Raw genomic sequence first — 57,671 nt, 5'->3', positions numbered from 1 at the left:
ATGATTTCTTGATCATCCATTTTTGCTATTTTTTTCTCGCTCAGATTTGTTGTCTTTTTAAAATCACTATTTAAGCATAATTCAACTAGGAGATCTTTAAATGGTCCTCTGTAAATGGCATTTCTTAGCTCTTGTGACTCGAGTTTTAATGCGCCTGTGTTAAGTCTTTCAAAGATGTCATATTTCACTTGTGAATCGACAGTTGAATCTATTCTGAGACATTTAATGGTTCTTTCTTCTAATCTTCTTATTAAGAATGGCGGTAAATCTTTATAGTAAGAGCCATTTAATGGAGATAATACTTCTAATCCAGATAAAGGATATTTATTTTTCATAAATTCATATATTGCAGTAATTCTTTGCTGGCCGTCAATAACTGAATATCTATATTGTTCATCTTCATCATCGATTTCATCATCTACATCAACATCTAAAGATATATATACATAAGGTATAGGTATGTTAAGTATTAGGCTTTCTATTAGCCGAGATGAAGCCTCCGTTGTCCAGCGATGTCTGCGCTGATAATCAGGATTAAGCTTTATTGTTTTACGGTCTATTTTTTTTACTAATGTTTCTAAGTCATACTCTATGTTCTGAGTTTTTACAGTTATTTCTTTTGCTTTTTTCTGTAAGTCAGCCAATTGATTTTTCAATGTCATGTTATAAACCTCAAAAAAGTAAAGTATGTAACATTATACATCACTACTTACATCTAGGTGAACTAAAATAAGCTTATATCTGTAGTGACCTGTAATCGAAAACTGCCATTAATTGCAGGTCACTACACGCATAGTTCAAACTGATACTAATGCTTAGCGTACTATTTTCTCCTAATTCTGTTGGAGCTTTTATTTAAAGGGAAAAGTGTGACTTTGTGAAACTATGTGATGCAGTTAATATGTAAGATAAAGTTACACATTGATTGGAAGTTATTATGTCAATAACATGTTTACGTCAACAGGGTGGAGCAGTAGGTATAAAATTGAATGTAAAAGCGTTAGGTGACAGAATAAACATCAAACCCGCAGGTAGAATTGCCAGAGGCAGGGAGTCTCTCACTGAATTGTTGCAGGGCATTGATGAAACAGAAGTGCGGGCTTTCAACGAAGCAACAGTCGACGCTCTAAATTCTCATTCTGTTGGTAATGAGGTGATTTAATAATGCGTAGAAGGAATATCCCAAGCAAGGATGAAATCTGGCATGCTAACTTGGATTAATAACTTGCTTTTTCCAGATTTTAAAATCACACGTGCTGACAAAATACTGGTTTTTTATTTGTCATTTAATTTTTTCTCCTATTTCATTGCTAAGAATAAAACTGTATTTTATGAAGAGTAAATTTAAATTAGTTGAGTGGGAGGCATTTTACAACAACTACAGACCACATGGTGGTTTGAAAAGTAAAATGCCTTATGAGGCTCTTATTGAAAAAATAAGAGTTTAAAAATATTCCGTTGGGCGAAGTTAGGAATTTCACATTTGAGGTATTCTTTTATCTTTGATTTCAGATTTACCACCTTTAATTAAAGTAGGCAATATATGTATATTTTGCTGACTTATTTGTTGTTCAATATGTTGTACCACATAGGCGGCATCCTGATCGATCCCCAGAAAACGTCCAGAACCCCATGTATATAACCACGGCAAACCAATAAACGTGACATCTGGATCAATGGTAATACCACGGTCATGTTTTGGATAACCATTGGCTTGAAAAATATCTAAATCAATCCATGAATAATCTGGTCTAAAACCAATACACCAAATTATTGAGGTGATATTTTCTTTTGCTAAATCAATATGTGTGATTTCCTGCTCAGGCTGCCAAACAGGTTGATACACCGAGGCGGGTTCATCGGTTGCAATATTGTTTTTCTCTAAATATTCATCAATTAAGGCATTAATGCGATTATAAGTGGCATCGGCATAGTTCAGGTTTTCTGATAAATTGGGTTTAAACCAGAATTGACCATCTTTAAAGTCATCAAAATGTCCGAACAGTTGCATACCTTCTAAGGCAAATTTACGCAAGTCAATATCACGCCCGCCGTCACGCCCTGTAACATAATGGTTGGTACTGTTACGTACTTCTTCACTATAACGATGATTTTTGACCGTCGTTTCGTAATAACCCATATCAAACAGCCATTTCACCACATCTTTACCACGATAGAAGCGAGCACAACGTGGCGCATTGCCTGTCGATAAATAGACTTTTTTGCCTGCCAGATGTAAATCTTCGGCAATCTGTGCGCCGGATTGCCCTGACCCGACCACCAACACCGCACCTTTAGGCAGTTGATCGACATTTAAATATTCTTCCGAATGCATCACTTTCACATGTTTAGGCAAGGTATCGCTTAATTTTGGATAAATCGGGGTGTGATACCCGCCTGCGGCAATGACAAGCTGTTTGGCTGTGGTTGTACCGTGATTGGTTTCAATGACAAACTCATGTGCTGCCACTTTTTTCACATTTTCTACCTGAATGTTTAAAATGGCGGGAGGATTAATTTTCTCAATAAATTCGTCAAGATATGTCACAATTTCATGCTTTTTCATAAAGCCGTCAGGGTCGTTCCCCTGATAAGGATGTTCAGGCAATAGACACTGCCAGTTCGGTGTCACCAAGGTAAAATTATCCCAACGTTTATGGCGCCAACTATGGGTCAACTCGGATTCTTTTTCCAATATCACATGGTCAATGCCCGCTTTTTGCAAATAGTGACTGATACATAAACCTGCCTGACCACCACCAATAATCACTACATCGTAGTTTGGCTGTAACATTTGATTTTGGATACTTAACATGGAATATCCCTCTCATTCATTCTTCATTTCAATAATTTCAATTTGATCTTCTGGATTTAACCCGAAGAATTTGGCTTGGCGTTTGATAATCGCCAGATTGTCCACGGCCGAACTACAGAAAAAGCCATAACGCGCCCGTACCCTTTCTGAGGCGGCATGAAGACCATTTTCAACCTGATGCAAGAACTGCATACTTGGGTAACGCTGACCGATGGACAAATATTCATAAATCACCGTTGAGGGGGAGTAATATTGAATCAGCTCCCCATTAGGCCATTTCACAGTAAAATTCACACTGGGCATAACATCGACTCCTGCTGATTTTTAGGTTTAATCTGTACGGATTGAGCCTGTAACTTTTTTAACGCATCGGCATAACAAAAACCGGTAAATACTTGGCGGTTAAAATCCCAAAATATTCCATATTGCTGTTGCTGTTGCTGTTGCTGTTGCACGGCAACCACACCACTGGCATTGGTTTCACCAATCACTGCGCAGGCAATGCCCTGACGGTGAAACAGTTCGATAATTTCTTCACATTCATTTGCCTCTGCCGTCAGTAAAAAACCAAAACTGGGGAAGATTTGTAGCCATTTAAACCAGTCCACATTCTCAGGTTTAGGAATAGCATCTAAGTTGATATGTGCCCCCGATGCCGTACCTTCGAGCAGCATCAATAGACTGCCTAAGATACCGGCATTGCTGATATCACGAGCGGCATGAGCCAGATTTGCTTCCGCCAATTGCGGCAACAAGGCAATTTGTGACTGTAAAATGCGGTCAGACACTCGTTCAAAACATTTCCAATAAGTGGTATTGGGGTGGAATTGCCCTTTCAGATTTAAAGCGATCAGAATTTTTTGTTGTGGTTTGACATGCAACACTGAGAGCAGTTTTCGCGCTATGCCTTGAATCGCAACTGATAAAGTGGGCTGATAAATCACGCCAAGATTGGTATGTCCGCCGACCAATAGCACGCCATAAGCACGACAGGCATCTTGCATACCTTGCATTAACAACTGGGCGTGTTCGCTATGGGTATGCCAAAAACTGTTCACCACTGACAATGCCCGACCACCCATTGCGGCAATATCACTAATATTCGCCATGACCGCTGACCATCCGGCAAAATAAGGATGATTGGCAACAAAGCTTGGTAACATGCCTTCACAGGCATGCAATATATATTGACCATTTAGCGGTACAGCCGCTGTGTCATCTCCTGGATAGGCATATAAGCTATCCAATGAATCAGCATGGCAAGTTGTGTCGATTGAAACTGTGTTGATTGAAATATTGCGAGCAATCGCCTGCTTAGACTGCATAGCAGGTGTATGTTTTAACATTTCGAGTAATTGATTGAGTTTCATCATTGTGTCTCCTTTTGCATATAGGCTTGCATCGGGACATGAGGTAAAGGATAGTTTTCAATCTGTGCCTGCATCAGCACATGTGGGATGTTGGCAACGGTCAACTGATGCAAACTATCCCAACACAACCTTCGAAAATAGTGTTCATTTTGACTTTGCACGGTGGCTAAAAAAGTACGGCATCCCAATTTCTTGGCGGTCGATACTGCTGTGTTGATTAATGCTTTACCAATGGTATGACGACGTCGATATAAAGGTTCTACGCATAAACGCCCGCCATACCACGTCTGTTCGCCATCAGGGAAAATCCGCACTGCGCCAATCACGCGGTCATGCTCACCACACATTTTCCCAATGGCGACAATGCCTAATGCTTTAACATCGTATTCGTCACGATCTTGTTGCAAGATTTTCTGTTCGTCGCGAAAGGTCATTTCACGCAGACGATAATATTGGCGACGTTCCCAATCTTCCGACACGATTTTGATGGCAATGTCATCGCTAACAAATGGTTTCAGCCCTTTATGTGGCTCAAGTAGCCAAGGATAGTGAGAAAGTTTCATAGCACATTCTCCTTATTCATACGCTTTCAGTGAAGAGCAAGCGCCACATTTGGCACAGCCGGCTTGCGTGTTTTCCGAGTTCAAACCATGTTGTTTGAGTTGCTGTCCAATTTTCGGATAGAGCGACTGCATAAAAGCTTGATCAGGTTTAGGGTGATGCTCTAATGGCGTGCCTCGAATCGGCACAAACGGTACTACAAATGGATATACCCCAATTTCAGTCAATTTGGCGGTCATCTCCACGATTTCCAGTTCGGTATCTCCCAAACCTGCCAAAATGTAGGTACTGACCTGTCCTCGACCGAACACCGCAACGGCTGCCTCAAATGCCGCAAAGTATTTTTCCAACGATACTTCGGCTTTGCCCGGCATAATTTTCTGCCGTACACGCTCGCTTACCGCTTCAAGATGCATGCCAATCGATACCGCTCCTGCATCTTTTAAACGTTGAAACCATGCAAAATCGTCAGGCGGTTCGCACTGTACCTGTATCGGTAAATCTACTTGCGCTTTAATCGCTTTAACGGAGTCATATAAAATTTTAGCGCCACGATCTCCCGTATTTGGCGTACCTGTAGTGATCACCATTTGTTTGACACCATCTAGCTCAACGGCCGCTTTCGCTACCTCAGCCAATTGTTCCGGGCGTTTGCGGATCAGGGTTCGACCCTCTGTTAAAGATTGCTCAATTGAGCAAAATTGGCAGGCAGTTGCCTTGTCCTTCATACGAATGCAGTGCTGTAACACGGTTGTCGCCAACACATCACGGCTATGTAAGGTCGCAATTTGTTCGTAGGCAATGCCTTCTGCGGTTTTTAAATCGTAAAAACGTGGTCGTGCAGGTGCAGTTAAGGTTGCCACCGGAATCCGGTTTTTAAAAACAATTACCTTGTCAGAGTGTGGTTCAGGCTTTGCGGTATAGGGCGAGTCTTGTGCTGCAAGGTTCAGCACAGGAATCATCATGGTCTGCCCGTCAAGGCTTAGCGCCTTATGATCGCTTGGCCCTGCGCCACCTTTACGGGACAAGCCAAAATCGCCTTCCCAGTTCAGACCATTACATTGCAAATCGGTTAATAGTTGCAAACCGGTTAATAGTTGTATTGCAGACATCTTTAACCCCCTATCGATTGGGTTTACATCAATACGGTTTCGGCATGTTCTTCATTAAATTTTGAGAGCTTTTCGAGATGACTTTGAGCTGATGTTTCAACTTTCAGTTCGTGTAATACCTGTGTTGGACGACGATCAATCAGTAAGCTGAGTAATTCAGGTCGGCTGTAGTGTCCAATCGAATCCATCATGCGTTTGCGTTTATCAATCAGATTAAAGTCCAGATCAGCAATGCAATAACCTTCACCTTGTGTGATGGGTTCAGCCAGCAGCTTGCCTTCGGGAGAAACGATAGCGGCAAAACATCCCCCTGAAATTGGACCGATATCACAGCCAGTATCCTGCATAATTTGCTGTTGCTGTTCGGGATGCAGCCATGCGGTGGCGTTGATCACAAAGCAGCCGGATTCTAAAGCATGGTGTTGAATGGTTGCGCGGATTTGATCGGCAAAGACTTGTCCTACTAACGAACCGGGAAACATGGCGGCATGAATTTGCTCACCATCTGCCATTAAGGCAAAACGCGCCAACGGGTTGTAATGTTCCCAACATGCCAACGAACCAATACGCCCCACAGCAGAATTAATGGCACGTAAACCACTGCCATCACCTTGTCCCCACACCATTCGTTCATGGTAAGTGGGGGTAATTTTGCGGCGATGCTGAATGATTGAACCATCGGCATTAAATAACAGTTGCGCATTATAAATCGTACTGCCCGCACGTTCATTAATGCCAATCGATACCACCATGCCGGCTTCAAGACAGGCTTGACCAATCGCTAAGGTTGCTTCGGAAGGTACAACCACCGATTCATTCAACAGCTTTAAATGTTCTTTACCCATAGCAAATGGCGGTTGTACAAAGGAAAAATAGGGGTAATAAGGCACGACGGTTTCAGGAAAGACTGCAAATTGCACTCCCTGTTTTCCAAGCTCTAAAATAATGTCACAGACTTTTTTTACCGTAGCGGCTTGACTATAAAGCACAGGGCTACATTGCACTGCGGCAGCTTTAATTATTCGGTTCATAACCTTATCCCCCTCATAGTTTATGTTTTCTTAGACGGTCCAGGTATCAATGATCAAGGCATTGTCGCGACGCATCAGCAGCTTTAAATCCATCACATCCAATGGATTAATGGGACGAATTCCCGGAATAAGCGCTTTTTCGGTTTGACCATACAACGCTTGCAACGCAAAACGGCAGGCATAGACTTCGCCGCCTTCTTCCATAAAGGCTTTCAACTGATTGTTGACGGCTAAATGACCCGGAAAAGCTTCCGCTCCTAAAGTTGGAAAACCTCGTTGTACACCCAACTGCACGCCTGGGCCGTAAAGCAGAATTTTGGTTTCAAAGCCTTTGCGTAATAAACGCTTTGCCTGTAATACATTGATCAGGCCAATTGAGCCTTCAAATGCAACAGTATGGAAAGTCACCAATGCTTTTTCCCCAGGCTGAGCTTTGACGTCCTCAAACACTTTTTCTTCGTAATCAACAAGAAAATCACCGTCTTTATATTGTTCGATATCAATCTTTGGCATAACCAACTCCTAGTTCAATGTTATTTGGGAATGAACCAACATGTAGTTTGTTTGTACTCTTGCGAGAAATTATTGCGAGAGTTGTGCCAAGTTATATTTTGGAATGGAGGTTAATTTCTATCATATTGAAAAGTATAATTTAATTTTTATAAAAACATTTTCCATGGAGAGAAATTGAACTGCTAGGGAATTAGGATTTTTCGTAGTATTATGAAATTTCATAGCTTAAATTATGAAACTTCATAGTATGAATACGACTGACTTTATTTCTGACTGGGTAGTTTCTGAAGATTCGATTCGCCCATTGGTGTTTGAACACACGTCACAGGCATTAATTGTGTTGGACCCACACCAAAACCAGTTTATTGATGTGAATATCAGTGCTGCTCAACTATTACGATATGAACGTCATGAAATTATTCAAAAAACGGTGACTTCTATTTTTGGTCATTGCAAACAACTGCCATACCTTATGGCATTTACCGAAGAAGCTTTGGTAAAAGGTTGGGCCTGGAACAATAAGCTGTATGTTTTTGATAAAAATGGTGAAAGAATCCAGTTGGATATTACTTCCATTTCATTGCCCTATAAAAACAAAACCTTGCTGATATGGTCGCTAGTGGATATCAAAGATTTAGAACTACGCCAATTCAATAAAAATGCCGATAAAGTTATCCTCAGAGAATTAAAAGAATCGCAAGCCTTACAAGAGCTATTTATTGATTCCGACACAGGCAAGCATTTATTACTGAGTTCAGTTGGCGACGGCATTTACAGTATTAACAAACAAGGTTTGTGTACCTTTATTAACCCTGTTGGGGCTAAAATGTTGGGGCTGCAACCAGAAGATGTATTGAGTGACAATATCCATAAGATTCATCACCATACCCATGAAAATGGCGACCCCTATCCTGAAGAAGAGTGCCCGATTTATGCAGCGGTCCATGACGGTATTGTGCATGAAGGTATCCAGGAAATTTTTTGGCGCCGTGACGGCAGTTGCTTTCCAGTAGAATTTACTAGTACCCCAGTGATTCGTGATGGTGAAATTATTGGCGCGGTAGTGGTGTTCCGTGATATTACCGAGCGGCTAAATACCGAAAAACAACTAACCCATGCCCTTGAAGAACTGCAAGATTTAAAAAGCCGACTGGAACAGCAAAATGAATATCTGCAAGAAGAAATTTTACAAGAAAATCAATACCACGAAATTATTGGCAGTAGTGAATCCATTTTACAGATTATTGAAAAAATCAAGGTGGTCGCTCCAACCGATGCCAATGTGATGATTTATGGTGAATCAGGTACAGGCAAAGAACTGATTGCCCGTGCTATTCACCAATCTAGTCACCGTAAACAGCAACCACTTATTCGGGTCAACTGTGCCGCTATTCCTTCGGAATTGTTTGAAAGTGAATTTTTCGGACATGTCAAAGGTGCATTTACTGGGGCTGTACGTGACCGTGCCGGACGTTTTGAATTGGCAGACCAAGGTACATTGTTTTTAGATGAAATTGGCGAAATTCCTATCGAGCTACAAAGTAAATTGCTGCGTGTATTGCAGGAAGGAACCTTTGAGCGGGTTGGAGAAGAAAAAACGCGACATGTGAATGTGCGGATTATTGCTGCTACCAATCGTAATTTAAAAGAAGAAGTTAAACACAAGCGCTTTCGTGAAGACTTGTATTTTCGTTTAAATGTATTCCCGATTTACTCACCGGCTTTACGTGACCGTAAAGAAGATATCCCACTTTTGGTTAGGAATTTTACTAAGTTGATTTGTGACAAGCGTAAAATTAATTATCTACCATTTTCACGAAAGCATATTTTAGAATTACAGCAATATGACTGGCCTGGCAATATTCGTGAATTGCAAAACGTCATTGAACGCGCACTAATTATAGCGAAACAAGGCACGGTTTCTTTTAAATATTTGCTAGAGCAAGATCAACAGCAAAATGAAACTACGTATCAGAATATTCACAATAAACTTCAACAGATTGAAGACGTGCTGACCATGCAACAACTGAAAGAGTTGGAAATTAAAAATTTCTCTCTTGCCGTTAAACAATGCAAAAGGAAAATTTTTGGTGATGACGGTGCAGCAAACTTATTGGGAATGAACCCAACGACATTGATCTCACGCTTAAAGAAATTGGGGATTGATTATTAAAAATCTTATCTTGAGTTTAGAAAAGACACCTCAGCAGCAAAAACCCGCAAAAAATTGCGGGTTCCGCTTATATAGGGTTTTGTCTGATAGGAAAAAATGTTCCTACAAAATAGTGACTGGAGAAGTTTCTTTCTGAGAACCCCCAATGCTTATTTTGTTTTAAAGGTACTGAACAGTTTGGGAGAATCCACCAGCACACCATCGGCGCCAAGCTCTTTAGCTTGTTTGAAATCTTCTTCAGTTTTAATGCCAAAGAGAATGATATTCGCGCCACCCTTAGCACGGAAACATTCCATTGCTTCTTTATCCCATGATAATACTGACTTAGAACGTGCTTCACCAAGAGTATATTTTTCAACAACTTCTACGTTACGGCGCATTTCCAAACCATACCAGCGAGCGGTATCGGTATTTGCAGGGATATCACATTGATGAGCCATTGTAATATTTGCCAGCATGGTGCGGGTTTTGTCACGGCTTTCAAAACGCTGAATTGTTGCTGGTAATGCGTTAAGGTAAGTCTCGTTAGTGGAATAGAAACGGGTACGGGCAAGCGCTTTTTGTTTGGTCAGTACTTTTTCTAGTGCTTTGGCTTGCTGTGCTGGATCTGCATTCGGTGATTTCAGATCAATATAGAAGAAAGTATCTGGGTATTTTTTTAAGACTTGTTCTAATGTTGGAATACCTAATCCTTTATTACGGAATGGATGATGACCATCAGAGCCAAATTTGTAACCGGCATCAAATTTAGCCAACTGACTTGCTTTATAAGCAGAGACGAGTCCACTTTTATTGGTCAAGCTATTTAGGTCTGATGGACGATAGAGTACTGGAATACCATCCTTTGAAAATTGAACAGTGATCCAAATAGCATCTGCTTTATTCTCCAGGGAGTTAGAAATTGCGTACTCGGTATTTTCAGGCGCATCACCTGTACCAGCACGATGAGCGATAATTTGTGGTGTGGTTGCGAAAGCGCTGGCAGAGCAGCAAAGTAGGATTGCAGCAGTAATTCCGTGTCGCATCGTTTTCTCCATAAAATCTAATTATAGTTAAGTTAAAGTAATTAACTTTATTAATGATTTCTTAATGAAATCAATTTTGAATGTAACACGGTTTTTTGAATTTTAAGTGAGAATTTGAATTTTTTTACATTTGTTATGTGCTCGTTGCAAATACTGTTTTACTGAACTGGAAGAAACCTGAAGTTGAGCAGCTATTTCGCTATAACGCAGGCCTTGTAGCTGTGCCAGCAAAAAAGCGCTTTTTACCTGGATTGGCAATTTATCCAGAGTGATATCAAGTTCTTTAAGCTGCTCAAATGTGGCGATTCTGTTTTCAGCAGAAGGCATGGTCATTTCTGGTGTGGAGTTTATATATTCCAAATAGCTCTCTTCGGTCTTTCTTCGACGGTAATAGTTGGCAACCAAACATCGGGCCACGGTCGCCAGAAAAGGCCGTGGTTGGCGGATGTCTGACAAATTTGAACTTGATAGAACGTTCAGGAAAGTGTCCTGAGTGAGATCTTCAGCTTGGCAGGGACAGGAGACTTTATGGCGTAACCAGTTGTATAACCAGTCATGATGTTCAACGTAAAATTGTTGCGCAAAACTATCAATTTCAGATATGGCTTTCTGGATTGCCATGATGATTTCCAATAACTCGTGAAAATGATAATGATTATTATTTGAATGTAAGCATTGGCTGTCAAGTGATTGTCATCACGTGAGGTTCTTAGATTACTGACTTTTAGCGTTTCGATTATCACTGCTGAGTTTTCATCAATGATAAAACAAGTGTTAAGGAAAGCCATTTTTTAGCTGTCAACGTGGTTTTAAAATCGGGAAAAAAGCGTAAGTTTGCGATGAAAAAACAGATAAAACTTTAATTATTAAAGGTGAAAATCAATGATTAAAGCTTTTTTAAAGCGGGTAAAAAACTTGATGTTATACTGGCATTGAAAGAGAAAACACTAGGAAAAATGGGTTTTAAATTGATTAATAAGGTGACAGAATAACTGGGTTAACCAAATAACAGGAATATTATATAAAAACATTTAACAGGATTAGCCGCATTAAAAAGTTTTCTCAAAAAAGATTTTACATTTTTGCATGATCACAAGAGGCTTTCGAAAAATCAAAGATAATTGTTAAAAAAAGCTGATAAGTCTTTTGATTAAACCTGATTAGCAGCAAAAAAGGATAAAAATATTTAACAGTATTAAAAACTATTAAAGAAATGGGCTTTGATTTAATACCATTAGCATATCCTTTACTCTTTCTGGTTTTAAATCTAAATGCCATTGTGGAAGCAGATAGCCGTCCGGGTATGAGTTATGTACTGGAGAAGACGTTAGATCAACAGAACGGGTTCGCCAGCAATTGATGAAAAACCAAAGGGTTCCGGTTTTAGTTGCTATTCAAATTTGATTGTCTACACATTCCAACCCAAAAAAATGAGTTTGAATCTGTGTGCCTCTGAACTGACTATCCTTAAACAGAGATAATTTTTTTCAATATCATAAAAAATGCAGAGTTAAACTTCTCTGGTGATTAATGCAAGGTCTATAAACCGGGCAAGGTAAATTTATTGAATAAAATTGTAGTGATTTAGCTCATTAAGACGAATTTTCAGCACGATTATTGGCATTGTTTTGTGATTCGTATCGCATTTAATTAAATTAATTGGGTATTAATTCACCTAACAATCAAGACATAGCCGATTTTTTGTTATATCTTTTTGTCTGAATATTAAACGGACAGTATTATTGATTGTATAAATTTATTGATGACAGAGCAGGGAGTACCCCCTGAATCTGTTTAATCAGGATTATCAATGTTGTTGCTATGTTCGGCATTCCTATATAAGACAAAAGAAAGATGGACAATCAAGCACGTTGTCGGTTCACTGAAGGCAGCATTCTGTTACCCGCAGGCTATCAGGAACAGACGGTAAACATCCTCATCGCGCCCGATGCGCCCGCGCTAAATATCGCGCGTGATAAGCTGGTTGAAGGCGAAGATCTCCCCAGTTACCTCACCCGTCAAAAAGATCTGCTGAAAAATGGTCTGCGCAACTGGCAATTATTGGAAGAAAAACCCGCAACGCTGGGCGATAACCGGCTGCAAGGCATGGCGCTGCTTTCCCGTTATCGGCCCAAAAAGGGGCAGCAAGTTTATCAATATCAGGCGGTATTTCTGCTGAATGAGAAAAAAGCGCTGATTTTCACCCTGTCATCCCAGCAGGCGTTCACCGATGCTCAACGGCAGTGGCTGGATGACTGCCTGAAAAGTTTCCAATTCTAGGGCGGAGACGTTATGCCAGAAGCCGCGCGAGTTGGGGACACGATAGGCCATTCCAGCGTCATGGCGGGATTGGTTGCGGGCACCGTCATCGGTTCATTAATTTCCGCTGCCGGGGGAATTCTGTCGGGGGCTCTCTTTATCGCCGGATTAGCTACATCCTGTCTCGGGGTAGGCGTTTTGCTGATTGGCGCCGCCGTTGTGGTGGGCATGGCGGCGGGATATTTAGGCGACATGGCGCGTGACGCCTGCGTCTCTAAGGGGGCCTCGTCGCGAAGTCCCTGCGGGGAAATCACGCGAGGCTCCCCCAATGTCTTTATCAACAACCAACCCGCTGCTATCGCGACACGCAGCCAAGTAGAGTGCAGTAAAGAGAATGGCCTGCGCCAGATGGCAGAAGGCTCTGCTTCCGTTTTCATCAATGGCTATCCTGCGGTGCGGGTCGGAGACAAAACGGTCTGTGATGCAGCGGTCATGACCGGTTCGTCGAATGTCTTCATCGGCGGCGGGACGGCGCAGACAGCAAAGATTGTGCCGGAAATCCCCCAATGGGCGTATACCGTTTCCGATTTAACCATGTTTGCAGCCGGGTTAATCAGTTTCGGCGGCGCGGCAGCCAAAGGCCCCGGCGCATTGCAGACGCTGTTTAACAAGATACCGGGCGCGGCTAAAATCCGCAAAATCGCCTGCCGGCTGGGGGCGCTGGCCGTGGCTGCGCCTGTCGCGGGTATTCTGACGAACCCGGTGGAAGTCATGGCCGGTCAGAAATTCCTGAACGATGAGGATGAGCTGGACTTCGTTTTTGATGCTGAATTACCGCTCTACTGGCAGCGTAGTTACCTGAGCCGTTATCAGTATGACAGCGTACTGGGTCGGGGCTGGAGCCTGTTCTGGGAAAGCCATCTCATGTGCGTGGAAGGCGGCTTGCTCTGGCGTTCCCCTGCCGGGGATACCGTGCCCTTTCCTGACGTGCCGGCAGGTCATCGCTGTTTTTGCCCTGAGGCTCAAAGCGACCTGATACACACGGAAGAGGGCAAATGGGAAATTCGTGATGCAGGCGAATTAGTTTATCACTATACGGCTTTTGATAATGACGGCCTCAGCCGCCTGAGCCACATCCGCAATAATGTCGGTAACGAACAGCGTTTTCATTATAATGAGCAGAACCGGATGGTCAGCATCACGGGTCATGGCGGTTTGAACCTGCACTGCGATTACGTAATGATGGAAAACGATAACCAACCTGTCTCCCGCCTTACCGCCGTCTGGCGCGAACTGCACGACGGCCATCGTATTCAGCTTTGCCGTTACCATTATAATGAGCACGCCCAACTGACGGGGGTCAGCCATCGCAATGACCTTCTCCAGCGTCAGTTCGGCTGGACGAAACAGGGCGTGATGGCATGGCATCAGGACAGGCGGGGGTTGCGCTGTGATTACCAGTGGGCACAGACAGCCGAAGGGCTGTGGCGGGTCATTGCCCAGCAAACCAGCGAGGGTGCGGGCTACCGGCTGGAATACGACGATGAGAACCTCACCCGCACGGCGCACTGGCACGACGGCACCCGCACGGTTTGGCATCTCAACGACGCGCGCCACATCATCCACTGCCTCGACCGCAACGGCACGGAGCACCATATCCTGTGGGATGAATTTGACCTGCCGAACGGCTACAAAGATGCGGATGGGCACACCCGTCTGAGTGAATGGGACAAGCACGGCCGTCAGCTGAGTTTCACCGATGCCAACGGCAACCAGACCGGCTGGCAGTACCAGAATGATACCGACCGGCTCACTGTTATCTTCTGGCCGGATGGTACCGAGACGGCGCTGGCTTACGATGAATTTGGGCGGCTGATCAGTGAAACCTCGCCGCTGAAGCAAACTACCCGTTATCACTACGTCTTTGATAATACGGCGCGTCCCTACAAAGTGACTGATGCCAAAGGCGGGGAAAGCCATTTTACGTGGAATGGTCAGGGGCAGTTGACGCGCCACACCGACTGTTCCGGGCAAAGCAGCACATGGCGTTACGACGATGAGAACCGACTGAGCCGCTTTACCAACGCGCTGATGGAAACGACCCGTTATGACTATAACGATAGCGGCCAGTTAATCCTCATCACCTATCCTGACGATTCCACAGAACACCTGGCATGGGACAGCGCGGGTCAGCTAACCCATCACCAGCGCAATGAGAATGCGCCCCGCGCCTGGGAATACAATGCATTAGGTCAGGTGGTCTGTGCGACGGACCGTTTACAACGTCAAATTCGCTATCAGTACAGTCCCGAGGGCCATCTGATACAGCTCGACAACGCCAACGATGACCGCTATCGGCTGAACCGTGATGCCGAAGGGCGCTTAATCGAAGAAATCCGTCCTGACGACACCCTCATCCGGTACGAATACAACGCGGCGGGCTTATTAAGCACCGAACGGCGCATGGGCGACCGTGTGTTCCAGTACCCGGAACGGCAGGTACACCAGCATTATGATGCGGCCGGTCGGCTGATCCAGCGGGAAACTTACACAGACACTTACCAGTACCGGTGGGACAGCATGGGCAGGCTGCTGGAGGCTAGCCGTGAACCGAACGACAACGGCAAACCACTGGGAATAGAGCCCAACACCGTGCGTTTTGACTATGACGTATTGGGGCGGGTTATTCGCGAGCAGAACGGCGACGACGTCCTCCAGTTCAGCTATGACGAACTGGATAACCTGACCGCCCTCACGCTGCCGCAGGGCGGCACCTTAAGCTGGCTCTACTACGGCTCCGGTCACCTGAGTGCGATCCGGCATGAACAGACACTCCTTACTGAATTTGAGCGTGACCGGCTGCATCGTGAAACCCGCCGCACGCAGGGCAAACTGTTCCAGCTGCGCGATTATGATCCGCTGGGGCGCTGTATCCACCAGTACAGCCTGCCGCTGAAACAGGCCGATGCCGAGCCCCAGCCCTATCTCAGTGAGGGCAAGCCGTGGCGGGCGTGGGTCTACGGCCCTCAGGACGAATTGCAGATGATGGAAGATCATTACCGGGGCATAGTTGACTATCTTTATGACTCTGAAAGTCGCCTGAAAAAAGTGACGCGTCAGGGCTGCGCTTATGAGGATATGTTGTGGTATGACCGGGCGGATAACCTGCTGGATCAACCGCAGTCGATATTGGAACAGGAGGCGGAAGAGCAGGGGGTCCCTAAAGCGGTGACGCCGCAGGGCGACCGTCTGAGCTACTGGCGGGAATGGCGCTATGAGCACGACCCGCACGGCAATATTACCCGCCGGGGAACCCAGGATTACTGCTATGATGGCGACAACCGCCTGACGGTGGCGAAAATCGGCAACACAACGGCACGTTATCACTATGATGCCCTTGGGCGGCGTATCCGCAAGGGGGTAAAAATCGGGATTGATGGACTGGCGCGTTATGAACAAACTGATTTTGTCTGGCATGGTCTGCGGCTGTTGCAGGAGCGTGACACGAAAAGTGGCGAAACTCAGACCTACTGCTATGAATCCCATGACAGCTACACCCCGCTGGCCAGCATCGTCACACGGGGAGCCAGGCACAATTACTTCTGGTACCACACCGATATCAACGGTGCGCCGCTGGAAGTCACGGACGAGGACGGGAAAATTGCGTGGGCGGGAAAATATCACATTTTTGGTGAACTGGATGGCCCGCCGCTGGCTTACTTCACCGATCCGGCCCTGTCATCGACAAGCTATAATTTCAGGCAAAACCTGCGTTATGCCGGTCAATATTTTGACAAAGAGACGGGGCTGCATTTTAATACGTTCAGGTATTATGCGCCGGAAATTGGCCGGTTTATAACGCCTGATCCGATTGGGTTGGCAGGGGGCCTGAACTTATATCAGTATGCGCCCAATCCGATGACGTGGATCGACCCTTGGGGATTAACTGGAAAACCGCTAAATTCTCCTGATATGGTTAAGTGGAGTAATAAGGGGGGAACAGTCTGGCAAGAAATAGATACCCAAACTTGGGTTTATAAAGATGCGTCGGGTAATGTTGTTCGTTATCCTAGTGGTTACCCTGACTTCTCTCCATATGAAAGACAACGTGTAGATGTTCCTGATCTGAAAGGAAATCACCATAAATATGGGGATGGTGATTTTGCAAAAGCTGACAGGTTAGCGCCAAAAGGAAAAGCCGATTATGGTTCAAATACTTGGCATCATCATGAAAATGGAAAAACAATGCAAGAAGTGTCTAGAAAAGTACATGGTACCTTTACTCACCGTGGTGGCGCATCAACACTAAGAAAAAAATGTTGAAGAATAGTATTGGAGTAAATTTATGCCAATAAATCATGGTATTAATATAGATAACAGCGAAATTTTATCTATTGAGCAGCATTATTCAATAATTCTTCCTGAAAGTTACCGTGCTTTCTTGAAGAAATATAACGGATTTTATGTTGAAGATCCGGATGCGTGTAATCTTACATACCACGGCGTTGATGATGGTGAGATTGCTTTTGATTCTTTGTTTGGTATCAATATAGAAAATAAAAATTTCAACTTAATTGAAATGAATAATGATTATTTGGATGAATTATTATTCATAAAAAATTCTTTTATCATTGGTACAGATCCTGGAGGTAATTTTTATATATTAGTAACCGAAGGAAAGCATGAGGGTGTATATTATTGGGATAGAACTCACTTACATGTTGAAGATGATGTGCAAGATATTGCTTTTAGTGAAGTAGATGAATGTGGGAACCTTTATAAAGTATCTCACTCTTTCGAAGAATTTTTTAAACAGATACTCTCTCAAACTGAAGATAAAGGCATGAAGCTAATTCAAGGCTTATAGAATATTTGGAAGATCCTTGCGATATTCCGGTTCTTTTAAACACAACGGCAAAGGAGGCGGCCGTTGCTGACGGCTGTGTTGATCAAATGGTGAAACGAATTGTCTGGAAATCGGGTGATCTGGTTAATATTAAATTACGGGATAACTTGTATACCATAGGGCAAATGCTGACCAGTCCAGCAATGAGATTTTATAATATCTGTAACATGGATGGTATATGGAAAGATGTTGATTTAAATGATATCACTCCTTTATTTCGTGTGTTTGTTGGTAATGTCATTAATAAGTATCTAGTACAAGAAAAAATAAAAGATAAATCCGTTATCTTAAGTAGTAAACCTTATGAACCATATTGGATAAAGCCTTATAGTTCTATGGATGTAGGGAGTTATCTTGGAAAAAAAGGGGACTTTTTATTTATGGGCGGTAAATTAATTGATCTTGGTCCAGATGGTAATATAAGTGTTACCTAGGCTCCTATTATTAAAGAAGATCTTTCGTTACCAGAAGATCGGGAACTCATTGAAAAATATGAACTAACCAATATGTGGGGACATGAATCGCTAAGAGAACGTTTGTGCCGCTATTTTGATACCGGAATTAACCGTGACGACCTGAAATTCGAAGTATTTCCGGGACTGTGGGATGACAGGGAGCAATTAAGGCCATTAACCAGTCGTTTACCAGTACCGCTACGATAATATAAAAGACGGAAGATCTCCGCGATCTTCCGGTTTGCTTATGATCTACCGTGGCGCATAGCCACGATAAGCCAGCGCTGACTGGAGCTTCCCGATGGCATCTTTGATTTGGTATGTGCCCCGCCGTCGCGGGTTCCCGATAACACCCGGTTCCGGCAGGAAAACGGGGCTGAAACCCGGCACTGACATCGGGGAAAAAGTGAGCTAAAATCGGCAAAATGCCCGTCGGGGCGAGTTGGCATGCTCTTTAACAGGGTGGGAAAAAACGGCGGAGAAAAAGGCTGCTAAATCAGGGGGAAAAGTCCGCTAACCTGTATGATGGTGTCGGGATAGTGCCGAAGACCCGCTAGGGCTGAATGGGGGCCTGAACTTATATCAATATGCCCCCAATCCGATGATGTGGATCGACCCTTGGGGGTTGGCCCCTAAAGCACCATTATCTTTGCCTGACGGCTACAAAGGACGAATAGATAGATTTAATGTTGGTAGTGGAACTTCATTTGAAATTCATGTATATGCTCCAAGCGGAAAAGAGGTTGGTATATATGGGCCTGATGGTTTCTTTAATAAGCATGGAACTATCGCGAATGAGGTTAAAGTTCCTAAAAATGTTTCTGATACATTAAACGGTATTTCTGTTGATGAATTGAGAAAAATAGGAAAACTTCCTCAGAAAGGTACTCCTGGTAGCAGGAAATCTATTAAAGAATATTCTGAAAAAATCAGAAATAACCGACGTGCGGGATGTTAATGATACTATGGAAATAATAAAACTCATTGAGAATAAAGATGGATATACAATGGATAGTTCAGGTTATCCTGATTATGTGAATAATGTGAGTGAGTTTATTCCTGACGAAGCATTGCAATTTATGAGAGCAAGTTGGCATTATGATCATAGTGATAAGAGATGCCCTCACGATTCTAGAATAAAAAATTTATCCATTTTAGAAGAGAGTTTGGGGGACTTTAGAGTAAACAATATTCATATCTCGTTATTAGGTGCCTATGAAAATACTATAGAATTATTTTATTCTAATGTATTTACTTATTCTATTGAAAAGAAAAAATGTGAGTGGCCTGATGATGATTATTCTCATGGAGATTGGCTAATTGATGAAATATTATTATCAAGTGATAATTTCTTAATGCATGAAATTATATTTACAGACGCAATAATAAATATAAAATGCAAGAATATAAGCTATTCAATAGTGTAAATTAGACTTCATAAATAACCGGAAAGATCTTCCCAGATCCTTCCGATTTTATTCATGATCTACCGTGGCGCATAGCCACGGTACGCCAGCGCGGACTGGAACTTAGAGATCGCAGCTTTGATTTGGTATGCTTCCTCATCATTCACGATACAGGCGAGTATTTCCGTCCAGTTGGGCAAAAACTAAATAAGGTTTCATAATTCCGCTACACATGGTTTTATTCAACTCATTGTTATACATATGGTTGTTGGTAGATAAGGTATAGCACCATTTTGGAAAGTTATTTAGCGCTTCAATGTGAGTCAACTGAATGAGATTATATTAAAACATTTAACAGAGTTAACCGCATAGCGAAAAAATAACAATAGCATTTAGCAGTATTAAAAATGATTAAAGAAATGGGCTTTGATTTTCATATCAGTAATATGTCTATTACCCTCTTTGGTTTTAAGCCTAAAAATCAAATAAAGGAAAAAGGAAAAAGGAAAAAGGAAAAAGGAAAAACGAGAAAATCCGAGTATCAATTTAATGAAAATAGGAAAATTTAAATATAAGGCAGGAAATGGAAAAACGATTATATTTACAAAAATAGTTCAATGAAAACCATTCATTAAATGAATTTTTAATTAAAAAATAAGAAAACTATCGGAATAAAAATCGTTTTACTCGATATCACCCTTTTAAAAGTATTCATTTTATCTTTTTACCTGCATTTCCCTTTAACGACCTATTCACATCCATATTTAATTCATTTATCGGCAATGCTATCCTCCGCTTATTTTTACCTAACTGGCTATAACCATTTAAAAGAAAAAAACAGAAATATTAAAGATTTTATATAAAAGACGGATTTAACTATAAGTGCAGTTTTTTAAAAATACGTTAATCAAATTTAATCGAAATCCATTAACCATTAACAGAAAATTGAAAAGAAATCAGCGAGAAAAAGAATATTATCCGAAAAAACATAAAAGAGTATCTTTATATCATCAGGTAAAAACTACTCAGGATTGCTGGTAAAGCAGAATCAGTAAAGATAAAATGCGGGTATGATTAACGTTTGTGAAATGTAAAACACGGTATACCATGATGATTAAAATTAATAAAAATCAGCCATTAAAGGTGGTAAAAACAACGGTTAAAATAATGACTTTTAATAACAGTTTAAAACCTACCTATCATAAAGCTATAAGTGAAAAATAAGAAAAAATTGGTTTTGTTAATGATTATATATCCCGAAGAAAATCAAATAAGAATATTAATAGGTTAATCAGGAAATTTATTATCCCAAAGGAACCGACTTTAATAACGTTTTTAATAGGGGGATAAATTTTTTTACAAACCGATTAAATCATGCAAAATCAACACCTTAAATAAACGGATTTAAATTTGTTTTACACTGATTTAATCATTCCAATAACGTTGTTTTTCTACGGTTTTATTTAAATGTTTAAATACCCGTTTAACCGTTATAACCTTTCTGGCTGATTAATCTGCCAGATTTTTACTATCGTTGGTGCAATAAAGCATTTTCATATATTCCTGTCTAACAACAGCTATCAGCAATTTTTCTTTAGAAGGAAATCGATTGATCATCTAGTCGGCAATATTGCTTTATAATTTAATCTGGTGGCCGCCTAAGCAACCACCTTTAAAGTGGAATGGCAATTACATAAAATCGTAAATATACCCGTTATCTTTCAAGTTGCCTCTTTGTTGGTTGCACTTGCTCACCCCGGTTACATAGTTCGTTATGCTCCCGGAGATTCACTCCCTTGCTGTCGCGTTGCATCTTGAAATCCATAGGGTATATATCTTTTTATGCTGATTACAGTAATCATTTCGCCTATTACTAACAAGTTGTATATCAGTATTGGGACGTTCGTTGCCAATCCCTATTTTGGAGAAATTCAAACAGACATAAATAATAACCGAATAGCAAATCCGATCAGCACCAGTCCCATCACCCGCTCGAACCAATACCCTTTTCGTATAAATTTATTACGAATCAATATATTAGAAAAAATAACACTGACTAATACAAACCATACCGCATTGACCATACACATCCACACCCCATAAAATATTTGTATCGGGATAGGTGTATTGCTACTCACCACCGTCGTGAAAACTGCCAAAAAGAACAACGTCGCCTTAGGATTAAGGGCGTTTGTCATAAACCCCATCAGAAATGCTTTCCAGCTACTCTGTGAAGTTTGAACAATTCCTTCACTCTCTAAGACAGCCAAATCGGTAGGTTTACTCCTGATAAATTTGATACCGAGCCATATGATGTAAGTTCCCCCAATAAGTTTTGCTAATTCCATTAACCACGGAGTGGTATGCATCAACGCGCTAACCCCCACGAGTGTATAGATGACATGTACTGATATTCCCGCTCCGATACCCACTGCCGTACACATCCCAGCCCAGCGACCAAACCTCACACTTTGTCGTATGGTAACCGCGAAATCTGGTCCCGGTGCTACCACTGCCAGAAAATGAATCACCGCCAGTCCTAGAAATTCCCCCCAATAGTTATACAACATATTAACTCCAGAATGACAGCGGGTTTGCCGCTCCGCGGTAACCAATAAAACATGACAAGCTCAAACGTAGATCGTCTACGCCAGCAGTCACGGCGTGCATACATTGGGAGTTAAAGATCAAAAGATCACCCACACCCGGTTGGATCTCCAGTGCTGGTTTACCAAGCAAGGAAGGCTCAATGCCATAACTGTTACCACGCATAGAATCAAACTCTTCGGGAGAAAGTTTATCTTTCCAGATCTGTAAGGCGCCGCCTTCACTGGGCATAGCAAGATAAATATTAGCCGCAAACTGTGCTTGTAGACTCTTAGCTCTGAAACTATCTGGGGCATCCTTAGCAAAAATGTCGTGATCAGCAAGAAAGGTAACCCCAGGTCTAATCACCCTCGACAACCCCACATACATTTTCTTTCCATAAAGTGTTTCTAGTTGAGCGCCAGCAGACCAAATCTCATCCAGAGTACACCTCAGCAGATCCATCGGAGATAGATAAGGCGAACAGCGTTGCCGCAAGTCATTGATGTTTTTAAACACACTTTCAAAATAATCAGCTACACGAGGTGGTTCATTTTCTGCTTCATAAAATGCCATTCCAATCCGTCCTATGCTCGGTGCATTCAAATATTTATCAAATCCATGCCCCAGTATTTTTTTACCCAGTTGCGTCGCTAAAACACTAGGAACAAATTGCTTTACTCGAATGGCCAAAACTTCCTGATCAGCAAGTTTTTCTATATAAGTAGCATCAAGACGATCAGTTTCTATAATCATATTATCCTTGCTCCTTATCGTTACCTATAATGCGCTGAAACAATGTGGTTAGCCATCAAACCACATCATAATGAACTATTAGATTACCCTTCTTTATCTGTACCTCCTGTACTCTGATGCCTCCCAGTTGCCCTAGCGATGTCACATGGGTACCACCGCAGAGGTAAGGCGTAAAATGACCGAAGCTGACTTCTCGGAGTCCATCGTCTCTCAAAGTCACTCTGCACGGTAAATCCTTTGTAATATAGTTCTCACAGATCATCTGTATATACTCTGCCGATACACTTTGAGCATCCACTCCCGGCTTGAATACTATTCTCCCTTCACCCGGCCAGTGGTGAGCTTTAATTGGGCGCCACATCGCAAGCTCAACCACATGCCCAATAAGATGTCCGGCAGAATGCAGCCGCGAATGTAATTGGCGACGTTCACCGTCAACACGGGCAAAAGCGCTTCCCGGTGCTACTGGCTCTATGGTTAGATGAACGATTTCGCCGTCTTCCATAGAAACGTGAACGACCTCCACTTCATTGATCCAGCCTATATCGCTAGGCTGACCACCACCTTGAGGGTGAAACATAGTAGATTTCAGCCATACGGCATAACGACCATCATCGCGAGGCATACAATCAATTACCTCAATATCACCAGTTAGTACCTGACTGGACAGATAAATACGTTCCGTCATATTCTATTTTCGCGGCATAGTAAAATATATCTAATGATATTTGATAAAGATAGTAAGTTCAAGCACCAGAAAAATAGGCATTGATTTCTGTGGAATTTATGAAGTGTGTTTTTTTGTCGGCGGAAAAAAATAATAATTCTGACGGTGTACACATGGAGATATCAATTAACATTTCTTGCTATAAGATATAAATTAAGAAAAAATTCATATAAATAAGTATGTTAAAAGAATGGTTAAATCATGTGACTTAAAAAACCTAAATAAGATGAACCATACGATAAAATAACAAGAGTCTTAATTTAACAGGTGTCCATTCTGACGACAACATACATTTTTCAATAAAGAAATGACTATTTTATCAATCAAGGTAATTATGATTATTAAATAAAGTTAATAATTAATTCAACTAAATAAGTGTGATTTTTTAGAAGAACAGTCAGTTGCGATATTTCAGCGTCAGGGTGAGAAAGAAACCTAGAGAGCTGAATGGTTAGCAGTCTGAGTTCCCTCAAGCCGAGGGAACTATCAGGTGGGAGATCAGAACTTCTGGGAGATACTGAATTTAATATTACGTCCAATCCCGGAAACCGATTCACCGAGGTATGGGTGATAATCCCGATTAAACAGGTTATTTACCGTGACACGCGCTTCAAGACCTTGCCAGAAATTGGGTTGCCAACTGGCGAATAAGCCGTGTAGTGCATAACCTTTGCTTTTTGGTAATGCCCAGTAACCTGCTCTTGGATCGCTATCTGTGGGTGAGCGGTCTTGTTTACGGATAAAATCACCAGTCCATCCCATCGCCATTTGCCATTGAGGGATTTTTACACCTAACATGGCGTGAGCGGAAGTTGGTGGAACTTCAGCAATCCAAGTTTTACTTCCCCACCACGGATTAACTGGAGATGCGTCTCTTTGCCCACGCATTGTTGAGAAAGAGAGTTTGCCAAATAAGTAGCTACTATTATAGAAGGTTTCGATTTCTAGCCCTTGGATGGTATATCCAGGAAAATTACCATAAACGGATATCGGTTTCTTACAAGCTGATATAGGAGCGCCATTAGCTTGTGCTTCGCACAGTACACTACCATGACGAACAAATATTTCATTCTTTCCTCGGTTACGGAATAGCGTTGTTCGGATTTGTAAATTATCCTGATCGGTCAACAAGTTGTTGAAATCCAGAATTGCACCGAATCTTAAGCCGGTTATTCTTTCTACATCCAGATTACGGCTGGTGGCAGAAATGGTTGTACCTGCTCGTTGTAATTCATATTGTTCATCTACCACTGGAGCACGCCATGTACGGCTGAAATCAGAAAATAGTGACAGATTTTGTGTTGCTTTCCATATGACGCCTAAATGAGGAGACCAGCCAGTATAGGTAACACTGCTGTAATCGTGGCCTACTTCTGGAGATTGATTATTATAAATAGATGCAATATTTTTCTTACCGGTATTTTTGATATGGTCATAACGAATACCCGGTGTTACGGTTACGCTGCCAATAGTCATTGCGTCTTGTAAATAAAAACTGTGGGTTGTTTGTTCTCCTGATGGCATATAGTTTGGTTGGAAATAACCATAATTATAATCAGGTTCCTTATTTTTGGTTTTGTCGTTCATAAGGGTGTTGCGTTGGTTTTTATGCCAACGAGCTCCAACGAGTAATGAATGTTCTACTGCCCCAGTGTTAAAGACACTCTCATTATTTATATCCGCCAGATTATCTACGTAGTTAATCCAGCTTTCATTTCCCAGAGAGGCAAAATATGAATTTGTTAAATCCTTTGGGCGTTTGTCATGTTGCTCTGTTTTGGAATAAGCATAAGTTGCTGTCAGATTAAGTAATGGATTATCTTCCGGTGCAAGGTTCCATTTAGCGGTGTAGTTTTGATCTGTTTGATCACGATAAACCAGCTTACGACGCCAAGCTTCATCCCAACCATATTTGTTAATATCGTATTCGGAAGGTATATTTATTTTATCGCGTTTTGCTGCCCACGGCTGCCAACCATCAGAATCAGAACGCATAGCGGAAAGTGTCAATGTATTAGCATCGTTCAGGTAAAAATTCGTTTTCAATAAATACGATGCTTGATCGCTTTTAGAGAAAACAAAGCGGGTGCCATCTGGTCGTTTAATATTGCCGCCATCTCGTTTACTCATATATAACAGGCCGTCAGCGAAACCTTCTATTGTCCGGCCATAGACTGCGCTGCTATAAATATTTTGGCGATCATTGGTGTGATAACTGTATTTCAGCAATCCACCAAAATCCTCTCCCGGCCGTAATAAATCACTGGCATCTTTGGTGACAACTTTAACTGTTCCGCCAAATCCGCCATTACCATCCAGTAGATTATGTGGGCCTTTATCGACATCGACTCGTTTGATTAATTCGGGCTCAATAAAGATAGAGCCTTGGCGATATTTCTCGAAGCCTTTCGGGGCGTCATCCAAGGTGACTTTGACGTCTTCTGTGTCGCCCATTCCCCAGATATTCAGAGTTTGGCCGCCTGGACGAGGCGATCCTGACATAGCAACGCCGGGGAGTTGATCGAGCAGCTCGGCGATATTATCTGCCTGGGTACGTTCAATATCCTCTTTTTTCAATACTGAGCTTCCGGCACTGACGCTGTTATTCAATCCGCCAATAACAGAAAGTGTAGAAAGTGTGATGACTTTCTCTGGTTTTTCCGATTTTTCTCTTGTTTTTTGATCGCCATTTTCCTGTGCAGCCAGATAACCTGGCAGGCCAGTACTCAGCATAATTATGCTTGATAAAGCATAATGAAGAGTGCGATTAATGGGCTGTGTCGTCGCTGTAGCTAAGGTTTTTTGTGGTTTCCCGCTATTTTTCATTGTCATAACCATCCTGGAATGTCGTTAAATAGAAAAGTTGCACTTACAGGATAGGTCACTTAACGCAAGGAATCGGGCAGTAAAAAATTAATAACGGTATTAATTAATTATTTTGTTGATCAAGATATTTTCAAATCTGAGCTAGAAGTATCTTTTAACAGTGGTTCTGATGTTGTTACCAGATTGCTCTTGAGTCTATTTTTATGTATGTTTATACAGTCATTGTTGATAGGCTAAAGCAGAATGCGAAAGATTATTCATATTGATATGGATTGCTTCTACGCAGCTATTGAAATGCGAGATGATCCGTCACTTCGTCATATTCCCATTGCGGTGGGCGGCAGCGCAGACAAGCGGGGTGTTATTAGTACAGCTAATTATCCTGCCCGTCGTTTTGGGGTACGTAGTGCAATGTCTACTGCAATGGCGCTGAAACTCTGTCCTCAGCTTAAAGTTCTTCCGGGGCGTATGGCGCTGTATAGGGAAGTTTCCCAGCATATTCGTCAGATATTTTCTCGTTATACTGAGTGGATAGAGCCTCTGTCGTTAGATGAAGCTTATCTGGATGTTACTGATAGCCATCATTGTTATGGATCTGCCACGCTTATCGCACAGGAGATCCGTAAATCCATTTTTGATGAATTGCAATTGACGGCATCAGCCGGTATTGCACCGGTGAAATTTTTGGCAAAAATCGCTTCTGATATTAATAAACCAAACGGGCAATATGTCATTCCTCCTGAACGAGTGGCTGATTTTGTTAAGGTGTTACCTTTGGGGAAAATTCCGGGGGTTGGCAAAGTCATGGTGCAACGGCTGACTAATATGGGGCTGGAAACCTGTTCTGATGTACAAAAATATGACGTCATTGTTTTGGTGAAACAGTTGGGGAAATTTGGTCAGGTACTTTGGGATCGTTGTCACGGGATTGATGAACGATTGGTGAATCCAGACCGTCTGCGAAAATCAATTGGTGTGGAGCGGACACTTGCGAGAGATATTCATCAATGGGAACAGTGCACTGAACTGATAGAAAGTTTATATCTGGAATTGGAAAAACGATTGAGTAACGTTAAACCTGATCTGCGGATTGCCCGTCAGGGGGTTAAATTGAAATTTGATGATTTTCAACTCACAACTCAGGAACATGTTCATCCACTATTGGATAAGCAGGATTTACTGCAATTGGCCCAGAAAACATGGACATCTCGCCGGGAAGGGCGCGGCGTTCGTTTAGTTGGTTTGCACGTGGCTTTGCAGGACCCAGAAATTGAGCGGCAACTCTTACTTGAATGGTAACTTGCTTGAATGGTAATTCCCCTGCCATCACATCGAGGCAGGGGAGAACTGATTAAGCCTTTTCAGGAATGGCTTTCAAGACTGCGGTCAGCAGTTGCCAGTATTGCCCAACACTCTTAATGTGAACTTGTTCGTCAGGGGAGTGAGCGCCGGTGATAGTTGGCCCGATAGATACCATGTCCATATCAGGATAAGGTTTTTTAAACAGACCACATTCCAATCCTGCGTGGATCACCATAATGTTGGGTGTCTTATCGAACAGTTGTTGATAAGTTTCCTGTACTAAATGCATTACTGGAGAATTTGCATCTGGCTGCCAGCCGGGATAGTCACCTTTAGCGGAGATCTCAGCCTTTGAGAGTTTAGCCAGCGAAGAAAGCATGCCTATGACATAAGATTTACCGCTGTCGATAAGCGAACGGATTAAACAAATAATATTGACCTTATCTTGTTCCATAGCTACAACACCCACGTTTAGTGAGGTTTCTACTACACCTTTGATGACATCACTCATGCGGATAACACCATTAGGTGCGCTATTTAGCAGAGAGATAAAACGGTTTTGGCAGTCATCAGTTAATGCCTGAATATTGGTTTCAACCTCTTCCAGCAAGACAGTCAGATTTTTCTCAACGATGGCATATTCATTTTTCAGTATGCCTAAGTATTTGTCTTTCAATTGGGTAAGCTGTTCTGCTTTATCGGCAGGGATAGCAACAATAACATGGCCTTCGCGTGGAATAGCATTACGCAACGTACCGCCTTGGAAGTCGAGGAGTTTTAGCGCCAATTCCTGAGTGTGGGCGGCCAGGAATCGTGCCAATAGTTTGTTGGCATTGCCTAGCCCTAAATGAATATCACAACCGGAATGACCGCCTTTTAGACCTTTGATTGTCAGTTTTACTGTTTTGTAGTTAGTCGGAACTGCTTCACGAGTCAGTGCTAAAGTGGTGGTGAAATCGATACCGCCAGCACACCCCATGTAGATTTCGCCTTCTTCTTCTGAATCGGTATTGATTAAGATATCAGCTTGTAGCCAACCTGATTGCAGGCCAAAAGCGCCATCCATGCCAGTTTCTTCCGTCATGGTCAATAAAACTTCTAGCGGGCCATGTTTTACATTGTCATCAGCCAGCACTGCTAATGTTGATGCCAGCCCAATGCCATTATCTGCTCCTAAAGTTGTACCTTGGGCCGTAACCCATTCGCCATCAATATAAGGACGGATAGGATCTTTGATGAAGTCATGCACTGTATCGTTGTTTTTCTGCGGCACCATATCAAGATGTGCTTGCAGAACAACTGCTTTACGATTTTCCAAGCCTTTACTGGCTGGCTTTCTGATCAGAATATTGCCAACCTGATCACGTTCAACATGCAATCCTTTCTCTTGCGCCCATTGCACAATGTGAGTCGCCAGCGCTTCTTCATGATGAGAAGGGTGAGGAATAGAGCAGATTTTGGCAAAGATGTCCCATAGAGGTTGAGGGGATAATTGTGATAGTTCTGACACGACGAATCTCCTATGACTGCATCTCAATTAAGTTTCTATATGATGAGCGCTTAACGCCATGATGTTATTGGGTTCAGAATACCACTTTACTTTTGTTAAGAATAATACGATTCATCAATTCCCTGTTTCCGCTAGTTTTTACAGACCTAAGTCACTATAATTCGCGCAACTTTTTTTGCGAGATGCTTTTCTAAAGTATTCTTAAGTTGTCGGGATCAATTTCTATGAGCGAAAAATATGTCGTAACCTGGGATATGTTGCAAATACATGCCCGTAAATTGGCGCAACGTTTACTTCCTGTCGAACAATGGAAAGGCATCATTGCCGTTAGTCGCGGCGGTCTTGTACCCGGCGCGCTTTTAGCGCGTGAATTGGGTATTCGTCATGTCGATACAGTCTGTATTTCCAGCTATGACCATAATAATCAACGTGAACTGCAAGTTCTGAAAAAAGCAGAAGGTGATGGTGAAGGTTTCATCGTTGTGGATGATTTGGTTGACACTGGCGGAACCGCTCAAGCCATCCGTGAAATGTATCCCAAAGCCCATTTTGTGACTATTTTTGCAAAACCGGCGGGCCGCCCTCTGGTTGATGATTATATTGTTGATATTCCTCAAGATACTTGGATCGAGCAACCTTGGGATATGGGTGTTGTATTCGTTCCGCCAATTTGTGAAGGTAAATAAAATCAGCATTTGTTATGGCAAACCAGAACCTTTCAGAATCACTTTTTAAGCCAAGACAAAAACATCAGGAAACTTCCACGCTGGTAAAACACCGCCATCCCCGATTAATTGCGGGTAATTACAGTACGTTGGATGGCAACAGTCATGGTAGCTGGTATCGCATGATTAACCGGCTGATGTGGATTTGGCGAGGAATTGATCCGTTTGAAATAGAAGAAGTGTTATGTCGGATTGCCATGACAAACGCGCAGCGCAGTGATGATAATTTACTGGATACTGTGATTGGGTATCGTAAAGGTAACTGGATTTTTGAGTGGTCACATCAGGCGATGTTGTGGCAACAGAAAGCGTTGCGGGCAGAGCAGAGTCCAGAAGCCGGCAATTTCTGGTTGAAAGCGGCTAACTTGTATAGCATCGCCGGTTATCCCCATCTTAAGGGAGATGAGTTGTCTCAGCAGGCCGTCGTTTTGGCCAATAAAGCTTATGAAAATGCGGTTCGTTGCTCTGGCTATCAGTCGAGGAAAATAGAGTTCAAACTCAAGGGAGGGGGTTGTGTGACCGGTTTCCTTCACCTGCCTCAGCAACTGCAAAGGCCTTCTCCAACCATTTTGGTTTGTGGCAGTTTGGATAATTTGCAAAGCGATTATTATCGGCTATTCCGTGATTATCTGGCGCCGCTTGGATTTGCGATGTTAACTGTGGATATGCCTTCGATTGGTTACTCTTCACGTCTGAGGCTGACACAGGATACCTGTATTCTCCATCAACAAATAATCCATCAACTGGATGAAATTCCCTGGATTGATCACACTAGAATTGGCCTCTTTGGTTTTCGCTTTGGCGCCAATATTGCTGTCCGGTTGGCCTATTTGGAATCTAAACGTATCAAGGGCGTTGCAACTCTTGGCGCTATGGTTCATGAGTGGCTCAGTAGTGTTGAGCGTCAACAAAATTCACCTTCGATGTACCTTGATATGTTTGCTAGCAGATTGGGTATTAATAATGTGGATGAAAATGCACTTCGCCTCGAACTCGGTTGTTACTCCCTTAAAAAACAAGGTTTGTTAGGTCGGCGTTGTTCCGTTCCTATGTTAGCGGGTTACTGGCAGAATGATATTTTCAGCCCGAAAGAAGAATCTAAGCTGATAGCAATGTCATCAATGGATAGTAAATTACTGGCTGTTCCGACAACGCCTGTTTATAACAGTTTCAATAAGGCGTTACGGGAGATCAGTCAATGGTTGAAAAATAAAGTCTGTTAATGAAATTTCCGTTACTTGTTGATTGTTAACTGCTTTATTTTATGAAGATTTCATGCGTTTTCGGATAAAGTGAACCGCATAGGTTTGTTTTAAACTCCTATTTTTTCAATTTAGCATTATGCCTGTTGGCATAACGCGTCTCTCCTGTTAAAACTGAGCACTGTTTTTTTAATTAAAATCTAATGGCAAAAATATGATGAATAGCAGCCAAACATTGGTTGTGAAACTGGGGACGAGTGTACTGACAGGCGGCTCTCGTCGCCTGAATCGAGCTCATATTGTAGAACTGGTAAGGCAATGTGCTCAGCAACATGAAAAAGGTCATCGCATTATTATTGTGACTTCCGGTGCTATTGCGGCAGGGAGGGAACATTTGGGCTATCCGGATCTACCTGCAACAATTGCATCCAAGCAATTGCTGGCGGCAGTCGGTCAAAGCCGGTTGATTCAGTTGTGGGAGCAGCTCTTTTCTATTTATGGTATCCATGTTGGGCAAATGTTACTGACTCGGGCGGATTTAGAAGATCGCGAACGTTTTTTAAACGCCAGAGATACCTTACAGGCTTTGCTCGATAATCGCATTGTGCCTGTCATTAATGAGAATGATGCAGTTGCGACGGCGGAAATTAAAGTTGGTGATAATGATAATTTATCTGCATTAGCGGCAATTCTGGGGGGAGCAGATAAGTTGCTATTGTTGACGGATATTGAAGGGCTGTATACCGCTGATCCGCGTAACAATCCAGACGCAAAACTTATCCCGGAAATTTATGACATCAGCGATGAATTACGTATGGTTGCCGGTGATAGCATTTCGGGTTTAGGGACGGGAGGAATGGCAACTAAACTTCAAGCTGCGGGAATTGCAGGTCGTGCGGGTATTGATGTCATTATTGCCGCGGGTAATAAACCTGATGTTATCTCTGATGTCATTGAAGGTAATCCGGTAGGTACTCGCTTTCATGGGTTGGAAAGCCCGATGGAAAATCGTAAGCGTTGGATTTTTGGCGCCCCTCCAGCGGGTGAAATTATTGTAGATCATGGTGCTGAAACAGCAATCTGCGAAAAAGGCAGCTCTTTATTACCGAAAGGGATTAAAAATATTAAAGGTGATTTCTCCCGTGGAGAGGTTATCTGCATTCGTAGTCTGTCTGGTAAGGATTTGGCACATGGTGTTTGCCGTTATAACAGTGATGCTCTACGTTTAATTGCAGGCCGCCATTCACAACAGATAAGCCAAATTCTCGGTTATGAATATGGTGCTGTTGCGGTTCATCGTGATGACATGATCGTGAGTTAAGGATTCATAATGTTAGAACAAATGGGAAAGGCTGCCAGGGAAGCTGCATGGCAACTGGCACAGCTAAGTACAAAACAGAAAAATCAGGCATTAATCCGCATTGCAGACTTGCTAGAGCAGGAAAGTGCAATCATTCTTGAAGCTAATCAGCTTGATATGGCTCAGGCCCGTGAACAGGGCATGAGCGAAGCATTGTTGGATCGTCTGTTATTGACGCCGGAACGTTTGACCGCGATAGCTCATGATGTTCGTCGGGTATGTCATTTATCCGACCCGGTAGGGGAAGTCATTGATGGCAGTTTGCTTGACAGTGGCTTGAAATTGGAGCGTCGCCGTGTACCGTTAGGTGTGGTCGGGGTGATTTATGAAGCACGTCCTAATGTCACTATTGATGTTGCATCTCTGTGTTTGAAAACCGGTAATGCGGTTATTTTGCGTGGTGGTAAAGAGACTCACAACACCAATCAAGCGACAGTGAAAGTTATTCAACAGGCACTTGAACAGAGTGGATTACCTGCCGCAGCCGTGCAGGCGATAGATAAACCGGATCGTGAGTTAGTTATTCAGTTACTGAAAATGGATCGCTATGTGGATATGTTGATTCCACGTGGTGGCGCAGGGTTGCATAAGCTGTGTCGTGAGCAATCGACTATTCCAGTTATTACGGGCGGAATTGGCGTTTGTCATACTTTTGTCGATGAAAGCGCTGATTTTGATAAGGCATTAACTATAATCACTAATGCTAAGGTACAACGCCCAAGTGCCTGTAATGCTTTAGAAACTTTGCTGGTACATCAGAAGATTGCGGCTGATTTTCTGCCTGCATTGAGCAAGAGCATGGAAGGGCAGGGAGTTACTCTGCATGCGAGTAAATCAGCAATGGCGTTTTTGAAAGATGGACCTGCTAAGGTCGTGGATGTCATGGAAGCAGATTACCGTGATGAGTGGTTATCTCTGGATATGAATGTGGAAATTGTCAGTGATATGGGACAGGCAATTGATCATATTCGTACATATGGTACGTCCCATTCTGATGCTATTTTGACTCAATCTTTGCATAATGCTGACTATTTTGTTCGTCAGGTTGATTCTGCTGCGGTTTATGTGAATGCTAGCACTCGCTTTACTGATGGCGGCCAGTTTGGCTTGGGTGCGGAAGTTGCCGTTAGCACGCAGAAACTGCATTCCCGTGGCCCAATGGGATTAGATGCGTTGACTACGTATAAATGGATTGGTTATGGGGATGATTTAATCCGTAAGTAATTTGTTTATTGTTACCTCAGAAGCGTGTCTGATTATATTGAAGTTTCGGTAAGATCATGCTTTTGGGGTAGCTTTTACCGTATATGTTAACTTTTAATTTTACGTTGATGTAAAGTTCTGGTTACTATAGGCGTTAATATATTTTTAACGATGAAATTTATCAAGGATATCAGGCAGTGAACCAAATATTGTTTATTGTAGGTGCACGTGGGGCAGGAAAAACGACGGTTGGAAAATTATTAGCCAATGAATTATCGTACACATTTATTGACACTGATCACTATATCCAACAAACCAGCAACATGACTATTGCGGATATTGTTAACCAGCAAGGATGGCAACAATTTCGGCAATTAGAAAGTCAAGCTTTACAACAAGTTAGTCAAAATAATCGTGTTATTTCTACCGGTGGAGGGATTATTCTTTCCGCTGAAAATCGCCAATATATGCGACAAAATGGCACGGTGATTTATCTTCAAGCTTCAGCGAGTGTTTTGGCTGAGCGATTAATGCAGCAACCAGAAAATACCCAGCGTCCTAGTTTAACGGGAAAATCTATTGTTGAAGAGATGGAGGAAGTGCTTGCCGCCAGAGAGAATCTCTACTGTGAGTGTGCAAATCATATTATTAATGCGCAACTTTCACCGGAAAAAATTACAGCTTATGTGAAAGAAATGATTCTTTCTGGAATAATCTCCTGACACTATTTTAGTATTCTTTATTAAAGAGATAGGAATATTACAGAGTCGAATGATAAATAGTATCTTCTATTTATTTTTTCAAATGGGTTGAGATACGAATATGTTGTTTAAATTTCTAAGGCTTGTTTTTCGTTTAATGTTTCGTTTAACAGTAGAAGGAGATATTAAACAATTTAACCACCCCAAATGTCTTATCACGCCTAATCATGTCTCTTTTATTGATGGGGTTTTGCTGACGCTTTTCTTACCGGTCAAGCCAGTATTTGCTGTCTATTCCAATATTGCAAATCGTGGTTTTATGAAACTGGTAAGGCGCTATGTTGAAATAGCTCCTTTGGACCCAATAAATCCAATGGCTATCAGGGTGCTGGTTAAGGAAATAGAAAAAGGGCGACCAATAGTTATTTTTCCTGAAGGAAGAATCACGGTTACCGGTTCTTTGATGAAAATCTATGATGGAGCGGCTTTTATTGCCGCGATGTCAGAAGCTGCTGTGGTTCCTGTTCGCATTGAAGGGCTGGAAAGAACCGTATTCAGCCGATTAAAAGGTATTTTCAAACTTCACCTTTTTCCGAAGGTGACTATGAAAATCTTGCCTGCGGTACAATTGCCGATGCCGGATGTGTCTGGTTCGGAGCAACGACGTCGTTTAGCCGGTGAGCGTTTGCATGAAATAATGATGAGTGCGCGAATGGCGACCCGACCGCAAGAAACAATATTTGAATCTTTATTGGTTGCACGAAAACAATTTGGTCGTTTTAAGCCCTGTATTGGAGAGGTTCCTTTTAAAGAAGAGAGTTATAACAGTCTGCTTAAAAAAATACTGGCTGCCAGCCGTGTTTTGCAGCGTTTTACCTGCAAGGGGGAACGGATAGGTTTTCTTTTACCTAATGCCACTATTATGGTAGCGGCGATATTCGGGGCATCTTTGAGAGGAAGAATACCGGCTTTATTAAACTATACAGCCGACAGTCATGGATTGAAAAATGCGGTAGAAATTGCCAGTATTAAAACTATTGTGACTTCCCGTCAATTTTTGGAAAAAGAGCGATTAACACATTTATCTGAGCAGGTTACGGAGGTTAACTGGGTTTATCTTGAGGATTTGGAAGGTACGGTAACTTTTCGGGATAAATTATGGGTCTTGTGGCACCTCTTTTTTCCGAAGCAAGCGATGGCGGCGCAAAAACCGGATGATGATGCTTTGGTATTATTTACGTCCGGTTCAGAAGGTATATCAAAAGGTGTAGTTCACAGTCACGCGAGTTTGTTAGCCAATGTGGAACAGATAAAAACCATTACTGATTTCAATCCACTTGACCGTTTTATGTCTTCTTTACCGCTATTTCATGCATTTGGGTTGACTGTTGGTTTATTCACTCCGCTATTGTCTGGTAGCCGGATATTCCTCTATCCAAACCCATTGCATTATCGGATAGTGCCAGAAATGGTATATGAATGTAACTGTACCGTATTATTGGGGACATCCACTTTCCTGGAGAATTATGCCTATTTCGCTCATCCGTATGATTTTGCGCGTCTTCGTTGTGTTATAGCCGGTGTTGAAAAGCTCGCTGAAAATACGAAACAGATTTGGCAAGATAAATTCGGTATTCGCATTTTAGAAGGATATGGCATGACAGAATGTGCGCCTGTCATTGCATTGAATGTGCCGATGATGGCTAAAGTTGGTACTGTTGGGCGGATTTTGCCGGCAATGGAATCCCGTTTGATTCCGGTAGCAGGAATTAAGAAGGGGGGGCGTTTGCAGCTACGTGGCCCGAATATGATGAAAGGGTATCTGAGCGTTGAAGATCCAAATCATTTAGAACCACCCGCGGCAAAAGATGAGCATGGGAATATTCAGTTTGGTTGGTTCGATACTGGAGACATTGCTTCAATTGATGAACAGGGATTCTGTACTATTCTTGGTCGGGGGAAACGTCTTGGTCGGGGGAAACGTTTTGCTAAACAGGAAGAAATCGTGTCATTGGAAAGTGTAGAGCAACTTGCATTGAAGGTCTCTCCTGATGCCATGCATGTTGCTACCGTTAAGAATGGTCATAACGAAGGAGAAAGATGGGTGTTGTTCACGACTGATTCGCAACTGAAATATTCATCAATGTGTCAGGCTGCTCAGGAAATGGGCATCCCAGAGTTAGCAATCCCCTGTGATATTCGTTATGTGAAATCATTGCCAGCACTTGACAGTGGTAAAGCCGATTTTGTTACTTTGTGTAAAATAGCCGAAGCTGAACAGGAATAATCATCGTGAATACACCCTCCGTTGTTCAGCCGCTATTAACCCGTGGCATGAAAGCCGTATTGGTGTCGCAGTTTTTTTCGGCTTTTGCCGATAACGCGCTGTTGTTTGCGATTTTGGCACAGTTGAAAGCCCAGTTTTATCCTGACTGGAGCCAGCCGATATTACAGATAGTGTTTGTTTTGGCATATATCCTATTGGCGCCTTTTGTAGGGCAAATTGCTGATCGTTTCCCGAAAGATCGGGTGATGTTGTTTGCTAATAGCATCAAGTTGTTGGGCGCGTTTACTATCTGTCTGGGATACGATCCATTTCTGGGTTATGCCTTGGTGGGAGTGGGAGCTGCATCATATTCACCGGCTAAATACGGAATATTGGTTGAACTGACCGATGGCGACCGTTTAGTAAAAGCTAATGGTTTGATGGAAGCTTCAACGATAATTGCCATTCTTACTGGCTCTGTTGCTGGTGGTTTTTTGTCTGATTGGAACCTGGCTGTCGCACTGCTTGTTTGTGCGCTGATGTATGGTATCGCTGTTGTCGCTAATTTCTTTATTCCCCGATTATCGGCTGTGCGTCAGGATAACGGCTGGAATCTGAAAAAGATGCTGACAGACTTTACTTCATCTTGTTGTATTCTTTGGCATAACAAAGGCGCTCGATTTTCTTTAATTGGCACCAGTTTGTTCTGGGGAGCAGGTATAACATTGAGATTCCTATTAGTCTTATGGGTGCCTGTTGTTCTGGGAATTTCTGACAATAGCACGCCGACAATACTTAATGTGATGGTTGTTGTCGGCATTATTATTGGCGCCGGTGTTGCTGCCCGTTTCATCACCCTTAAAACAGTCCACCGTTGTATGCCTGCTGGTGTTTTAATCGGCGTGATGGTGGTCATTTTTGCTGTTCAGCAAAGTATTTGGGTTTCCTACGTCTTATTAATCATTCTCGGTATTTTTGGCGGTTTGTTTATTGTGCCATTGAATGCATTATTGCAGGAAAGCGGCAGACAAACGATTGGGGCCGGTTATGCAATCGCAGTGCAGAATTTGGGTGAGAATATCGCCATGTTATTGATGCTTGGGTTGTACTCATTGGTTATTAAAATAGGTGTCCCGGTTGTTACTACAGGGATAGGTTTTGGTACTCTGTTGGCGTTGACAATCACGAGTTTGTGGATTTGGAACCGGTTTCAAAGAAATTGATCTTTTACCGGATAAAGAGTGTGTTATGAGTGAAAAAATTCTGACTCAGCTTAGTATTGAACTGGGAGAGAAACTGAGACAGCACAAACTGTGGGTGACTTGTGCTGAATCTTGTACCGGTGGCTGGTTGGCGAAGACCATTTCCGATATTGCTGGTAGCTCTGCTTATTTTGACCGAAGCTTTGTGACATACAGTAATAAAGCTAAGCATCAGATGCTTGGCGTGTCAGAAGCCGTTTTGCAGCAATATGGCGCTGTTAGTGAACAGGTTGTGAGAGAAATGGCCGCAGGAGCACTGAAAGCCGCGCAGGCAGATCTGGCGGTTTCGGTCAGCGGCATTGCCGGGCCTGATGGCGGCAGCGAAGAAAAACCTGTTGGTACAGTGTGGTTTGGATTTGCATATCTAACGGTAAATGGGGTAGAAGTTGTGTCCCGCCATTGTTGTTTTAACGGTGATAGAAATGAAGTACGCCTTCAAGCTGTCATCTATTCTCTGAAAACATTGTTATCAGAGATTATAAAAAATTAACTTGATGCTGTATGATTATACAGTATAATTGCAGACAACGTTTTAGTATCAGAAATTATTCATCGGCAGTGAGAGAGCCCTTTCATTGCTTACGAGGGAGTAAAAATGGCTATTGATGAAAATAAACAAAAAGCACTAGCAGCGGCACTAGGCCAAATTGAAAAACAGTTTGGCAAAGGTTCCATCATGCGTTTGGGCGAAGACCGTTCAATGGACGTTGAAACTATCTCCACGGGTTCATTGTCGCTGGATATTGCATTAGGTGCTGGTGGCCTGCCGATGGGGCGTATTGTTGAAATCTATGGTCCGGAATCTTCTGGTAAGACAACGCTGACGTTACAGGTTATTGCCGCAGCACAACGTGAAGGTAAAACCTGTGCGTTTATTGATGCTGAACACGCCCTTGATCCTATCTATGCTAAGAAGTTAGGTGTTGATATTGATAATCTGTTGTGTTCTCAACCCGATACGGGGGAACAGGCTCTTGAGATCTGTGATGCGTTGACACGTTCCGGCGCTGTTGATGTGATTATCGTAGACTCCGTTGCTGCTTTAACGCCAAAAGCTGAAATAGAAGGGGAAATTGGCGATTCTCATATGGGGCTGGCAGCTAGAATGATGAGTCAGGCAATGCGTAAACTGGCCGGTAACTTGAAAAGCTCCAATACGTTGTTGATCTTTATCAACCAGATTCGTATGAAAATTGGTGTCATGTTCGGTAATCCTGAAACAACAACCGGTGGTAACGCGCTGAAATTCTATGCTTCTGTTCGTCTGGATATTCGCCGCATTGGTTCTGTGAAAAATGGCGAAGAGGTTGTTGGTAGCGAGACCCGTGTTAAGGTAGTCAAAAACAAAGTGGCAGCGCCATTTAAGCAAGCAGAATTCCAGATTATGTATGGCGAAGGCATTAACACTTATGGTGAATTAATCGATTTAGGTGTGAAGCATAAACTGGTGGAAAAAGCAGGCGCATGGTACAGCTATAATGGCGATAAAATTGGTCAAGGCAAAGCGAATGCTACCATCTACCTGAAAGAGCACCCTGAAATTTCTACTGAACTGGATAAAAAATTACGTGAAATGCTGTTGCATAATGCCGGTGAATTCAGTAGCGCGGCTTCTGATTACGAAGGTGATGAAAACGAAGAGATGAATAACGAAGAATTCTAATCTAACTAATTATATCGGTAGTTTGTATTCTCGTATTAAAGCTGTAAAAGTTTTGTCATCAAACTTATACCGCGTTAATAATGACGCGGTTTCTTCTCTCAGAAAGCGAGTATTATCCATATTATGCGATCATGCTTTCAGAAAATACCCAGACGATTTACAATGCTGCCAGCGAATGGATGTATCTGGGATTTTACTTCTAATAGAAGAACTTTTATCTTATCCCCACTTTGTTTATTCGTGAGTTGAAGATAGGTGATGGAATATCCCGCCTAACCAATTCATAAATCTGTTTTTCCAGCTTGATTTCGGGACAATTATGAGCAAAAGCACCGCTGAGATCCGTCAAGCGTTTCTCGACTTTTTTCATACTAAAGGGCATCAAATCGTACCAAGTAGTTCTTTGGTGCCAAATAATGACCCAACACTGCTGTTTACCAACGCAGGGATGAACCAGTTTAAGGATGTATTTCTTGGACAAGACAAAAGATCTTATTCCCGAGCAACAACTGCTCAGCGTTGTGTTCGTGCCGGTGGTAAACATAACGATTTAGAAAATGTAGGTTACACCGCACGTCATCATACTTTCTTTGAGATGCTCGGTAATTTCAGTTTTGGTGACTATTTCAAACATGATGCTATTAGCTATGCTTGGGAACTTCTGACTGGCAAAGATTGGTTCAATTTGCCTAAAGAAAAATTATGGGTGACTGTCTATCAGACAGATGATGAAGCCTATGATATTTGGAAGAATGAAGTCGGAATACCAGCAGAAAGAATTATCCGCATTGGTGATAACAAAGGTGCGCCTTATGCATCGGATAATTTCTGGCAAATGGGTGATACCGGTCCTTGTGGTCCTTGCACTGAAATTTTTTATGATCATGGCGAACATATTTGGGGTGGACCGCCAGGAAGCCCAGAGGAAGATGGTGACAGATATATTGAAATCTGGAATATCGTCTTTATGCAGTTCAACCGTCATGCTGATGGCACGATGGAGCCGTTGCCAAAACCATCAGTAGATACGGGGATGGGGCTGGAGCGGATCGCCGCTGTATTGCAGCACGTCAATTCTAACTATGAGATCGATCTGTTCCGTGATTTGATTACAGTTGTTGCTAATGTCACTGGCGCTACAGATGATCTGAGTAATAAATCTCTGCGGGTGGTTGCTGATCACATTCGTTCATGTGCATTTTTGATTTGTGATGGTGTTGTTCCTTCTAATGAAAACCGTGGTTATGTTCTGCGTCGTATTATCCGCAGAGCTATCCGTCACGGAAACATGTTGGGGGCTAAAGAGACCTTCTTCTACAAACTGGTTGCCCCATTGATAGACGTGATGGGCGCTGCGGGAGAAGAGCTTAAACGCCAGCAAACAATTGTTGAGCAGATTTTGAAAACAGAAGAAGAGCAGTTTGCTCGTACTCTGGAACGTGGTCTTCAGTTGCTAGACGATGAACTGGCAAAACTGTCCGGCGATATTCTGGATGGCGAAACGGCTTTCCGTCTGTATGATACCTATGGTTTCCCTGTGGATTTAACTGCTGATGTTTGCCGTGAGCGTAATATTAGCGTTGATGAAGCGGGATTTGCAGCGGCAATGGAAAATCAGCGTCGTCGTGCTCGCGAATCAAGTGGTTTCGGTACCGATTATAATGAATTGATCAACGTTGATGAACGTAGTGATTTCTCTGGCTACGATCATAACGAACAGCAGGCAACAATAACAGCTATCTTCCGTGATGGCGAATCAGTCAATCAAATTCAAGCGGGTGAAGAAGCGATTGTTATATTAGATAAGACCGCTTTTTATGCTGAGTCCGGTGGGCAAGTTGGTGACTCAGGTATTCTGAGTAATACTGATTGTGCTTTTTGTGTTATTGATACACAAAAATATGGTCAGGCTATTGGTCATATTGGTAAGCTTGAAAAAGGTACTTTAAGTGTAAACCATAACATCAATGCGGTTATTGATATTGAACGTCGTGATGCAATTCGTTTGAATCACTCAGCAACTCATCTGTTACATGCTGCGTTACGTCAAATTTTGGGTGAGCACGTATCACAGAAAGGCTCTCTGGTTAACGATAAATACCTTCGCTTTGATTTTTCTCACTTTGAAGCGATGAAACCAGAGCAGATCCGTCGGGTTGAGGATTTGGTTAATGCCGAAGTTCGTCAAAATTCACCTGTTGTTACTGAATTGATGGATCTGGAAACAGCAAAAGCCAAAGGTGCAATGGCACTGTTTGGTGAAAAATACGAAGAACAAGTCCGTGTACTGTCAATGGGGGATTTTTCCACTGAATTATGTGGAGGGACTCATACGAATCGTACCGGTGATATTGGCTTGTTCCGTATTATTGCTGAATCTGGAACGGCTGCGGGTATCCGTAGGATCGAAGCGATTACAGGTAAAAAAGCGTTGGAATCTGTACATCAACAGGTTGATTTAATTCAGGATATCGCTCAATTAGTGAAAAGTGATATCCATAGCCTGAGTGAAAAAGTACGGGTGACGTTGGATAGAACCAAAGCGTTGGAAAAAGAGCTTCAACAGCTTAAAGATCAACAGGCTGCACAAGAGAGCTCTTCTTTAGCAAGTAAAGCGAAAGAAGTGAAGGGCGTGAAGTTGTTGGTTAGTCAGTTAAGCAATACAGAACCTAAGATGTTGAGAATGATGGTTGATGATCTAAAAAATCAACTAGATTCAGCGATTATTGTGCTTTCCACTATAAGTGATGATAAAGTCAGCTTAATTGTTGGTGTCACAAAGGATCTGACTGCTAAAATAAAAGCAGGTGAGTTAATTTCTTCTGTAGCTCAGCAAATCGGTGGTAAAGGCGGTGGTCGCCCTGATATGGCCCAGGCAGGTGGTTCTGATGTTGAAGCGTTACCTTCTGCTTTGGATAGCGTGGAAGAGTGGGTAGCATCGCGGTTATAAGTGGTATTACTTGAGTTTACGGGGCATCATAGCGTTGTTTTTATGGTGCCTTGAAACTTTGTTGTGAAATTGTTAAAAGGTTAAGCGCATATTTATTTATTTTGGCTAAACTATATAGGTAGGAAATGCGCTTAAAATTGCTTATACTTTAAGCATATACCATTGTTTTACGTTTTCACGGTGTTTGATGGATAATAGCGGGGAAACCGAAAGACCCGACTCTTTTAAATTTTCAAGGAGCAAAGAATGCTTATTCTGACTCGTCGAGTTGGTGAAACGCTCATGATAGGCGATGAGGTAACAGTTACAGTACTGGGGGTTAAAGGTAACCAAGTTCGTATTGGTGTAAATGCCCCTAAAGAAGTTTCTGTTCACCGTGAAGAAATTTATCAGCGGATTCAGGCCGAAAAGTCTCAGCCAACAACTTACTGACTCTAAGTTGGCGTCCTATCTCTGTCAGAACCGGGCGCCATTTTTGAGGGATTTCATCTCTGTTGGTATTTTTTGGTCTTACTAATTTCTTAAATTCTTGTCTATTTTCCCCCTTTTTTGTTTTTCTATCGTAAGAATATCGTGTTCCTATCATGCTATTGTGGCGAATAATGATTTGCATGCACTTAAATTGAGGTTGTGATAATTTACTGCTGATAAAGCACACTTTTTGACGTCAAACTAAACATCTTGTGTGTGAAGTGTTCAAACAAACACAGGTTTAGAAAAATTGTTTGACTTATAAGTCTGGGAAAGTAATATGTGCGCCACGCAGTGACGAGGAGCTTAAACAAAAGTTCTGAGTCGCGTTTCGAAAGAAAGCGTACGGTGAGATGGCCGAGAGGCTGAAGGCGCTCCCCTGCTAAGGGAGTATGCGGTTAAAAGCTGCATCGAGGGTTCGAATCCCTCTCTCACCGCCATTTAAACCACGCATCCATAGCTCAGCTGGATAGAGTACTCGGCTACGAACCGAGCGGTCGGAGGTTCGAATCCTTCTGGATGCGCCATATTAAACCTTGAGATGAAGTCATCTGAGGTGCCATTCAGGTAATCGAAGCAATCACTGTCTTTTACCAAGAGTGAAAAACTGAACACGCATCCATAGCTCAGCTGGATAGAGTACTCGGCTACGAACCGAGCGGTCGGAGGTTCGAATCCTTCTGGATGCGCCATATTAAGCCTTGAGATGAAGTCATCTGAAGTGCCATTCAGGTAATCGAAGCAATCACTGCCTTTTACCAAGAGTGAAAAACTGAACACGCATCCATAGCTCAGCTGGATAGAGTACTCGGCTACGAACCGAGCGGTCGGAGGTTCGAATCCTTCTGGATGCGCCATATTAAACCTTGAGATGAAGTCATCCGAGGTACCATTCAGGTAATCGAAGCAGTCACTGTCTTTTACCAAGAGTGAAAAACTGAACATGCATCCATAGCTCAGCTGGATAGAGTACTCGGCTACGAACCGAGCGGTCGGAGGTTCGAATCCTTCTGGATGCGCCATATCAAGCCCTGCTGATTAAACAGCAGGGCTTTTTCCTTTCTACTTGTGTTGCCATAACTAACCCGCTTTCTGTATGACGCTGAAATGTTTTTGCTGATATATCTAATCAGCGACAATTTGGCTTGTTTAAGATAAAGTAAACCCTTATAAAAATTCTTCTAAAACACTACGGGAGGTCGAATTGATCCCGGACGTATCAAAGGCTCTATCATGGCTAGAGGCGCATCCGACAATTTTAAATGGAATTCGTCGCGGTGTTGAACGTGAAACATTGCGTATTACTTCAGATGGTAGTTTAGCCATAACGGAGCATCCTAAAGCACTTGGTGCAGCGCTTACGCATAAATGGATTACTACTGACTTTGCCGAGTCACTGTTGGAGTTCATAACACCAGTTAATGATGATATAAAATATACGGTTTCTTTTCTTAGAGATATTCATCGTCACACAGCGCGTGTGCTGGATAAAGAAAAAATGTGGCCATTAAGTATGCCATGCTTTATTGATGCGGAAGAGAACATTACTTTGGCTCAATATGGTACATCGAATGTTGGTCGCTATAAAACTTTATACCGTGAAGGGTTGAAAAATCGTTATGGCGCGTTAATGCAGACCATATCCGGGGTTCATTATAATTTTTCATTGCCAATTGAGTTCTGGCGTGCCTGGGCTGGTATTGAAGATGCAGAGAGTGGTAAAGAGCAGATCTCTAATGGCTATTTCCGCTTGATCCGTAACTATTATCGCTTTGGATGGGTGATCCCATACTTGTTTGGCGCTTCTCCGGCAATTTGTTCCTCGTTCTTACGTGGAAGAGAGACTGCTTTTCTTTTTGATCGAACGGAAGATGGAACTTGTTATCTGCCTTATGCGACTTCACTAAGAATGAGCAATCTGGGGTACACCAATAAATCACAAAGTGATCTAAATATTACGTTTAATAACCTACATACCTATATTGACGGGTTGAAAAAAGCGATTCACAAGCCATCTGATGAGTTTGCTAAATTGGGTATTAAGCAAGGTGATAAGCATATTCAGCTCAATACCAACGTTTTACAAATTGAAAATGAGCTGTATGCGCCAATCCGACCTAAGCGTGTCACTAAGGGGAATGAATCGCCTTCTGATGCTTTGTTGCGTGGGGGAGTGGAATACATTGAAGTTCGTTCATTGGATATTAACCCATTTGCAGCGATTGGTGTCGATGAAACACAAATTCGTTTTCTTGACCTATTCTTAATATGGTGCGTGCTTGCCGAAGCGCCGGAAATGAGCAGTGATGAATTAGATTGTTGCCGTAAGAACTGGAATAGAGTGATCCTTGAGGGGCGTAAACCAGGGCAAATGATTGGTCTTGGTTGTGGAAGTGTGGAAGAGCCGTTAGCAAAAGTTGGCAAAAAGTTATTTAGTGACTTGAAACGGGTTGCCGCAATATTGGATAGTTGTTCTGGCACACAGTATCAAAAGGTTTGCGAAGAATTAATCGCTATGTTTGATGATTCATCACTGACTTTATCGGCTCGCGTGCTGGAAAGAATGAAGAGCCAGGGCATTGGCGGCTTTGGACTGGAATTGGCAGATGAATACCATCAGCAACTGATCAATGAGCAATATGAGGTTATTAGCGACGAACAGTTTGCTATAGAACGCAGGGCCTCCGTAGAGCGACAAGATGCGTTGGAACGTGAGGATACAATTAGTTTTGATGAGTATCTGAAACAACAGACAGGATGCTAGAAAAGAAAAGGGCCACAAGTGAAAGTGGCCAAATAGGATTTTCTAGAGAATAGGGATAATGATTACGCGTCTTTCATTCTTTACGACCGGTGGCAGATGAAAAGGTTTCATTTGCTGGAAGAAAAATCTGAATTTTTTTGTGGAGATGAAGAAATGCCTTTACTGGATAGTTTTACTGTTGACCATACTCGTATGAATGCGCCAGCCGTAAGAGTTGCTAAGACTATGAAAACGCCTCATGGCGACACCATCACAGTTTTTGACTTACGTTTCTGCGTACCTAATAAACAGGTTATGCCTGAAAAGGGTATTCATACACTTGAACATTTGTTTGCTGGTTTTATGCGCAACCACCTCAATGGTGAAGGTGTTGAAATTGTTGATATATCGCCAATGGGATGTCGAACAGGTTTTTATATGAGCTTGATTGGCGCACCGGCAGAAATACGTGTTGCAGACGCGTGGAAAGCGGCTATGGCTGATGTCTTGAAAGTGAAAGATCAGAGTCAAATCCCAGAGCTAAATATTTATCAATGCGGTACTTATCACATGCATTCACTGACAGAAGCTCAGGATATTGCACGTCATATTCTTGATTCAGACGTCCTCGTTAATAAGAATGATGAGTTGGCATTGCCAGAAGAAAAACTGACTGAATTGAAAGTGTAGTTCCATAGCAGTGATGATATTTCGGGTTCCTGAGATGAGGTATTAACAGGAATTTACCGTTGGAGGTTGGTGGTGCGCCTCCAGCGGTGTGAATTTTCCGCAGCGATTTAAATGGCTTGTGCTGCTTACGCAGGAAATTGGCTAATGGGGGTGACTCGAACTTGTTTAATGACATTATCGTTCACTGAAAGTACTTCAAAATTATATTTGCCGATTTGCACTTGTACATTAAGTGCGGGTATTTCTCCTAACTCTTCAAGTACCATACCATTAACCGTTCGTGGTCCATCAACAGGCAACGCCCAGTTAAAGGCTTTATTTAATTCGCGGATATTAGCTGTCCCGTCAACCAAAATAGTCCCATCGCTTTGTGGTGAAACTTCCTCAGCCAGAGAAGGAGACATGGATGTTGTAAAATCACCGACAATCTCTTCGAGGATATCTTCAACAGTGACCAATCCTTGAATATCACCATATTCATCAACGATGAGCCCAGCTTTTTCCTTATTACGTTGGAAATTCACTAACTGGATATTAAGTGGTGTGCTGACTGGGACATAATAGATTTTATCTGCGGCTTTAATCAGATTTCTTTTGGTGAACTCTTTTTTTTCTGTCATCAGCCGGTAAGCTTCACGAACACGGAGCATGCCAATGGCATCATCAAGTGAATCACGATAAAGCACGATCCGGCCATGAGGTGAATGAGTTAATTGCCGTATGATGGATTTCCAGTCATCATTAATATCAATGCCGACAATTTCATTACGGGGAACCATAATATCGCCGATTGTGACTTTTTCCAGGTCTAAAATTGAAATCAGCATATCCTGATTTTGCTGTGATAGCTTGGCATTTGATTCATTCACAATAGTGCGAAGTTCATCTTTACTAATTGCGTGGCTGGAGCCAGTAGGGTGTTTAATACCAAGGCAACGCATTAATAATAAGGTAATTTTATTTAGCGTCCAAACTAACGGCAGCATGATTTTCTGTAACGGGCGGAGCAGAAAACTGCTTGGAAAAGCGACTCTTTCAGGATAGAGGGCTGCTATCGTTTTTGGCATAACTTCAGAAAATATCAGTATGATAAACGTCAAAATACCGGTTGCGATAGCGACTCCGGCATCACCGTGAAGACGCATACCAATGATAGTAGCGAGTGCTGAAGCAAGAATATTAACCAGATTATTGCCGATAAGAATCAGACTGATGAGCTGCTCAGGATGGCGAAGTAATGCTTCAACTCTGCGGGCAGAGCGGTTCCCTTGCTTTGCCAGATGACGTAAGCGGTAGCGATTCATTGTCATCATACCTGTCTCGGAGGCGGAAAAATAAGCTGAAACAATGACCATGATGATTAAAATAATCAGTAATGTGCTTGTTGAGACATGCTCCAAAATAGAATTCCTTCCAAGTATCGATTGGACATTATACTCCTAGTAAATCATGATTTCCTGTAATAATCGATTGCCGAAATAGGCGAGTGTCAGGGTAAATGCGCCGATCAGGTTAAACCAGATAACGCGTTTACCGCGCCATCCATCATGGTAGTGGCCCCATAATAAAACAATGTAAACAAACCACGCGATGATAGATAAAATTGCTTTATGGATATTTTCGCTACTGAAAATATTATCTATGTAGAGGATGCCGGTACAGAGCGTCAGTGTTAGTAATATTACGCCAACCTGAGTGATATGAAACATTTTGCGTTCAATGAACATGAGTGGGGGCATATCTGGCGTAAAAGTGAGTTTTTTATTTTTAAGTTGATGATCCAACCACCTAAGCTGTAATGCATATAATGCAGCGATAAGTAAAGTCGCGTAGCCAAGAAGCGCTAATCCAATATGGATAGATAATCCAAAGCTGGCCTCTAGGTGAGTAATGAATTCACCTGGCATAAGACTCGCTAAGACCAAATTTATCATGGCAAAACTATAAACAATGGGTAGCAGGAACCAAGCTCGGCCATGAGAAGCAACAATTGTCATTATGATACAAGTCAGCAAACTGACAATAGAACCTAGGTTTAGGAGCGTGAGGTTTTGTCCGCTGCTAACGTGGAAGATCTGGTATTTAAGTGCAATAGCATGACAAATTAAAGCGACAATTGCGGAAAGTAATGCCAGCCTGCGGTATCCTTTCGATTTCCGCAGTAAGCCGGGAATAATCAGGACCAGGCTGAGTAAATAAGCGAATGAAGAAATTATAGAAAATACTGGCATAGCATTTAGTCGTTTTAGCGATAGTCTTTGGTTGAATTAAAGCTTAAGTATACCGCCAGCAAGGGTAGCCTCCAACCGTTGTTAATCATCGGTGCGAATCTCTGTGCAGAGATCCCTTACCATCGTGTTATAATTTGTGGAATACGCCTTACAGGTAGCCCATTTAAAAAAATTGAGCAGAGACAATGTTTGATAATCTAACCGACAGACTATCGCGCACATTGCGCAATATCAGTGGCCGTGGGCGACTGACCGAAGACAATATTAAAGAGACGCTGCGTGAAGTTCGCATGGCTTTACTTGAAGCTGACGTTGCATTGCCTGTAGTGCGTGATTTTATTTCGTGCGTTAAAGAGAGCGCGGTTGGTCACGAGGTTAATAAAAGCCTTACCCCCGGCCAAGAGTTTGTCAAAATTGTTCAGAATGAACTCGTTAAGGCGATGGGGGAAGTTAACAGTGAGCTAAATCTTTCTACTCAGCCGCCTGCCGTCGTATTAATGGCTGGTCTGCAAGGCGCAGGTAAAACGACCAGCGTTGCCAAGCTCGGTAGTTTCCTGAAAGGAAAACAGAAGAAAAAAGTTTTGGTGGTATCTGCTGACGTCTATCGTCCAGCCGCTATCAAACAGCTTGAAACCTTGGCACAGGCAGTTGGTATTGATTTCTACCCTTCCGATGCTCAGGAAAAACCCGTTGATATCGTGACTCAAGCGGTACAGCACGCCAAATTGAAATTCTATGATGTGCTTTTGGTGGATACTGCGGGCCGTCTGCATGTTGACGAAGCGATGATGGATGAAATCAAGCAGGTTCATAAAGCCATTAATCCCGTGGAAACCCTGTTTGTTGTTGATGCGATGACGGGGCAGGATGCGGCTAATACTGCGAAAGCTTTCAATGAAGCATTGCCGCTGACGGGGGTAGTGTTAACTAAAGTCGATGGCGATGCTCGTGGCGGTGCTGCGCTATCTATTCGTCATATTACCGGTAAGCCGATTAAATTCCTGGGTGTTGGTGAAAAAACGGATGCGTTGGAACCATTCCATCCGGATCGTATTGCCTCTCGAATCCTTGGAATGGGGGATGTTCTCTCCCTGATTGAAGAGATTGAAAGTAAAGTTGATCGCACCCAGGCTGAAAAGCTGGCTTCTAAATTAAAGAAAGGTGACGGCTTCGATTTAAATGACTTTCTAGATCAGCTAAAGCAGATGCGTAACATGGGGGGCATGGCCAGCATGTTAAGCAAAATGCCGGGAATGTCTCAAGTGCCAGATGCGGTGAAATCCCAGATGGATGATAAAATTCTGGTGAAAATGGAAGCTATTATCAATTCCATGACGCGTAAAGAGCGGCAAAAACCGGAAATAATTAAAGGTTCTCGTAAACGTCGTATTGCCAATGGTTCTGGCACTCAGGTTCAAGATGTTAACCGCTTGCTTAAACAATTCGACGAAATGCAGCGCATGATGAAAAAGATGAAAAAAGGCGGCCTGGCAAAAATGATGCGTGGTATGAAAGGCATGATGCCACCCGGATTTATGGGCCGTTAATTGATAAAGTCTCGAAGAATATCCACTTTGGATTGCTTTTTGCGCCAAAGTGAGTAAACTTTTCGGGCTTTTTATCTGACAGCCGGACTTCGTTCCTCGATGAAGTCTGGTTGTTTTGTTAACTAATGAGGATGTTATGGTAACAATTCGTTTAGCTCGTGGCGGCGCCAAAAAGCGTCCGTTTTACCAAGTAGTCGTGACCGATAGCCGCAGCCCGCGTGATGGTCGCTTTATCGAGCGTGTTGGCTTCTTCAACCCTATTGCAACAGGGAAAGCAGAAACACTGCGTTTAGATCTGGACCGTATTGAACATTGGATTGGTCTGGGTGCAACTGTGTCTGATCGTGTTTCTACACTGATCAAAGACGCTAAAAAAGCAGCTTAATCTGTCGCGGTGGTAACTATGAGCAAGCAAACCTGTTTTGAACCGCCTGTAAACTCAATTGTATTGGGAAAACTGGGTTCAACTTATGGTATTCGTGGTTGGCTCAGAGTTTTTTCTTCCACCGAACATGCCGAAGACATTTTTGAGTATCAACCGTGGTTTATTCAACGGGCAGGTCGGTGGCAACACATCGAACTGGAAGCCTGGAAACACCACAATCAGGATATGATCATCAAAATTAAAGGTGTTGATGATCGGGATGCTGCGAATTTACTGACTAATTGCGAAATTATTGTAGATTCAGAACAACTGCCAGAGCTGGATGCGGGTGATTACTACTGGAAAGACTTGATGGGTTGCCAGGTAATCAACACAGCAGGTTATGACTTGGGTACTGTCAATGACATGATGGAAACCGGTTCTAACGACGTAATGGTAATTAAAGCAAACCTGAAAGATGCATTCGGTATCAAGGAACGGCTAATTCCGTTTCTTGATGGGCAGGTTATCAAGAAAGTCGATCTCGCTACTAAAACCATTGAAGTAGATTGGGATCCTGGTTTTTAAACTCCGGTTATAAGCGGTTGAAATGAGTGGGACACGATAATGTGGATTGGGGTTATTAGCCTGTTTCCTGAAATGTTCCGCGCAATAACCGATTATGGGGTAACTGGCCGGGCAGTGAAAAATGGCCTGTTAAGTATTGAATGCTGGAATCCACGGGATTTTACCTATGACCGGCATCGTACCGTTGACGATCGGCCTTATGGCGGTGGTCCAGGCATGTTGATGATGGTTCAACCTTTACGGGAAGCCATTCATGCAGCAAAAACTGCGGCGGGCGAAGGCGCAAAAGTGATTTATCTTTCACCTCAGGGGCGCAAACTCAACCAACAAGGGGTTTGTGAGCTGGCAGCAAATGAAAAACTGATTTTGATTTGCGGCCGCTATGAAGGGATAGATGAGCGGGTGATCCAAACTGAGATTGACGAAGAATGGTCTATCGGTGATTACGTGCTCAGTGGTGGTGAAATCCCGGCAATGACGATGATTGACTCAGTTTCTCGGTTCATTCCGGGTGTTCTGGGGCGTCAAGCATCAGCGGAGGAAGACTCTTTTGCTGATGGATTGCTGGATTGTCCGCACTATACTCGCCCGGAGGTATTAGATGGTATGGAAGTTCCACCAGTGCTGCTGTCTGGAAATCATGCTGAAATTAATCGCTGGCGGATGAAACAATCGCTTGGCCGAACCTGGCTTAGAAGACCTGAACTTCTGGAAAACCTAGCTCTGACTGACGAGCAAAGGATATTGCTAACAGAGTTCCAACGGGAACATCTAACTGAAGCAACTAATTAATCCAGACATATCCCGAAGGGAATGTCTCTGATATATCAGTTTACCTAGGGTAAGAGAATTATTATGAGCAACATTATTAAACAACTTGAACAAGAGCAGATGAAGCAAGACGTACCTTCATTCCGTCCGGGTGACACCGTGGAAGTTAAGGTATGGGTCGTAGAAGGTGCTAAGAAACGTCTGCAGGCATTCGAGGGCGTGGTTATCGCTATTCGTAACCGCGGTCTGCACTCTGCATTCACTGTTCGCAAAGTTTCTAACGGCGAAGGTGTTGAGCGTGTATTCCAGACTCACTCCCCAGTCGTAGACAGCATTAACGTTAAACGTCGTGGTGCTGTTCGTAGAGCTAAATTGTACTATCTGCGTGAGCGTTCTGGTAAAGCTGCTCGTATTAAAGAGCGTCTGAACAGTAAATAATACGCTTTCGTTACATCCGAAAGTTATCGTTAAAGAGGTCAGCAATTGCTGGCCTCTTTTTTTATTCTCAACTTAAAACTTCGTTCTGCGGGTGTGATCATCAATTTGGTTTTGGCTCTGCTGTATTTTTGATTATTGTAATGAAAAGTCAGGCTGAATACGGGCGGGTTTTTAGCGGATTTTTTATTACGCTCTCCAGGAGCGAAATCAAGGCTCTTTTTATGAAGGAGGATATTTATTCATCGATAAATTATTCGGCAATACATTATTATCAGATCGTAATAATCTTAAAGACAATTATTTTGAGAGTTTTAGAATAATTTCAGATGTTATTAACTGACTATAAGGATTTGCTTTGAAAACTTTTCAAATACATAACAAAACAATGGCTTACCGAGATGAGGGTGAAGGTTTCCCATTATTACTGGGGCATAGCTATTTGTTTGACTCTAATATGTGGGAGCCTCAGATCGAGGCCTTAAGTAAACAATACCGGGTGATTGCTCCTGATCTCTGGGGACATGGCAGCTCGGGAGAGCTACCAGAACAACATAGCTCCTTGGTTGATTTAGCTCGGGATTACCTGGCGTTGATGGATCAGCTTGGCATTAAAGAATTTGCTATCATTGGCTTATCTGCTGGCGGTATGTGGGGAATTGAGTTGGTAGATATGGTCCCGGACAGAGTTAAGGCACTGGTTTTGATGGATACCTTTGTCGGATTAGAACCTGAAGTGACTCATACAAAATACTTTGCGATGTTGGATGCGATAGAGCAGGCTGGTGCAATTCCTCAATCTATTTTGCAACAGTTGATAGTGCCAGCTTTCTTTAGCCAGCAACCTGCTCAGCATTTGGTTGATGAATTAATTCAGCGTTTGGTGGCCATTCCTGCGGAAATATTGCGTAATAGTATTGTTCCGCTAGGTAGAATAATATTTGGGCGTGAAGATAGAATTCATTTGTTGGAAAAATTAGATATTCCCTCGCTTGTTATTACTGGTGATCAAGATATGCCTCGCCCGCCTCTGGAGGGTTATTTGATGGCTGAAATATTGCACTGTGATCATATTATTATCCAGGGTGCAGGGCATATTTCCACATTGGAGCAACCATATAAAGTTAATCAGGAATTAATTGCTTTTTTACAGAAAGCTTTGTAACAGATATTTTAATAAAGAGGCCGGATTTTACGGCCTCTAGTGTATTGAGTTTAAAAGAGCGATATAAATTTTTCATCACAATATAGCCTACACAATATAGCCTACATAATAAGAGGTGATGGCCTAGATCCTTTTCATGACGAGTGTTAAACAATACGCATCCAATTATACTCTATGGATTTCAAGATGCATCGCGACGGCAAGGGAGCGAATCCCCGGGAGCATAGCGAACTCAGTGACCGGGGTGAACGAGTGCAGCCAACAAAGAGGCAACTTGAAAGATGACGGGTATAAATTAATATTTGACGGGTGCGCTTGATAATTTTATAGGAAATATAAATTGAGATTATTGATATTATCTGTTTTTAATAATAAAAATGAAATAAATATATTTTTTACCTGATTATTTTAAATATAAAAATAAAGAATGAATGATTATAAAATATTGACTCAAATATTACTTCTTGTGTTTTAATATAATCATTTCTAATATTTTTCTATATGAAACAATTTTAATCTTATTAATTGATTCTAGAATAGATTTATCATTGAATTGACTCCTCTTTCATTTTTTGTAAACAAAAATTTACAGTGTTTTGGTTTTGTTTACACTTTTGGATTGTATTCTTTACGATGCGTGATATGTTATTAGTCAAATGCATAAAAACAAATGAGTACATAATGATAACTTGAGGAGAAAATCAAAATGTTCATGCAAAGAGATGCACTTAATAACGTTCACATCAGTGGTGAGCAAATTCTTATCACTCCAAAAGAATTAAAGCAACAATACCCACTGAGTGATGGTGATCTGCATACTATTGCAAATGCACGTAAAACAATTGCTGATATTATTCAGCTCCGTGATCCCCGTTTACTGGTAGTGTGTGGCCCTTGCTCTATTCATGACGTGGATGCGGCTCTGGATTATGCTCACCGTTTGGCCGCCCTTTCTGCTGAATTGAGTGATAGCTTGTACATCGTCATGCGTGTTTATTTTGAAAAGCCTCGTACAACAGTGGGTTGGAAAGGTCTTATTAATGATCCATTCATGGATGGTTCATTTGATGTGGAAGCGGGCCTGCATATTGCTCGTCGCTTACTACTTAGTTTGGTTAAAATGGGATTACCTCTTGCAACAGAAGCTTTAGATCCGAATAGCCCACAATATTTGGGGGATTTATTCAGTTGGTCTGCAATTGGCGCGAGAACCACAGAATCTCAGACACACCGGGAAATGGCTTCAGGTTTATCTATGCCTGTTGGTTTCAAAAATGGGACTGATGGTAGCTTGAACACTGCAATTAATGCGATGTGCGCAGCGGCTATGCCACACCGTTTTGTAGGAATAAATCAGTCGGGGCAGGTGTGTTTATTACAAACGCAAGGAAATCCCAATGGGCATATTATTTTGCGTGGTGGTAAAACCCCTAATTACAGCGCCCAACATGTAATGGAATGTGAACAGCAAATGATGCAGTCTGGATTATTACCCTCCTTGATGATTGATTGCAGTCATGGTAACTCTAATAAGGATTTTCGTCGCCAAAGTTTGGTTGTGGATTCTATTGTGGATCAGATCATTTCAGGGAATCGATCTATTACTGGCATTATGTTGGAAAGCAACATTAATGAGGGTAACCAATCTTCTGAACAACCGCGTAGTGAAATGAAATATGGTGTATCAGTTACTGACGCGTGTATTAGTTGGCAGACGACAGAAGCAATTCTAAGAAAATTACATCAGCAAATTAGCATGCAATTGTCGCAAAGAATGACAGTGCTGAAAAAAGCGGGATAATAAATATGGCGGCTGAATTATCTCAATTGCGGGATAAGATTGATGAAGTGGATAAAGCTTTGCTAGGCTTGCTGGCAAAGCGTCTGGAATTGGTTGCAGAGATTGGTGAGGTAAAAAGTCAGAATGGGTTGTCAATTTATGCGCCTGACAGAGAAATGGCAATGCTTGCTTCACGTCGGCAGGAGGCCGAAGAGTTTGGTGTTCCGCCGGATTTAATTGAAGATATTCTGCGCCGTATTATGCGTGAGTCCTACACCAGTGAGAATAATAAAGGGTTTAAAACGCTTTGTCCGCAATTGGGGCCGATAGTCATTGTTGGCGGCTTAGGCAAAATGGGGAAACTGTTTGGCCGTTTGTTAACTTTGTCTGGTTATGAAGTCAGAAATCTGGAACCACAAGATTGGCCTAACGCGGAGCAGATTCTGGCGGGAGTGGGTATGGTGATTATCAGCGTACCTATTCATTTGACAGAAGAGGTTATTCGCCGTTTGCCGCCATTACCTGACCATTGCATTTTGGTGGATCTGGCGTCGGTTAAACAGCAGCCATTACAAGCTATGCTTGATGTGCATAAAGGTCCGGTGTTGGGATTACATCCCATGTTTGGGCCAGATGTCGGTAGTTTGGTAAAACAAGTTGTTGTTTACTGTGACGGACGTCAAGAGGAAGCTTATCAATGGTTTTTAGAACAGTTGTTGATTTGGGGAGCTTGTTTGCATCAGATTAGCCCTGAACAGCATGATAAAAACATGAGTTTTATTCAGGCGTTGCGCCATTTCACGACATTTGCTTATGGGCAACATCTCGCACAGGAAGGCGCTGATTTACAACAATTGTTATCAATATCTTCACCCATTTACCGTTTGGAACTGATTATGGTTGGGCGGTTATTTGCGCAAGATCCTCAGCTTTACGCGGATATTATTATGTCATCGCCAGAGAATATTGATCTTATACGCCGTTATCACCAAAATTTTGGGCAAGCGCTAGAGATATTGGAAAGCCAGGACAAACGGGCTTTTGTCAGCAGTTTTGAAGATGTTAGTGAGTGGTTTGGTGATTATGCATCTCATTTTATGAGAGAGAGCAGAGTATTGCTTCAACAAGCGAATGATAGTCGCCAATAGCTAAAAAGAACCGGATATGACAATACCCGGTTCAAATTGCTGATAAGTTTCATTTTATTAATGGGGGTGAAAGGTTTTGCCGATTAAATCATATTAAAGGTATAAAATAGAGGAGTAGTTTAAATCAAACTATAGAAAAGCAATGCTATTGGTCGGATTAAATTCGTGTAAAGCGAGTTTAAATTGGCATATTTAAGGTGCCGCAGCTTTGCATAGTAATATACCCGTCATCTTTCAAGTTGCCTCTTTGTTGGCTGCACTCATTCACCCCGGTCACATAGTTATCTATGCTCCCGGGGATTCGCTCCTTTGCCGTCGCGATGCATATTGAAATCCATTGAGTATAGTGAATATGCCACATAATAATGCTGCAAGTGACTGAGTTTTTATTTGGTTAAATTATTCATTTGCGGATTTTTTTATGTTGAGCTTTATCATCGATTATTTGATTGATTTTAAAAGAAGTTTATTCCCCCGGTTGAAAACGTTATTAAGGGTGGATTTTTTGGGAGGTGTAGTTTCTGGTAAACGGATAAACCTATTCATATTCTCATTTGTCTTTTTTTCCGGGATACGTAAGCATTAACAAAACCAATTTTATTTCTTATTTTTTTACTGATGGTTTTACGATGGGCAGTTTTTAAATTGTTATTAAGAGTTATGGTTTTAGCTTTTTGGTTTAATCGGCATACGGTTTTAATTGTGTTTTACCCCTTTTAACGCCTGCTTTTTAGATGGTAAATGAATCTGGGGGAAAAAGCTGAATCGGATTTAATCTGACAGATACTTTATAAATAACCGGTAATTGTTAGCGCTGAGATAGTACAGGTTTTAACAGTTGTTCTTCCCTCATTTAATGCCCTGTTTTATTAAGTTTAACCATCATGATATGTCGGTATTTTACGCGCAATGAATATTAATCATATTCGTTTTAGGCATTAACAAAACCAATTTTTATTTCTTATTTTTTTACTGATGGTTTTACGATGGGCAATTTTTAAGTTGTTATTGAAAGTTATGGTGTTAGCTTCTGGATTTAATCGGCATACGGTTTTAATTGTGTTTTACCTCTT

Annotated in this window: 49 protein-coding genes, 5 tRNA genes and 2 pseudogenes (1 of these 56 running past the window's edge); 37 read left to right on the top strand and 19 right to left on the bottom strand. The window is 42.3% G+C overall.

Annotation, left to right across the window (positions count from 1 at the left end; genetic code table 11):
- Positions 1 to 662 carry the 5' portion of a GmrSD restriction endonuclease domain-containing protein gene (locus OO184_RS12055; protein ID WP_265379390.1) on the bottom strand. 421 nt of this gene lie to the left of the window's left edge, so 662 of the gene's 1,083 nt are visible here — the first part of the coding sequence; the start codon lies at positions 660 to 662; its stop codon lies beyond the left edge, outside the window.
- Positions 663 to 937: 275 nt separating this feature from the next.
- Between OO184_RS12055 and OO184_RS12050 the strand changes: the two genes are divergently transcribed.
- Complete coding sequence (locus OO184_RS12050) at positions 938 to 1,162, top strand: antitoxin (protein WP_265379389.1); 225 nt, start codon at positions 938 to 940, stop codon at positions 1,160 to 1,162.
- Positions 1,163 to 1,477: 315 nt separating this feature from the next.
- On the opposite strand, the gene OO184_RS12040 is transcribed toward OO184_RS12050, so the two are convergent.
- The 7 genes from OO184_RS12040 to OO184_RS12010 are packed head-to-tail and all read right to left on the bottom strand — an operon-like array spanning position 1,478 to position 7,402.
- Positions 1,478 to 2,815 (bottom strand): MSMEG_0569 family flavin-dependent oxidoreductase, encoded by a 1,338-nt coding sequence (locus OO184_RS12040; RefSeq protein ID WP_265379388.1) that lies wholly within the window; start codon positions 2,813 to 2,815, stop codon positions 1,478 to 1,480.
- A 12-nt stretch (positions 2,816 to 2,827) separates the two neighbouring features.
- A complete protein-coding gene (locus tag OO184_RS12035) occupies positions 2,828 to 3,118 on the bottom strand; it encodes an MSMEG_0570 family nitrogen starvation response protein (RefSeq protein WP_265379387.1) in 291 nt (96 codons plus the stop codon).
- Entirely contained in the window at positions 3,106 to 4,188 is a 1,083-nt protein-coding gene (locus OO184_RS12030; RefSeq protein ID WP_265379386.1) for a sll0787 family AIR synthase-like protein, read from the bottom strand. Before OO184_RS12030 ends, OO184_RS12035 begins: the two co-directional genes overlap by 13 nt.
- Complete coding sequence (locus tag OO184_RS12025) at positions 4,185 to 4,748, bottom strand: MSMEG_0567/Sll0786 family nitrogen starvation N-acetyltransferase (RefSeq protein WP_265379385.1); 564 nt, start codon at positions 4,746 to 4,748, stop codon at positions 4,185 to 4,187. Before OO184_RS12025 ends, OO184_RS12030 begins: the two co-directional genes overlap by 4 nt.
- Positions 4,749 to 4,760: 12 nt before the next feature.
- Positions 4,761 to 5,858, bottom strand: a complete 1,098-nt coding sequence (locus OO184_RS12020; RefSeq protein ID WP_265379384.1) for an MSMEG_0568 family radical SAM protein — start codon at positions 5,856 to 5,858, stop codon at positions 4,761 to 4,763.
- A 23-nt stretch (positions 5,859 to 5,881) separates the two neighbouring features.
- Positions 5,882 to 6,889, bottom strand: coding sequence for a Nit6803 family nitrilase (locus OO184_RS12015; RefSeq protein WP_265379383.1), 1,008 nt, complete (start codon positions 6,887 to 6,889; stop codon positions 5,882 to 5,884).
- Between the two features lie 30 nt (positions 6,890 to 6,919).
- Positions 6,920 to 7,402, bottom strand: coding sequence for an MSMEG_0572/Sll0783 family nitrogen starvation response protein (locus tag OO184_RS12010; RefSeq protein ID WP_228902444.1), 483 nt, complete (start codon positions 7,400 to 7,402; stop codon positions 6,920 to 6,922).
- 247 nt (positions 7,403 to 7,649) lie between these two features.
- On the opposite strand from OO184_RS12010, the gene OO184_RS12005 reads away from it, so the two are divergent.
- Positions 7,650 to 9,575 carry a sigma 54-interacting transcriptional regulator gene (locus OO184_RS12005; protein WP_265379382.1) on the top strand — a complete coding sequence of 642 codons (1,926 nt, stop codon included), beginning with the start codon at positions 7,650 to 7,652 and terminating at the stop codon, positions 9,573 to 9,575.
- Between the two features lie 149 nt (positions 9,576 to 9,724).
- Here OO184_RS12005 and OO184_RS12000 read toward each other — a convergent pair whose 3' ends face one another.
- Positions 9,725 to 10,600, bottom strand: a complete 876-nt coding sequence (locus OO184_RS12000) for a glycerophosphodiester phosphodiesterase family protein (RefSeq protein WP_265379381.1) — start codon at positions 10,598 to 10,600, stop codon at positions 9,725 to 9,727.
- Between the two features lie 102 nt (positions 10,601 to 10,702).
- Positions 10,703 to 11,221, bottom strand: coding sequence for a sigma-70 family RNA polymerase sigma factor (locus tag OO184_RS11995; protein WP_265379380.1), 519 nt, complete (start codon positions 11,219 to 11,221; stop codon positions 10,703 to 10,705).
- Positions 11,222 to 12,454: 1,233 nt separating this feature from the next.
- Between OO184_RS11995 and OO184_RS11990 the strand changes: the two genes are divergently transcribed.
- From OO184_RS11990 to OO184_RS25545, 4 genes and pseudogenes are all read left to right on the top strand, one after another.
- On the top strand, positions 12,455 to 12,880 hold the full coding sequence (locus OO184_RS11990; protein ID WP_049582893.1) for a DcrB-related protein: 426 nt from the start codon (positions 12,455 to 12,457) through the stop codon (positions 12,878 to 12,880).
- A 12-nt stretch (positions 12,881 to 12,892) separates the two neighbouring features.
- On the top strand, positions 12,893 to 17,182 hold the full coding sequence (locus tag OO184_RS11985; protein ID WP_265379379.1) for an RHS repeat-associated core domain-containing protein: 4,290 nt from the start codon (positions 12,893 to 12,895) through the stop codon (positions 17,180 to 17,182).
- Positions 17,183 to 17,204: 22 nt separating this feature from the next.
- Positions 17,205 to 17,726, top strand: a complete 522-nt coding sequence (locus tag OO184_RS11980; RefSeq protein ID WP_265379378.1) for an SMI1/KNR4 family protein — start codon at positions 17,205 to 17,207, stop codon at positions 17,724 to 17,726.
- Between the two features lie 86 nt (positions 17,727 to 17,812).
- Positions 17,813 to 18,427: pseudogene (locus OO184_RS25545) on the top strand (DUF8309 domain-containing protein).
- Between the two features lie 45 nt (positions 18,428 to 18,472).
- Here the strand turns inward: OO184_RS25545 and OO184_RS25465 are convergent.
- Positions 18,473 to 18,523, bottom strand: a complete 51-nt coding sequence (locus tag OO184_RS25465) for a hypothetical protein (RefSeq protein ID WP_446500469.1) — start codon at positions 18,521 to 18,523, stop codon at positions 18,473 to 18,475.
- Between the two features lie 238 nt (positions 18,524 to 18,761).
- Here OO184_RS25465 and OO184_RS25210 point away from each other — a divergent pair.
- The 3 genes and pseudogenes from OO184_RS25210 to OO184_RS11960 all read left to right on the top strand — a co-directional run.
- Positions 18,762 to 18,849, top strand: a pseudogene (locus tag OO184_RS25210) (RHS repeat-associated core domain-containing protein); the annotation flags it as partial.
- Positions 18,822 to 19,178 (top strand): hypothetical protein, encoded by a 357-nt coding sequence (locus OO184_RS11965; protein ID WP_265379375.1) that lies wholly within the window; start codon positions 18,822 to 18,824, stop codon positions 19,176 to 19,178. The pseudogene OO184_RS25210 and the gene OO184_RS11965, both read left to right, overlap by 28 nt.
- Positions 19,179 to 19,185: 7 nt before the next feature.
- Positions 19,186 to 19,647 (top strand): hypothetical protein, encoded by a 462-nt coding sequence (locus OO184_RS11960; RefSeq protein ID WP_265379374.1) that lies wholly within the window; start codon positions 19,186 to 19,188, stop codon positions 19,645 to 19,647.
- A gap of 59 nt (positions 19,648 to 19,706) precedes the next feature.
- Here the strand turns inward: OO184_RS11960 and OO184_RS25460 are convergent, their stop codons facing one another.
- The gene (locus OO184_RS25460; protein WP_446500468.1) at positions 19,707 to 19,826 is read right to left on the bottom strand and encodes a DUF7706 family protein; all 120 of its coding nucleotides are present in this window, start codon (positions 19,824 to 19,826) and stop codon (positions 19,707 to 19,709) included.
- A 207-nt stretch (positions 19,827 to 20,033) separates the two neighbouring features.
- Between OO184_RS25460 and OO184_RS11955 the strand changes: the two genes are divergently transcribed.
- A complete protein-coding gene (locus OO184_RS11955; RefSeq protein WP_265379373.1) occupies positions 20,034 to 20,195 on the top strand; it encodes a hypothetical protein in 162 nt (53 codons plus the stop codon).
- Between the two features lie 1,362 nt (positions 20,196 to 21,557).
- Here the strand turns inward: OO184_RS11955 and OO184_RS11950 are convergent.
- From OO184_RS11950 to OO184_RS11935, 4 genes are all read right to left on the bottom strand, one after another.
- A complete protein-coding gene (locus OO184_RS11950; RefSeq protein ID WP_265379372.1) occupies positions 21,558 to 22,196 on the bottom strand; it encodes a LysE family translocator in 639 nt (212 codons plus the stop codon).
- A 1-nt stretch (position 22,197) separates the two neighbouring features.
- Positions 22,198 to 22,968 carry a 2OG-Fe(II) oxygenase family protein gene (locus tag OO184_RS11945; RefSeq protein ID WP_265379371.1) on the bottom strand — a complete coding sequence of 257 codons (771 nt, stop codon included), beginning with the start codon at positions 22,966 to 22,968 and terminating at the stop codon, positions 22,198 to 22,200.
- A 55-nt stretch (positions 22,969 to 23,023) separates the two neighbouring features.
- Complete coding sequence (locus OO184_RS11940) at positions 23,024 to 23,656, bottom strand: alanyl-tRNA editing protein (RefSeq protein ID WP_265379370.1); 633 nt, start codon at positions 23,654 to 23,656, stop codon at positions 23,024 to 23,026.
- A 537-nt stretch (positions 23,657 to 24,193) separates the two neighbouring features.
- The gene (locus OO184_RS11935) at positions 24,194 to 26,521 is read right to left on the bottom strand and encodes a TonB-dependent hemoglobin/transferrin/lactoferrin family receptor (RefSeq protein WP_265379369.1); all 2,328 of its coding nucleotides are present in this window, start codon (positions 26,519 to 26,521) and stop codon (positions 24,194 to 24,196) included.
- Positions 26,522 to 26,764: 243 nt separating this feature from the next.
- On the opposite strand from OO184_RS11935, the gene dinB reads away from it, so the two are divergent.
- Complete coding sequence (gene dinB, locus OO184_RS11930) at positions 26,765 to 27,820, top strand: DNA polymerase IV (protein ID WP_265379368.1); 1,056 nt, start codon at positions 26,765 to 26,767, stop codon at positions 27,818 to 27,820.
- Between the two features lie 52 nt (positions 27,821 to 27,872).
- On the opposite strand, the gene pepD is transcribed toward dinB, so the two are convergent.
- Positions 27,873 to 29,333, bottom strand: coding sequence for a beta-Ala-His dipeptidase (pepD, locus tag OO184_RS11925; RefSeq protein WP_265379367.1), 1,461 nt, complete (start codon positions 29,331 to 29,333; stop codon positions 27,873 to 27,875).
- Between the two features lie 224 nt (positions 29,334 to 29,557).
- Between pepD and gpt the strand changes: the two genes are divergently transcribed.
- From gpt to luxS, 18 genes are all read left to right on the top strand, one after another.
- Complete coding sequence (gene gpt, locus OO184_RS11920; RefSeq protein WP_088372523.1) at positions 29,558 to 30,019, top strand: xanthine phosphoribosyltransferase; 462 nt, start codon at positions 29,558 to 29,560, stop codon at positions 30,017 to 30,019.
- A 14-nt stretch (positions 30,020 to 30,033) separates the two neighbouring features.
- Positions 30,034 to 31,281, top strand: a complete 1,248-nt coding sequence (gene frsA, locus OO184_RS11915; RefSeq protein WP_265379366.1) for an esterase FrsA — start codon at positions 30,034 to 30,036, stop codon at positions 31,279 to 31,281.
- A 196-nt stretch (positions 31,282 to 31,477) separates the two neighbouring features.
- Positions 31,478 to 32,581, top strand: a complete 1,104-nt coding sequence (proB, locus tag OO184_RS11910) for a glutamate 5-kinase (RefSeq protein ID WP_049583361.1) — start codon at positions 31,478 to 31,480, stop codon at positions 32,579 to 32,581.
- 9 nt (positions 32,582 to 32,590) lie between these two features.
- Positions 32,591 to 33,844, top strand: a complete 1,254-nt coding sequence (gene proA, locus OO184_RS11905) for a glutamate-5-semialdehyde dehydrogenase (protein WP_265379365.1) — start codon at positions 32,591 to 32,593, stop codon at positions 33,842 to 33,844.
- Between the two features lie 176 nt (positions 33,845 to 34,020).
- A complete protein-coding gene (aroL, locus tag OO184_RS11900; protein WP_265379364.1) occupies positions 34,021 to 34,545 on the top strand; it encodes a shikimate kinase AroL in 525 nt (174 codons plus the stop codon).
- Between the two features lie 100 nt (positions 34,546 to 34,645).
- Entirely contained in the window at positions 34,646 to 36,811 is a 2,166-nt protein-coding gene (gene aas, locus OO184_RS11895) for a bifunctional acyl-ACP--phospholipid O-acyltransferase/long-chain-fatty-acid--ACP ligase (RefSeq protein ID WP_265379363.1), read from the top strand.
- Positions 36,812 to 36,858: 47 nt separating this feature from the next.
- Complete coding sequence (gene lplT, locus OO184_RS11890) at positions 36,859 to 38,013, top strand: lysophospholipid transporter LplT (RefSeq protein WP_265379411.1); 1,155 nt, start codon at positions 36,859 to 36,861, stop codon at positions 38,011 to 38,013.
- 25 nt (positions 38,014 to 38,038) lie between these two features.
- Positions 38,039 to 38,542 (top strand): nicotinamide-nucleotide amidase, encoded by a 504-nt coding sequence (pncC, locus tag OO184_RS11885; protein WP_265379362.1) that lies wholly within the window; start codon positions 38,039 to 38,041, stop codon positions 38,540 to 38,542.
- A 105-nt stretch (positions 38,543 to 38,647) separates the two neighbouring features.
- On the top strand, positions 38,648 to 39,715 hold the full coding sequence (gene recA, locus OO184_RS11880; RefSeq protein ID WP_265379361.1) for a recombinase RecA: 1,068 nt from the start codon (positions 38,648 to 38,650) through the stop codon (positions 39,713 to 39,715).
- Between the two features lie 319 nt (positions 39,716 to 40,034).
- Complete coding sequence (gene alaS, locus OO184_RS11875; RefSeq protein ID WP_265379360.1) at positions 40,035 to 42,665, top strand: alanine--tRNA ligase; 2,631 nt, start codon at positions 40,035 to 40,037, stop codon at positions 42,663 to 42,665.
- A gap of 246 nt (positions 42,666 to 42,911) precedes the next feature.
- Positions 42,912 to 43,097: a carbon storage regulator CsrA gene (gene csrA / locus OO184_RS11870; RefSeq protein WP_002209449.1), complete on the top strand. Its 186-nt coding sequence runs from the start codon at positions 42,912 to 42,914 to the stop codon at positions 43,095 to 43,097.
- A gap of 386 nt (positions 43,098 to 43,483) precedes the next feature.
- Positions 43,484 to 43,576, top strand: a tRNA-Ser gene (locus OO184_RS11865).
- A gap of 10 nt (positions 43,577 to 43,586) precedes the next feature.
- Positions 43,587 to 43,663 (top strand) — tRNA-Arg (locus OO184_RS11860).
- A gap of 88 nt (positions 43,664 to 43,751) precedes the next feature.
- A tRNA-Arg gene (locus tag OO184_RS11855) sits at positions 43,752 to 43,828 on the top strand.
- Between the two features lie 88 nt (positions 43,829 to 43,916).
- Positions 43,917 to 43,993: transfer RNA gene (locus OO184_RS11850), tRNA-Arg, on the top strand.
- 88 nt (positions 43,994 to 44,081) lie between these two features.
- Positions 44,082 to 44,158: transfer RNA gene (locus tag OO184_RS11845), tRNA-Arg, on the top strand.
- A gap of 182 nt (positions 44,159 to 44,340) precedes the next feature.
- The gene (gshA, locus tag OO184_RS11840) at positions 44,341 to 45,900 is read left to right on the top strand and encodes a glutamate--cysteine ligase (protein ID WP_265379359.1); all 1,560 of its coding nucleotides are present in this window, start codon (positions 44,341 to 44,343) and stop codon (positions 45,898 to 45,900) included.
- A 153-nt stretch (positions 45,901 to 46,053) separates the two neighbouring features.
- Positions 46,054 to 46,569: an S-ribosylhomocysteine lyase gene (luxS, locus tag OO184_RS11835; protein ID WP_265379410.1), complete on the top strand. Its 516-nt coding sequence runs from the start codon at positions 46,054 to 46,056 to the stop codon at positions 46,567 to 46,569.
- A gap of 125 nt (positions 46,570 to 46,694) precedes the next feature.
- On the opposite strand, the gene OO184_RS11830 is transcribed toward luxS, so the two are convergent.
- A complete protein-coding gene (locus tag OO184_RS11830; RefSeq protein ID WP_265379358.1) occupies positions 46,695 to 47,969 on the bottom strand; it encodes an HlyC/CorC family transporter in 1,275 nt (424 codons plus the stop codon).
- 39 nt (positions 47,970 to 48,008) lie between these two features.
- A complete protein-coding gene (locus tag OO184_RS11825; RefSeq protein WP_088372514.1) occupies positions 48,009 to 48,800 on the bottom strand; it encodes a cytochrome C assembly family protein in 792 nt (263 codons plus the stop codon).
- Between the two features lie 185 nt (positions 48,801 to 48,985).
- Here OO184_RS11825 and ffh point away from each other — a divergent pair, with 185 nt between their 5' ends.
- From ffh to tyrA, 8 genes are all read left to right on the top strand, one after another.
- On the top strand, positions 48,986 to 50,347 hold the full coding sequence (ffh, locus tag OO184_RS11820; RefSeq protein ID WP_049583027.1) for a signal recognition particle protein: 1,362 nt from the start codon (positions 48,986 to 48,988) through the stop codon (positions 50,345 to 50,347).
- 136 nt (positions 50,348 to 50,483) lie between these two features.
- Complete coding sequence (rpsP, locus tag OO184_RS11815; RefSeq protein WP_049583023.1) at positions 50,484 to 50,732, top strand: 30S ribosomal protein S16; 249 nt, start codon at positions 50,484 to 50,486, stop codon at positions 50,730 to 50,732.
- Positions 50,733 to 50,750: 18 nt separating this feature from the next.
- Positions 50,751 to 51,299, top strand: a complete 549-nt coding sequence (gene rimM, locus OO184_RS11810) for a ribosome maturation factor RimM (RefSeq protein WP_265379357.1) — start codon at positions 50,751 to 50,753, stop codon at positions 51,297 to 51,299.
- Between the two features lie 39 nt (positions 51,300 to 51,338).
- A complete protein-coding gene (trmD, locus tag OO184_RS11805; RefSeq protein WP_049583021.1) occupies positions 51,339 to 52,091 on the top strand; it encodes a tRNA (guanosine(37)-N1)-methyltransferase TrmD in 753 nt (250 codons plus the stop codon).
- Between the two features lie 63 nt (positions 52,092 to 52,154).
- On the top strand, positions 52,155 to 52,508 hold the full coding sequence (gene rplS / locus OO184_RS11800) for a 50S ribosomal protein L19 (RefSeq protein ID WP_036814090.1): 354 nt from the start codon (positions 52,155 to 52,157) through the stop codon (positions 52,506 to 52,508).
- Between the two features lie 355 nt (positions 52,509 to 52,863).
- Positions 52,864 to 53,670: an alpha/beta fold hydrolase gene (locus OO184_RS11795; protein WP_265379356.1), complete on the top strand. Its 807-nt coding sequence runs from the start codon at positions 52,864 to 52,866 to the stop codon at positions 53,668 to 53,670.
- A gap of 706 nt (positions 53,671 to 54,376) precedes the next feature.
- The gene (locus OO184_RS11790; protein ID WP_283256290.1) at positions 54,377 to 55,471 is read left to right on the top strand and encodes a 3-deoxy-7-phosphoheptulonate synthase; all 1,095 of its coding nucleotides are present in this window, start codon (positions 54,377 to 54,379) and stop codon (positions 55,469 to 55,471) included.
- A 5-nt stretch (positions 55,472 to 55,476) separates the two neighbouring features.
- Complete coding sequence (tyrA, locus tag OO184_RS11785; RefSeq protein WP_265379355.1) at positions 55,477 to 56,598, top strand: bifunctional chorismate mutase/prephenate dehydrogenase; 1,122 nt, start codon at positions 55,477 to 55,479, stop codon at positions 56,596 to 56,598.
- The last annotated feature ends 1,073 nt before the right edge of the window (positions 56,599 to 57,671 follow it).

Origin of the sequence: Photorhabdus aballayi, assembly GCF_026153155.1 — a bacterium.
Lineage (GTDB): Bacteria > Pseudomonadota > Gammaproteobacteria > Enterobacterales > Enterobacteriaceae > Photorhabdus > Photorhabdus luminescens.
The sequence above is the reverse complement of the archived record's forward strand: the minus strand, read 5'-3'. Positions and strand labels throughout refer to the sequence as shown.

Bases quoted from the DNA above. Each gene is read 5' to 3' on its own strand.
- OO184_RS12050 (WP_265379389.1), top strand. From the start codon at position 938: ATGTCAATAACATGTTTACGTCAACAGGGTGGAGCAGTAGGTATAAAA.
- OO184_RS12040 (WP_265379388.1), bottom strand. From the start codon at position 2,815: ATGTTAAGTATCCAAAATCAAATGTTACAGCCAAACTACGATGTAGTG.
- OO184_RS12035 (WP_265379387.1), bottom strand. From the start codon at position 3,118: ATGCCCAGTGTGAATTTTACTGTGAAATGGCCTAATGGGGAGCTGATT.
- OO184_RS12030 (WP_265379386.1), bottom strand. From the start codon at position 4,188: ATGATGAAACTCAATCAATTACTCGAAATGTTAAAACATACACCTGCT.
- OO184_RS12025 (WP_265379385.1), bottom strand. From the start codon at position 4,748: ATGAAACTTTCTCACTATCCTTGGCTACTTGAGCCACATAAAGGGCTG.
- OO184_RS12020 (WP_265379384.1), bottom strand. From the start codon at position 5,858: ATGTCTGCAATACAACTATTAACCGGTTTGCAACTATTAACCGATTTG.
- OO184_RS12015 (WP_265379383.1), bottom strand. From the start codon at position 6,889: ATGAACCGAATAATTAAAGCTGCCGCAGTGCAATGTAGCCCTGTGCTT.
- OO184_RS12010 (WP_228902444.1), bottom strand. From the start codon at position 7,402: ATGCCAAAGATTGATATCGAACAATATAAAGACGGTGATTTTCTTGTT.
- OO184_RS12005 (WP_265379382.1), top strand. From the start codon at position 7,650: ATGAATACGACTGACTTTATTTCTGACTGGGTAGTTTCTGAAGATTCG.
- OO184_RS12000 (WP_265379381.1), bottom strand. From the start codon at position 10,600: ATGCGACACGGAATTACTGCTGCAATCCTACTTTGCTGCTCTGCCAGC.
- OO184_RS11995 (WP_265379380.1), bottom strand. From the start codon at position 11,221: ATGGCAATCCAGAAAGCCATATCTGAAATTGATAGTTTTGCGCAACAA.
- OO184_RS11990 (WP_049582893.1), top strand. From the start codon at position 12,455: ATGGACAATCAAGCACGTTGTCGGTTCACTGAAGGCAGCATTCTGTTA.
- OO184_RS11985 (WP_265379379.1), top strand. From the start codon at position 12,893: ATGCCAGAAGCCGCGCGAGTTGGGGACACGATAGGCCATTCCAGCGTC.
- OO184_RS11980 (WP_265379378.1), top strand. From the start codon at position 17,205: ATGCCAATAAATCATGGTATTAATATAGATAACAGCGAAATTTTATCT.
- OO184_RS11965 (WP_265379375.1), top strand. From the start codon at position 18,822: ATGATGTGGATCGACCCTTGGGGGTTGGCCCCTAAAGCACCATTATCT.
- OO184_RS11960 (WP_265379374.1), top strand. From the start codon at position 19,186: ATGGAAATAATAAAACTCATTGAGAATAAAGATGGATATACAATGGAT.
- OO184_RS11955 (WP_265379373.1), top strand. From the start codon at position 20,034: ATGATTAAAGAAATGGGCTTTGATTTTCATATCAGTAATATGTCTATT.
- OO184_RS11950 (WP_265379372.1), bottom strand. From the start codon at position 22,196: ATGTTGTATAACTATTGGGGGGAATTTCTAGGACTGGCGGTGATTCAT.
- OO184_RS11945 (WP_265379371.1), bottom strand. From the start codon at position 22,968: ATGATTATAGAAACTGATCGTCTTGATGCTACTTATATAGAAAAACTT.
- OO184_RS11940 (WP_265379370.1), bottom strand. From the start codon at position 23,656: ATGACGGAACGTATTTATCTGTCCAGTCAGGTACTAACTGGTGATATT.
- OO184_RS11935 (WP_265379369.1), bottom strand. From the start codon at position 26,521: ATGAAAAATAGCGGGAAACCACAAAAAACCTTAGCTACAGCGACGACA.
- dinB (WP_265379368.1), top strand. From the start codon at position 26,765: ATGCGAAAGATTATTCATATTGATATGGATTGCTTCTACGCAGCTATT.
- gpt (WP_088372523.1), top strand. From the start codon at position 29,558: ATGAGCGAAAAATATGTCGTAACCTGGGATATGTTGCAAATACATGCC.
- frsA (WP_265379366.1), top strand. From the start codon at position 30,034: ATGGCAAACCAGAACCTTTCAGAATCACTTTTTAAGCCAAGACAAAAA.
- proB (WP_049583361.1), top strand. From the start codon at position 31,478: ATGAATAGCAGCCAAACATTGGTTGTGAAACTGGGGACGAGTGTACTG.
- proA (WP_265379365.1), top strand. From the start codon at position 32,591: ATGTTAGAACAAATGGGAAAGGCTGCCAGGGAAGCTGCATGGCAACTG.
- aas (WP_265379363.1), top strand. From the start codon at position 34,646: ATGTTGTTTAAATTTCTAAGGCTTGTTTTTCGTTTAATGTTTCGTTTA.
- lplT (WP_265379411.1), top strand. From the start codon at position 36,859: ATGAAAGCCGTATTGGTGTCGCAGTTTTTTTCGGCTTTTGCCGATAAC.
- pncC (WP_265379362.1), top strand. From the start codon at position 38,039: ATGAGTGAAAAAATTCTGACTCAGCTTAGTATTGAACTGGGAGAGAAA.
- recA (WP_265379361.1), top strand. From the start codon at position 38,648: ATGGCTATTGATGAAAATAAACAAAAAGCACTAGCAGCGGCACTAGGC.
- alaS (WP_265379360.1), top strand. From the start codon at position 40,035: ATGAGCAAAAGCACCGCTGAGATCCGTCAAGCGTTTCTCGACTTTTTT.
- csrA (WP_002209449.1), top strand. From the start codon at position 42,912: ATGCTTATTCTGACTCGTCGAGTTGGTGAAACGCTCATGATAGGCGAT.
- luxS (WP_265379410.1), top strand. From the start codon at position 46,054: ATGCCTTTACTGGATAGTTTTACTGTTGACCATACTCGTATGAATGCG.
- OO184_RS11825 (WP_088372514.1), bottom strand. From the start codon at position 48,800: ATGCCAGTATTTTCTATAATTTCTTCATTCGCTTATTTACTCAGCCTG.
- ffh (WP_049583027.1), top strand. From the start codon at position 48,986: ATGTTTGATAATCTAACCGACAGACTATCGCGCACATTGCGCAATATC.
- rpsP (WP_049583023.1), top strand. From the start codon at position 50,484: ATGGTAACAATTCGTTTAGCTCGTGGCGGCGCCAAAAAGCGTCCGTTT.
- rimM (WP_265379357.1), top strand. From the start codon at position 50,751: ATGAGCAAGCAAACCTGTTTTGAACCGCCTGTAAACTCAATTGTATTG.
- trmD (WP_049583021.1), top strand. From the start codon at position 51,339: ATGTGGATTGGGGTTATTAGCCTGTTTCCTGAAATGTTCCGCGCAATA.
- rplS (WP_036814090.1), top strand. From the start codon at position 52,155: ATGAGCAACATTATTAAACAACTTGAACAAGAGCAGATGAAGCAAGAC.
- OO184_RS11790 (WP_283256290.1), top strand. From the start codon at position 54,377: ATGTTCATGCAAAGAGATGCACTTAATAACGTTCACATCAGTGGTGAG.
- tyrA (WP_265379355.1), top strand. From the start codon at position 55,477: ATGGCGGCTGAATTATCTCAATTGCGGGATAAGATTGATGAAGTGGAT.